At 45.1% G+C, this 56,050-nt stretch carries 52 protein-coding genes and 2 tRNA genes; 32 read left to right on the plus strand and 22 right to left on the minus strand.

Features of this window, described 5'->3' with window-relative positions:
• Positions 1 to 331: 331 nt before the first annotated feature.
• From truB to tpiA, 9 genes are all read right to left on the minus strand, one after another.
• The gene (gene truB / locus ACS8FD_RS10215; RefSeq protein ID WP_439275744.1) at positions 332 to 1,363 is read right to left on the minus strand and encodes a tRNA pseudouridine(55) synthase TruB; all 1,032 of its coding nucleotides are present in this window, start codon (positions 1,361 to 1,363) and stop codon (positions 332 to 334) included.
• A 5-nt stretch (positions 1,364 to 1,368) separates the two neighbouring features.
• Positions 1,369 to 1,779, minus strand: a complete 411-nt coding sequence (locus ACS8FD_RS10220; protein ID WP_439275745.1) for a ribosome-binding factor A — start codon at positions 1,777 to 1,779, stop codon at positions 1,369 to 1,371.
• A gap of 198 nt (positions 1,780 to 1,977) precedes the next feature.
• On the minus strand, positions 1,978 to 4,698 hold the full coding sequence (gene infB, locus ACS8FD_RS10225) for a translation initiation factor IF-2 (RefSeq protein WP_439275746.1): 2,721 nt from the start codon (positions 4,696 to 4,698) through the stop codon (positions 1,978 to 1,980).
• Between the two features lie 153 nt (positions 4,699 to 4,851).
• A complete protein-coding gene (nusA, locus tag ACS8FD_RS10230; RefSeq protein WP_439242198.1) occupies positions 4,852 to 6,336 on the minus strand; it encodes a transcription termination factor NusA in 1,485 nt (494 codons plus the stop codon).
• A 65-nt stretch (positions 6,337 to 6,401) separates the two neighbouring features.
• Positions 6,402 to 6,902 carry a ribosome maturation factor RimP gene (rimP, locus tag ACS8FD_RS10235; protein WP_439275747.1) on the minus strand — a complete coding sequence of 167 codons (501 nt, stop codon included), beginning with the start codon at positions 6,900 to 6,902 and terminating at the stop codon, positions 6,402 to 6,404.
• Between the two features lie 439 nt (positions 6,903 to 7,341).
• Positions 7,342 to 7,418, minus strand: a tRNA-Met gene (locus ACS8FD_RS10240).
• Positions 7,419 to 7,534: 116 nt separating this feature from the next.
• Positions 7,535 to 7,619: transfer RNA gene (locus ACS8FD_RS10245), tRNA-Leu, on the minus strand.
• Positions 7,620 to 7,804: 185 nt separating this feature from the next.
• Positions 7,805 to 8,116, minus strand: a complete 312-nt coding sequence (gene secG / locus ACS8FD_RS10250) for a preprotein translocase subunit SecG (RefSeq protein ID WP_439275788.1) — start codon at positions 8,114 to 8,116, stop codon at positions 7,805 to 7,807.
• 204 nt (positions 8,117 to 8,320) lie between these two features.
• Positions 8,321 to 9,118: a triose-phosphate isomerase gene (gene tpiA, locus ACS8FD_RS10255; protein ID WP_439275748.1), complete on the minus strand. Its 798-nt coding sequence runs from the start codon at positions 9,116 to 9,118 to the stop codon at positions 8,321 to 8,323.
• A 450-nt stretch (positions 9,119 to 9,568) separates the two neighbouring features.
• On the opposite strand from tpiA, the gene pilB reads away from it, so the two are divergent.
• The 4 genes from pilB (at position 9,569) to coaE (ending at position 14,579) form a co-directional block, all read left to right on the plus strand.
• The gene (gene pilB / locus ACS8FD_RS10260) at positions 9,569 to 11,281 is read left to right on the plus strand and encodes a type IV-A pilus assembly ATPase PilB (RefSeq protein ID WP_439275749.1); all 1,713 of its coding nucleotides are present in this window, start codon (positions 9,569 to 9,571) and stop codon (positions 11,279 to 11,281) included.
• A gap of 283 nt (positions 11,282 to 11,564) precedes the next feature.
• Positions 11,565 to 12,788, plus strand: coding sequence for a type II secretion system F family protein (locus ACS8FD_RS10265; RefSeq protein WP_439275750.1), 1,224 nt, complete (start codon positions 11,565 to 11,567; stop codon positions 12,786 to 12,788).
• Positions 12,789 to 12,828: 40 nt separating this feature from the next.
• Entirely contained in the window at positions 12,829 to 13,728 is a 900-nt protein-coding gene (locus tag ACS8FD_RS10270; RefSeq protein ID WP_439275751.1) for a prepilin peptidase, read from the plus strand.
• A gap of 218 nt (positions 13,729 to 13,946) precedes the next feature.
• Positions 13,947 to 14,579, plus strand: coding sequence for a dephospho-CoA kinase (gene coaE, locus ACS8FD_RS10275; protein ID WP_439275789.1), 633 nt, complete (start codon positions 13,947 to 13,949; stop codon positions 14,577 to 14,579).
• Here coaE and rlmB read toward each other — a convergent pair.
• Complete coding sequence (gene rlmB, locus ACS8FD_RS10280) at positions 14,572 to 15,327, minus strand: 23S rRNA (guanosine(2251)-2'-O)-methyltransferase RlmB (RefSeq protein WP_439275752.1); 756 nt, start codon at positions 15,325 to 15,327, stop codon at positions 14,572 to 14,574. The genes coaE and rlmB overlap by 8 nt on opposite strands.
• Before the next feature lie 237 nt (positions 15,328 to 15,564).
• On the minus strand, positions 15,565 to 15,900 hold the full coding sequence (gene ppnP / locus ACS8FD_RS10285) for a pyrimidine/purine nucleoside phosphorylase (RefSeq protein WP_025645440.1): 336 nt from the start codon (positions 15,898 to 15,900) through the stop codon (positions 15,565 to 15,567).
• 681 nt (positions 15,901 to 16,581) lie between these two features.
• Between ppnP and recN the strand changes: the two genes are divergently transcribed.
• The 8 genes from recN to ACS8FD_RS10325 all read left to right on the plus strand — a co-directional run bounded on the left by recN (position 16,582) and on the right by ACS8FD_RS10325 (position 23,229).
• Positions 16,582 to 18,261: a DNA repair protein RecN gene (gene recN, locus ACS8FD_RS10290; protein ID WP_439275753.1), complete on the plus strand. Its 1,680-nt coding sequence runs from the start codon at positions 16,582 to 16,584 to the stop codon at positions 18,259 to 18,261.
• 101 nt (positions 18,262 to 18,362) lie between these two features.
• Positions 18,363 to 18,926, plus strand: coding sequence for a YqgE/AlgH family protein (locus ACS8FD_RS10295; RefSeq protein ID WP_439275754.1), 564 nt, complete (start codon positions 18,363 to 18,365; stop codon positions 18,924 to 18,926).
• A gap of 92 nt (positions 18,927 to 19,018) precedes the next feature.
• On the plus strand, positions 19,019 to 19,567 hold the full coding sequence (gene ruvX / locus ACS8FD_RS10300) for a Holliday junction resolvase RuvX (protein WP_439275755.1): 549 nt from the start codon (positions 19,019 to 19,021) through the stop codon (positions 19,565 to 19,567).
• Between the two features lie 39 nt (positions 19,568 to 19,606).
• The gene (locus ACS8FD_RS10305; RefSeq protein ID WP_439275756.1) at positions 19,607 to 20,074 is read left to right on the plus strand and encodes a hypothetical protein; all 468 of its coding nucleotides are present in this window, start codon (positions 19,607 to 19,609) and stop codon (positions 20,072 to 20,074) included.
• A gap of 82 nt (positions 20,075 to 20,156) precedes the next feature.
• Entirely contained in the window at positions 20,157 to 20,483 is a 327-nt protein-coding gene (gene tusA / locus ACS8FD_RS10310; RefSeq protein WP_439275757.1) for a sulfurtransferase TusA, read from the plus strand.
• 96 nt (positions 20,484 to 20,579) lie between these two features.
• Complete coding sequence (locus ACS8FD_RS10315; protein WP_439275758.1) at positions 20,580 to 21,779, plus strand: methyltransferase; 1,200 nt, start codon at positions 20,580 to 20,582, stop codon at positions 21,777 to 21,779.
• A gap of 24 nt (positions 21,780 to 21,803) precedes the next feature.
• Positions 21,804 to 22,742: a site-specific tyrosine recombinase XerD gene (xerD, locus tag ACS8FD_RS10320; RefSeq protein WP_439275759.1), complete on the plus strand. Its 939-nt coding sequence runs from the start codon at positions 21,804 to 21,806 to the stop codon at positions 22,740 to 22,742.
• Between the two features lie 148 nt (positions 22,743 to 22,890).
• Positions 22,891 to 23,229, plus strand: coding sequence for a DUF3817 domain-containing protein (locus ACS8FD_RS10325; protein WP_439275760.1), 339 nt, complete (start codon positions 22,891 to 22,893; stop codon positions 23,227 to 23,229).
• A gap of 162 nt (positions 23,230 to 23,391) precedes the next feature.
• Here the strand turns inward: ACS8FD_RS10325 and ACS8FD_RS10330 are convergent, their stop codons facing one another.
• Positions 23,392 to 24,378 carry a LemA family protein gene (locus ACS8FD_RS10330; RefSeq protein ID WP_439275761.1) on the minus strand — a complete coding sequence of 329 codons (987 nt, stop codon included), beginning with the start codon at positions 24,376 to 24,378 and terminating at the stop codon, positions 23,392 to 23,394.
• 319 nt (positions 24,379 to 24,697) lie between these two features.
• On the opposite strand from ACS8FD_RS10330, the gene ACS8FD_RS10335 reads away from it, so the two are divergent.
• Positions 24,698 to 25,135 carry an MgtC/SapB family protein gene (locus ACS8FD_RS10335; RefSeq protein WP_439275762.1) on the plus strand — a complete coding sequence of 146 codons (438 nt, stop codon included), beginning with the start codon at positions 24,698 to 24,700 and terminating at the stop codon, positions 25,133 to 25,135.
• A gap of 134 nt (positions 25,136 to 25,269) precedes the next feature.
• The gene (locus ACS8FD_RS10340; protein WP_439275763.1) at positions 25,270 to 25,878 is read left to right on the plus strand and encodes a class I SAM-dependent methyltransferase; all 609 of its coding nucleotides are present in this window, start codon (positions 25,270 to 25,272) and stop codon (positions 25,876 to 25,878) included.
• 98 nt (positions 25,879 to 25,976) lie between these two features.
• Here the strand turns inward: ACS8FD_RS10340 and lptG are convergent, their stop codons facing one another.
• Both lptG and ACS8FD_RS10350 read right to left on the minus strand, forming a co-directional pair.
• Positions 25,977 to 27,200 carry an LPS export ABC transporter permease LptG gene (lptG, locus tag ACS8FD_RS10345; RefSeq protein ID WP_439275764.1) on the minus strand — a complete coding sequence of 408 codons (1,224 nt, stop codon included), beginning with the start codon at positions 27,198 to 27,200 and terminating at the stop codon, positions 25,977 to 25,979.
• A complete protein-coding gene (locus ACS8FD_RS10350) occupies positions 27,200 to 28,483 on the minus strand; it encodes an LPS export ABC transporter permease LptF (protein ID WP_439275765.1) in 1,284 nt (427 codons plus the stop codon). The genes lptG and ACS8FD_RS10350 overlap by 1 nt, the downstream gene beginning before the upstream one ends.
• A 533-nt stretch (positions 28,484 to 29,016) precedes the next feature.
• On the opposite strand from ACS8FD_RS10350, the gene ACS8FD_RS10355 reads away from it, so the two are divergent.
• The 4 genes from ACS8FD_RS10355 (at position 29,017) to sstT (ending at position 33,344) form a co-directional block, all read left to right on the plus strand.
• The gene (locus tag ACS8FD_RS10355) at positions 29,017 to 29,628 is read left to right on the plus strand and encodes a cysteine hydrolase family protein (protein ID WP_439275766.1); all 612 of its coding nucleotides are present in this window, start codon (positions 29,017 to 29,019) and stop codon (positions 29,626 to 29,628) included.
• A 218-nt stretch (positions 29,629 to 29,846) separates the two neighbouring features.
• Positions 29,847 to 31,475, plus strand: a complete 1,629-nt coding sequence (locus ACS8FD_RS10360; protein WP_439275767.1) for a leucyl aminopeptidase — start codon at positions 29,847 to 29,849, stop codon at positions 31,473 to 31,475.
• A gap of 45 nt (positions 31,476 to 31,520) precedes the next feature.
• Complete coding sequence (locus ACS8FD_RS10365) at positions 31,521 to 31,997, plus strand: DNA polymerase III subunit chi (protein ID WP_439275768.1); 477 nt, start codon at positions 31,521 to 31,523, stop codon at positions 31,995 to 31,997.
• Between the two features lie 144 nt (positions 31,998 to 32,141).
• Complete coding sequence (gene sstT, locus ACS8FD_RS10370; protein WP_439275769.1) at positions 32,142 to 33,344, plus strand: serine/threonine transporter SstT; 1,203 nt, start codon at positions 32,142 to 32,144, stop codon at positions 33,342 to 33,344.
• A 145-nt stretch (positions 33,345 to 33,489) separates the two neighbouring features.
• Here sstT and ACS8FD_RS10375 read toward each other — a convergent pair whose 3' ends face one another.
• Together ACS8FD_RS10375 and ACS8FD_RS10380 are read right to left on the minus strand one after the other, a co-directional pair.
• Positions 33,490 to 33,813: a chaperone modulator CbpM gene (locus tag ACS8FD_RS10375; RefSeq protein WP_439275790.1), complete on the minus strand. Its 324-nt coding sequence runs from the start codon at positions 33,811 to 33,813 to the stop codon at positions 33,490 to 33,492.
• Positions 33,814 to 33,886: 73 nt separating this feature from the next.
• Entirely contained in the window at positions 33,887 to 34,906 is a 1,020-nt protein-coding gene (locus ACS8FD_RS10380; RefSeq protein WP_439275770.1) for a DnaJ C-terminal domain-containing protein, read from the minus strand.
• Positions 34,907 to 35,299: 393 nt separating this feature from the next.
• On the opposite strand from ACS8FD_RS10380, the gene ACS8FD_RS10385 reads away from it, so the two are divergent.
• Positions 35,300 to 35,662, plus strand: a complete 363-nt coding sequence (locus tag ACS8FD_RS10385) for a septal ring lytic transglycosylase RlpA family protein (RefSeq protein ID WP_439275771.1) — start codon at positions 35,300 to 35,302, stop codon at positions 35,660 to 35,662.
• A gap of 109 nt (positions 35,663 to 35,771) precedes the next feature.
• On the opposite strand, the gene ACS8FD_RS10390 is transcribed toward ACS8FD_RS10385, so the two are convergent.
• A complete protein-coding gene (locus ACS8FD_RS10390; protein WP_439275791.1) occupies positions 35,772 to 37,835 on the minus strand; it encodes an ATP-binding cassette domain-containing protein in 2,064 nt (687 codons plus the stop codon).
• Between the two features lie 375 nt (positions 37,836 to 38,210).
• On the opposite strand from ACS8FD_RS10390, the gene erpA reads away from it, so the two are divergent.
• From erpA to ACS8FD_RS10430, 8 genes are all read left to right on the plus strand, one after another.
• Positions 38,211 to 38,591: an iron-sulfur cluster insertion protein ErpA gene (erpA, locus tag ACS8FD_RS10395; RefSeq protein ID WP_439275772.1), complete on the plus strand. Its 381-nt coding sequence runs from the start codon at positions 38,211 to 38,213 to the stop codon at positions 38,589 to 38,591.
• A 309-nt stretch (positions 38,592 to 38,900) separates the two neighbouring features.
• Positions 38,901 to 40,475, plus strand: a complete 1,575-nt coding sequence (gshA, locus tag ACS8FD_RS10400; RefSeq protein WP_439275773.1) for a glutamate--cysteine ligase — start codon at positions 38,901 to 38,903, stop codon at positions 40,473 to 40,475.
• Between the two features lie 85 nt (positions 40,476 to 40,560).
• Positions 40,561 to 41,088, plus strand: a complete 528-nt coding sequence (locus ACS8FD_RS10405) for a disulfide bond formation protein B (protein WP_439275792.1) — start codon at positions 40,561 to 40,563, stop codon at positions 41,086 to 41,088.
• Between the two features lie 319 nt (positions 41,089 to 41,407).
• Positions 41,408 to 42,100 (plus strand): copper resistance protein NlpE N-terminal domain-containing protein, encoded by a 693-nt coding sequence (locus ACS8FD_RS10410; protein WP_439275774.1) that lies wholly within the window; start codon positions 41,408 to 41,410, stop codon positions 42,098 to 42,100.
• A 185-nt stretch (positions 42,101 to 42,285) separates the two neighbouring features.
• Entirely contained in the window at positions 42,286 to 43,839 is a 1,554-nt protein-coding gene (gene mpl, locus ACS8FD_RS10415) for a UDP-N-acetylmuramate:L-alanyl-gamma-D-glutamyl-meso-diaminopimelate ligase (RefSeq protein ID WP_439275775.1), read from the plus strand.
• Positions 43,840 to 44,054: 215 nt separating this feature from the next.
• Positions 44,055 to 44,309 carry a GlsB/YeaQ/YmgE family stress response membrane protein gene (locus ACS8FD_RS10420; RefSeq protein ID WP_439275776.1) on the plus strand — a complete coding sequence of 85 codons (255 nt, stop codon included), beginning with the start codon at positions 44,055 to 44,057 and terminating at the stop codon, positions 44,307 to 44,309.
• A gap of 209 nt (positions 44,310 to 44,518) precedes the next feature.
• Entirely contained in the window at positions 44,519 to 45,070 is a 552-nt protein-coding gene (gene def / locus ACS8FD_RS10425) for a peptide deformylase (RefSeq protein ID WP_439275777.1), read from the plus strand.
• 123 nt (positions 45,071 to 45,193) lie between these two features.
• A complete protein-coding gene (locus ACS8FD_RS10430; protein ID WP_439275793.1) occupies positions 45,194 to 46,369 on the plus strand; it encodes a type III PLP-dependent enzyme in 1,176 nt (391 codons plus the stop codon).
• A 90-nt stretch (positions 46,370 to 46,459) separates the two neighbouring features.
• On the opposite strand, the gene ACS8FD_RS10435 is transcribed toward ACS8FD_RS10430, so the two are convergent.
• The 3 genes from ACS8FD_RS10435 to dnaJ form a co-directional block, all read right to left on the minus strand.
• Positions 46,460 to 47,332, minus strand: coding sequence for a hypothetical protein (locus ACS8FD_RS10435; protein WP_439275778.1), 873 nt, complete (start codon positions 47,330 to 47,332; stop codon positions 46,460 to 46,462).
• Between the two features lie 39 nt (positions 47,333 to 47,371).
• Positions 47,372 to 48,202, minus strand: coding sequence for a 4-hydroxy-tetrahydrodipicolinate reductase (gene dapB / locus ACS8FD_RS10440; RefSeq protein ID WP_439275779.1), 831 nt, complete (start codon positions 48,200 to 48,202; stop codon positions 47,372 to 47,374).
• A gap of 204 nt (positions 48,203 to 48,406) precedes the next feature.
• On the minus strand, positions 48,407 to 49,537 hold the full coding sequence (gene dnaJ / locus ACS8FD_RS10445) for a molecular chaperone DnaJ (protein ID WP_439275780.1): 1,131 nt from the start codon (positions 49,535 to 49,537) through the stop codon (positions 48,407 to 48,409).
• 391 nt (positions 49,538 to 49,928) lie between these two features.
• On the opposite strand from dnaJ, the gene ACS8FD_RS10450 reads away from it, so the two are divergent.
• On the plus strand, positions 49,929 to 50,588 hold the full coding sequence (locus tag ACS8FD_RS10450; protein WP_439275781.1) for a DUF2939 domain-containing protein: 660 nt from the start codon (positions 49,929 to 49,931) through the stop codon (positions 50,586 to 50,588).
• Positions 50,589 to 50,711: 123 nt separating this feature from the next.
• Here the strand turns inward: ACS8FD_RS10450 and ACS8FD_RS10455 are convergent, their stop codons facing one another.
• Entirely contained in the window at positions 50,712 to 51,773 is a 1,062-nt protein-coding gene (locus ACS8FD_RS10455; protein WP_439275782.1) for a thioredoxin fold domain-containing protein, read from the minus strand.
• A 280-nt stretch (positions 51,774 to 52,053) separates the two neighbouring features.
• Positions 52,054 to 52,758: a pseudouridine synthase gene (locus tag ACS8FD_RS10460; RefSeq protein WP_439275783.1), complete on the minus strand. Its 705-nt coding sequence runs from the start codon at positions 52,756 to 52,758 to the stop codon at positions 52,054 to 52,056.
• Positions 52,759 to 52,849: 91 nt separating this feature from the next.
• Between ACS8FD_RS10460 and ACS8FD_RS10465 the strand changes: the two genes are divergently transcribed.
• The 4 genes from ACS8FD_RS10465 to ACS8FD_RS10480 all read left to right on the plus strand — a co-directional run bounded on the left by ACS8FD_RS10465 (position 52,850) and on the right by ACS8FD_RS10480 (position 55,978).
• Entirely contained in the window at positions 52,850 to 53,449 is a 600-nt protein-coding gene (locus ACS8FD_RS10465) for a YigZ family protein (RefSeq protein ID WP_439275784.1), read from the plus strand.
• A gap of 229 nt (positions 53,450 to 53,678) precedes the next feature.
• Positions 53,679 to 54,719, plus strand: a complete 1,041-nt coding sequence (locus ACS8FD_RS10470) for a YheT family hydrolase (protein ID WP_439275785.1) — start codon at positions 53,679 to 53,681, stop codon at positions 54,717 to 54,719.
• A 176-nt stretch (positions 54,720 to 54,895) separates the two neighbouring features.
• Positions 54,896 to 55,438, plus strand: coding sequence for an acyl-CoA thioesterase (locus tag ACS8FD_RS10475; protein WP_439275786.1), 543 nt, complete (start codon positions 54,896 to 54,898; stop codon positions 55,436 to 55,438).
• A gap of 150 nt (positions 55,439 to 55,588) precedes the next feature.
• Positions 55,589 to 55,978 (plus strand): DsrE family protein, encoded by a 390-nt coding sequence (locus ACS8FD_RS10480; RefSeq protein ID WP_439275787.1) that lies wholly within the window; start codon positions 55,589 to 55,591, stop codon positions 55,976 to 55,978.
• Positions 55,979 to 56,050: the final 72 nt, after the last annotated feature.

A 56,050-nucleotide genomic window follows, 5' to 3' on the forward strand; every position in this document is an offset into this window, starting at 1 on the left:
TCATAAATATCGCAACCGTCGTCAGCGCTACGATCTTAGAATGAAGCTATTTGCTGGTATCATTAATTCCGAGCTTAGACTATGACTTTTGCAAGAGGTCTAATGCTCTAAGTTGCAACTCTGTCCTTAAGTTGAACTCTATTTATTATTGTTTAGCTTTTCTTCCTTGCTTCTTCTTATTTTAATTTTTATTATTTTTATGTCTTTATGCCAAGCCTTCCCTAGCTGACTTAACCACTTTATAAAAAAAGCAGGTTTCGTTATACACGAAACCTGCAATGAAATGTATGAGTATGTGATTAATGTAATTCACTAGTAACTGATTTTATCGTTATAGATGAATGATTTTTTTAGGTTGTAGGCGTCCATTGAGGCTGATAGCGCCTAAGCCAATAAAACGACCCTGCTCATCCATTAGCTTAATATCGACAGGGAGCTCGTACTCAGGGATTTGCTCATTATTGTTACTAGCAGGCTCATTTTCTGACTTTACTTTAATGTTTTGAGACAAGCTTTGTAGAATATAATTTTTTAGCGACTCGTCAATTTGTTCAGAGACATTTAGCCGTTGACCTAAACGTAGACGCTGACATTGCTCATCGTCTAACGACATCTTAGCGGCAATATCGACGCAAGCATCTACCGCTAATAACTGCTCAAAGCGCTCATCTAAAGGTAAAGCTTCTAAGCTTGGGATATCAATAGCCTGTTCAAGATCGAACTTACCCACTTGTAAACGCCGTAATGCTGTTAAGTGCCCTAACGTGCCTAGTGCCTTGGCAACATCTTCACCTAATACTCTGATATAGGTGCCTTTACTACAAGTCACTACCAAATCGATTTTCTCAGCATCAATTTGTGTCAAAGTCAGCGATTTTATGACAATATCGCGCGCAGGACGGTCAATCTCTATGCCAGCACGGGCATACTCGTACAACTTTTTGCCGTCTTTTTTGAGCGCTGAATACATCGGCGGTATTTGCTGCTGCGCGCCCATAAATTGCTGAGCCAGACTGTTTAGTGATTCTCCATTCAGCTTTGGAATCTCTGCTTGCGTGATGACTTGACCATCCGCATCGCCAGTATCAGTTTGACTACCAAGCAATATCGTTGCCTGATAGGATTTATCAGCATCGAGTTGATAATGACTAAACTTCGTCGCTTCTCCGAGACAAATAGGTAGCAGACCGGTTGCCATCGGATCGAGCGTGCCGGTATGGCCGGCCTTTTTACTATTGTGCATAGGCGACTGAAACAAGTACTTTACCTTTGATACCACTTGCTGTGAGGTCATACCCTGCGGCTTATCGATTAAAATCACGCCGGAGACTTTTTGTTTAGCTATCGTTTTTTGACTAGTCATTATTATTAATCTTCATTATCAATGCTATCGGTCTCTTCTTCATTTTGCTCAGTCTTAGTCACTGCCTGATTGATGAGATCCATCATGTAGTTACCTCGCGCGGTCACTTCATCGTAATGAAAACGCAAGCGCGGTGTGGTACGAGTTTTGAGACTGTGGCTCAGCTCAGTACGCAAGAACCCAGCGGCTTTATTAAGCACTTTGACACTCTCTTCATGATTGGTCTTAGTCATCGTATCGTTGAGCTCAGGCTCCATGATAGTGACATAAACATCAGCATAACCTAGGTCAGAGCTGACTTTGACGCTAGAGATAGTGACAAAGCCGGTCAGGCGAGGATCGTTGACTTCATCGCGAATCAGTACCGCCAGCTCACGCTGAATTTGATCTGATAAACGCTGTAAACGTTGATTCATATTTTTATCCTAATTTTCTGTTCTAATAGTGGTATAAGGTGACTCTATAACAAATCATTCTAATTTTTATTGCTTTAGCGATTAGGCTAATAATAAGCATAACTCTATGATAAAAAAGGCCTAGCAGGATGTACCTGTTAGGCCTATAGCGTACTTAGCTACTTTTGCTTAGCGACTAACTATATGTTAACTAAAAGCTTAGATAGTACGTTCGAACTCTTGAATCTCAAAGACTTCGATCTTATCGCCCGCTTCTACATCGTAGCCACGAACGGCTAGGCCGCATTCCATGCCAGTACGCACTTCATTGACGTCCTCTTTGTAGCGACGCAATGACTGCAGCTGACCGGTGAAGATAACTTGATCATCACGTAGGACGCGAATAGGCTTGTTACGATAGATCGTACCTTCGACCACCATACAACCTGCTGCCGCACCGAATTTACTAGAGCGGAACACTTCGCGCACCTCAGCGATACCTAAGATCTTCTCGCGGTGCTCAGGAGCAAGCAGGCCACTCATAGCGGCTTTAACATCATCAATCAAGCCGTAGATAACGCTATAATAACGAATATCCATATTAGCGGTGTCCGCTTTACGGCGGGCGGTGCTATCGGCACGAACATTGAAACCTAGTAGTACTGCTTCGCTTGATTCGGCAAGGGTCACATCCGACTCTGAGATAGGGCCAACGCCTGAGCTAATCACTCGGACTTTGACTTCATCAGTAGATAGCTCATTCAGTGCTGCTAATAGTGCTTCAAGCGAACCACGAACATCGGTTTTAAGGACGATATTTAAGAAAGATACATCGCCTTGTTCCATCTGCTCAAACATGCTCTCAAGACGCATTTTGTTCTGACGCTCAAGCTGCTGTTCACGCTCACGGTTGCTTCTAAAGTCAGCGACTTCGCGAGCTTTTTTCTCATCGGTAACGACTAAGAATTCACTGCCCGCCGCTGGCGTATCTGGCAAGCCTAAGATCTCGACTGGAATAGAAGGACCGGCTGACTTGATACGCTGACCGTTCTCATCAGTAAGGGCGCGGACTTTACCGTAGTATTCACCGGCTAGCACCAGGTCGCCTTGTTTGAGTGTGCCTTTTTTGACTAGGACACTAACTACTGGACCACGGCCTTTTTCAAGCTTCGACTCAATAACCACGCCTTGAGCGGCACCGTCAGTTGGCGCTTCTAATTCCATAAGCTCAGCTTGTAAGCTAATAAACTCTAGTAGCTCATCGATACCTTCGCCCGTTTTGGCTGAGATACGTGCCATAGGCGTATCACCGCCCCACTCTTCTGAAACCACTTCTTTGGTCGTCAGCTCGTTTAGGACACGATCTGGATCAGCACTTGGTTTATCCATCTTGTTAATAGCAACAATCAAAGGTGTACCTGCAGCGCGAGCATGATCGATCGCTTCTGCGGTTTGTGGCATCATGCCATCATCAGCGGCAACCACTAATACCACAATATCAGTTGCTTGCGCACCGCGTGAACGCATAGCGCTAAAGGCAGCATGACCCGGAGTATCTAGGAAGGTAATCACGCCTCGATCAGTCTCTACGTGGTAGGCACCGATATGCTGAGTAATACCGCCAGCTTCGCCGGTGGCTACTTTGGTTTCACGTATTTTATCAAGCAGTGAGGTTTTACCATGGTCAACATGACCCATAATAGTCACGACCGGAGGACGCGTCTGCACGTTACTACTGCGCTCATCGACGGCTTCGTGTAGATCATCTTCGACTTTAGTATCGCTGACCGGAACTGGGTTATGACCCATTTCTTCGACGATAAGACTGGCGGTCGCTTGATCGATAGTATCTGACTCAGTGGCCATCTCGCCCATTTTCATCAGCAACTTGGTCACTTCACGCGCTTTGACTGCCATACGCTGGGCAAGATCAGAGACGGTAATTTGCTCGGCGATTTCGACATCGTATACAATCTTTTCGACCGGTTTTTCAAATTTGTGCTGACCTGACTGTGAAGAGCTCAAACCGTTTTTACGGTTTTTGATCTCGCGCTCTTCTTGGTTTTTACGGCGACGACCGCGAGCACCGGTACTGTTAGCACCACGTTTGATTTCACGGCGTTCTTTTTCGAACGACTCTTCTAGTGCATCACCCACTAAGCCTTTAGCCAATGGCTCGTCTTTACGAACTTCCGCTACTGGCTCACGGTCAGTGTACTTACCAGCCATTTTACGCATTTGCTCGAGAGTACGCTTTTGCGCCTCTTCCGCCTGTGCTTGGCGAGTTTCCGTCTCGATTTTGCGTAGGCGAGCTTCTTCTTTTTCACGAGCTTCACGAGCTTTACGCTCAGCTGCCGTCTCAACTTTTGGCTTAGTAGCTGCGACTTTTTTCTTCTCTTTCGCTTTGATCTCGCTTGCCGCTTTGCCACCTTTTTTGACCACGACAGAAGCGGCGACATCATCGCTCTTATCTTCTGAGCTTTTGCTTGAGCCGAGGCTTGCACGCATTGCCGCTAAAGTTGCCGCTTGACGCTCTTCTGCTTTTTTCTTAGCAGCGCTACGCTCTTCTGCTTCTTTTTCAGCGCGCTGTTTTGCTTCAGCTATTGCCTGCTCGCGCGCCGCTAATTCTTCAGCCATCTTTTCTGGATTAGGCTTATCGAATACTTTCTTTTTACGCACCTCTACATTGACGCTCTTAGATTTACCTGAAGAGCCAGTCACGCGAGCGGTACTAGTCGTTTTAGATTTGAGACTAATGCGACGCTTTTCTTGTTGGCCATGACTTTGCTTTAAATGTGCCACCAACTTCTCTTGCTCAAGTTCGGTGACTGAGTCATCCTCCCCGCGAGCAGGTAGCCCAGCATCCTGCAATTGCTGCTGTACAGCACTAGCGGTTTTGCCTACCATGTCTGCCAGTTCTTTGACGGTCTTATCTGCCATTGATTATCACCTACTGTCTATTATTTGCTATATATTCAATTCAGTTGTTGGCTACAAATGATTGCGCTTAGGCTGGTTTTGATTTTTATATCGTAAACCAGCCTTTAGTTATCGATAGCATACCACCAAAAGACAGCGGTATGCTCCTAATACCTATTCATTGAACCAAGATTCCCGAGCTTTCATGATAAGCTTACCTGCGGTCTCGGAGTCTAAGCCTTCGATATCTTCGATATCAAATACTGCCTGCTCTGCCAAATCATCAACGGTGATGATGTCTTTTTGTGCCATTTTATAGGCCCAGCTGACGGTCATCCCTTCAAGATCTTGCAGCTCTTGACTAGGCTCTTTCATGTTTTGTTGTTTGACAAGCTCTTCTGCGATGACGACTTCTTTAGCACGCTCTTGAATCATGTCAATCGCTTCGTCATCTAGCCCTTCGATGTCGTAGAAGGTTTCTACCGGCACGTAAGCCACTTCTTCGATACTCGTAAAGCCAATATCGACAAGGGCTTGCGCTAGATCCTGATCAACCTCTAAGCGATCATAGAAGAGATCAATAAAGGCTTTGGTCTCATCTTGTTGACGCTGCTGATACTCTTCTTCTAGCATCATATTGAGCTTATAGCCCGTTAATTCAGAGGCCAGACGCACGTTTTGACCTTGTGAGCCAATAGCGCGGGCCAGCTGATCATTCGTGCTAAAGATGATATCAGCGGTCTTAGTATCTTCATCAAGAATAATACTGCTTACATCCGCAGGCTCTAAAGCACTGATGATGAACTGTGCTGGATCATCTGACCATACCACCACATCAATACGCTCGCCATCGAGCTCTTGCTGCACCGCTTGGATACGCGTACCGCGCATACCGATACAAGCGCCGACCGGATCGATACGGTTATCATTGGTTTTCACCGCTATTTTAGCACGAGTACCAGGCAGACGAGCGACATTACGAATCTCGATGATCTCTTCTGCAATCTCCGGCACTTCTTTTTGCATCAAGGCTGAGAGCATCTCAGGATGGGTACGCGACAATAATAACTGCGCGCCGCGATTGTCACGATTGACATGATAAAGAATGGCATTGATACGCGATTTGACGCGTAGCTGCTCACGGGGCAACATCTGATCGCGTGATAAATAGCCTTCAGCGTTATCGCCTAAATCAACGATATAACCATCACGAGTCTGTTTTTTGACTTCGCCATACATCATCTCGCCAATACGCGGCTCAAAGGCATCCGCTACTAAGGCACGTTCCGCTTCACGAATCTTTTGAATGATCACTTGCTTAGCTTGCGTGGCTGCAATACGACCAAACTCAATCGACTCTATCTGCTCTTCTTTAACATCGCCAATTGACCACTCGTCTTGATCAAGATCGGTAATAGCAAGTTGACAAGCTGGCATCTCGTGGTCTTCATCAGCCACTACTGTCCAATAGCGATAGGTATCATAATCACCAGTGTCACGATCGATGGCTACGCGAACCGCCACTTCAGGCTGCTCGGTATAGACCTTTTTTTTCGTTGAGACCACCAAAGCATCTTCAATAGCTTCAAAGATATCTTCAGGATTTAAGCCCTTTTCATTACTGACGGTTTCTACTACCGTTAAAATTTCACGACTCATGCTATACCTGTCCTATCATCTTATAATTGGCTTAAATGTTGTTGTCTGTTTGCTACTGTTAAGCATTACTCATCTTCATAAATTAAGTTAGCTTTGTCAATATTACTTAGTGCAATCTCAAAGCGCTCACCATCACTAGTGGTCAACTGTAAAGAACTATCGCTCATACTATCGAGCTTACCAGTGGCTTTGCGGCGTTTTTTATCGCCCTGACCAATCGCAGAGATCAAACGCAAACTTATCGTTTGGCCTATGTAATCACGCATCTGCTCATCTGAGAAAAAGGCGCGATCAAAACCTGGAGACGAAACTTCTAATACAAACTCGCCGGCAATAGGATCATGCACTTCTAGCACACCGCTCACCTGATGATTGACCGCTGCGCAGTCCTCAATAGTGACGTGTTTATCCTGCGCTTGCTCTTCAGGCAAGGCTTCGATATAAATGCGCAACAAGGAGCGATTACCTTGTGGCGTAAATTCAATGCCCCATAGTGCGACGTCACAAGCCGCTACAGCAGGCGCAATAATCGTAGTCAATTCTGCAACTTTGGTCGAAAGCTTCATAATCTATTTATATTTTCCTGTTCACTTATCGGTGGTTTTAGTAGCGACGCGCTGATCACCATAGAGGCTGATTATAATACTCAATGCCGCTAATACCTAGTGAATCATATTAGGGATTAAATTGTTATCTTCAAGGACAACGTAGTAAAGAATAGAGTAGAAGATAGTATTGCTTACGAGTCTCGTAACATAGCAATCTGCAGGGACTGGTAGCAAATGATGGCAAGTATTTTATGCTGTCATTTAGGATTAGAATATCGATTTAAATCTATTCTTCTTAGCTAAAACGTGTAATAGATACTGTCATTATAATGATAGTACTGAGCTAATAATGCTAAGCATCAGATACAAAAAAACCCACAAACATAATGGTGGGCTAATCGACACTGATATCTCAATACAACAGAATATTTAGTGTGTAAACATCAGTATTAAAAAGTGGTAGCGGGGGCTGGATTTGAACCAACGACCTTCGGGTTATGAGCCCGACGAGCTACCAGACTGCTCCACCCCGCAACAATTTAGAATGCATATTATAGAGAGGGTTTTGCCCTTTGTCAATCTTTATCTAAAATAAACTTTAAATTAAAATTGCTACAACGACATTGCTATAAACAAACTACTTATTCAATTGGTGCGATTGGGGGGACTTGAACCCCCACAGCTTGCGCCACCACCCCCTCAAGATGGCGTGTCTACCAATTCCACCACAATCGCTTATCGCTAACCGTCTACTGGTATGAATAACGGCTATCATTTACTGCTTTGACCTTTTATCTTACTGCTCATTTTATAATAAGCGTCATGCTTGAGGTTGGCATCACTAAGATAAAACATCATAAAAACAGGCAAGCATTGTAAAACTAACCCTTACAAATAGCAAGGCCTGCTCGTAAAAATAACTACTGCTGAGGATTTTGCGTCAATGGACGCGGGGTTTGTGGCGCTGAAACGGGTGTATCTAAACGAAACTGATCTTCCGCTTGTTCACGCGCATGTACAGCTAGTACCATACTTGTAATAAAAAATATCACTGTCAGCACTGCTGTCGCACGAGTCAAAAAGTTAGCCGTTCCTGCCGCGCCAAAAACCGTTCCAGAAGAGCCGGCACCGAAAGAAGCTCCAGCATCAGCCCCTTTGCCATGCTGTATCAAGATCAAGCCAATCATGGCAATAGCCACGATAATATGCAGGGCTAGTATAAAAGTAAACATGGTGTCCTCTTCTGCCGCATAATGACGACTGATAAAATTACGAAGGCGATAAAACAAAGACTGTAAATAAGGCGCATTGTACACGATTACAAGGCCGGTGTTAAACCCACTTTCAATAACTGACAAGACGTTTTGATCCAAGCCAAACTACACTCGCCAGTATATCGCCGATTTTCGATGTTTTTAATTTTGAGCTTTCAGCGTTTAACCTTTAGCGCGGGTAAAAGCATCGGCAACCGCCAAAAAACTGTCAGCCTTTAATGAAGCGCCGCCTACTAATGCGCCGTCTATCATAGCGCTTGCCGCAAAACTATCAGCGTTATCAGCATTGACACTACCGCCATATAGCACAGTAATCTTTGGTAACTCTGGCGCGAAACTAGCGATTTGTTGTTTGATATGCTGATGCGTAGCGCTGACCTCGTCCACCGTAGGCACTTTGCCAGTGCCAATCGCCCAAACGGGTTCATAAGCGATAATCAAACGCTCGGCTAATTGTTGCGGCTGGACAGCGCCGGTTTGTAGCAAGCTTTTGAGAACCATTAACTGCTCATCGAGTACGTTAATGGTTTGCTTAGCGTCATACTCTTCTTGAGTTTCACCGATGCAGAGCACGACTCCAAGGCCTTGGGCAAAAGCGCAGTTCAGCTTGGCTAATAAGCTATCATTAGACTCATGATGATATTGACGACGCTCTGAATGACCCAAAAGTGTCCAGTTAGCACCAGCATCCGCGATTTGCTGCGCTGAGCAATCACCCGTATAAGCGCCTACGGTAGCACTATGAGCACTGATATTCTGCGCGCTCACTTGAATGGAGAAGTTTTGCAAGCGCGCGCTGACGGCAGCAAGATGCACACAGCTTGGCGCCACCATAAGCTGGCAGGACTGGTGATTGGTATCTTTGTCTTGCGACGCCGCTAACAAATTATCTAGTAACGTATTTACGTCTTTGACCGTTGCCGGATTTTGTTTCCAATTGCCAATTACCCAAGCCTGCATAACCTGTCTACCTTGTGTCATCTATCATTGCCAATATGGCTATTATGCGCGCCAGTATAACAAATAATTGGCGAGTGCTATAGTAGCAGCTAACTTCGGGTACAAGGCTGTCATCAGCTGTTCTAACGTCCAATACGGCTACACCATTTATAGAAAACTGAGCCTATAAATGATTCAAATAGGTTTATCTATAAGGATGAGGTCATTGTAAAAGCAGTTTTATATTCTCTAGCGTCTTAAACAGTTCTGTTTTTTATAGAATTTTTGCCTATAATTAGGACGGGTTAATGATTGGTAATGCATCCAAAACTTTAAGTATGCTCATAGAGATTCGGTATTCAGTGCTATTAGATGAAACAGTGCTATTAAATACATGCCATCAAATAAACAATACCCAAAATAACTTATATTGGTTGTCATTTTTGGCAGCTGCCGCATCAAGGAGGGGTTATGTCTACCACTGTCAGCAAGTTTGGTAGTCTTGCGCAACAACTAATCAGTGAAGGTGTGGTTAGCGAAGCGAATATGCAAACGGCGCAAACAGAAGCGCAGCAGCAGCAAGTAGGGCTCGTGCCTTATTTAGTAGAGCATAAAATGGCTAATGCTTATGAGCTTGCTAATTTGCTGTCAAAGTCGTTTGGTGACCCTTTATTTGATCTTAATGCCTTAGAAGAAGGCATCGTGCCACAAGATTTGGTCGATGAGAATATCGTGCGTAAGTTCAACGCCTTACCTATCTTTAAACGGGGACAGCAGCTGTTTGTCGCGCTAAGCGATCCTACCCGCATCGACGCTATTGACGCTATAGCCTTCAACTCTCGCCTATCAGTCGCCACCGTGATCGTGGAGGAAGATAAACTCAAACAACGCATTGACAGAACCTATGCCGATACTATGCAGAGCTTTAGCGGCTTTGCAGATAGCGATCTCAATATCGATTTTGAAGATAGCGGTGAGGAAGCGGATAGTGAGACTCAGCTCAATACTAGCGTCGATGAAGCGCCGGTGGTTAAATTCATCAATAAAATGTTAGTCGATGCCATCCGTATGGGCGCATCCGATCTACATTTTGAGCCTTATGAAAAAAGCTATAGAGTGCGCTTTCGGGTCGACGGGGTGATGCAAAAAATGGCAAATCCGCCGGTGCAACTTGCTAGTAAAATCGCTGCTCGCCTAAAGGTTATGTCACAAATGGACATCTCTGAGCGAAGAGTGCCACAAGATGGCCGTATCAAGCTGAAAATCTCTAAAAACAAAGCCATCGATTTTCGGGTGAACTCATTGCCGACACTGTTTGGCGAGAAGATTGTGCTACGTATTTTAGATCCTTCCTCGGCGATGATGGGTATCGAGGCGCTAGGTTATGAGCCGGATCAGAAGCAGATGTTCTTAGAGGCGCTAAATAAACCGCAAGGCATGATTCTGATTACCGGTCCAACGGGGTCAGGTAAAACGGTATCGCTGTATACCGGTATTAATATCCTCAATACGGGTGAGACCAACATCTCAACCGCTGAAGATCCAGTCGAGATTAACCTTGAAGGGATCAATCAGGTCAACGTCAATCAAAAGGTTGGCCTTACTTTTGCCAACGCCCTAAAGTCATTTTTGCGTCAAGATCCTGACATCGTTATGGTTGGTGAGATTCGAGACTTAGAGACCGCTGAGATCGCTATCAAAGCGGCACAAACCGGTCACTTAGTATTATCCACTTTGCATACCAACTCCGCCCCCGAGACCTTAACGCGCCTAAAAAACATGGGAGTGGCTTCATTCAACATCGCCACCTCAGTCAACTTAGTCATCGCACAGCGACTCGCGCGGCGCTTGTGTCAAAGCTGCAAAAAGCCTATCGACATTCCGCGTCAGAGTTTGCTTGAGATTGGCTTTACCGATAACGATTTGGACAACCCAAACCATCTTATTTATGAGGCGGTCGGCTGTAATGAGTGCCGCGAGGGCTACAAAGGACGCGTCGGTATCTATGAAGTGATGAAAGTGAATCAGGAAATCTCGCGTATCATTATGGAAGATGGCAACGCTATCGATATCAAAGATGCCGCGCTTAGAAGCGGGTTTCGTGACTTGCGGCGCTCCGGTATTATGAAAGTGCTACAGGGCACAACCACTATTCAAGAAATGCTGCGCGTTACTTCTGAATAAAAACGCGTCTGTTAGTAGTCGAAGACTGAGCGTATCTTTTAGCTCGATATCAAAATAAAATGAATGCTCACTATAATGGTCATTTTATTATAAAATAGGGTTTGGTCGTGCTAACTTTATGCCTTAACGATAACGATAGCTTGCAAAAATTTATAGCGGTAAATTTATTAGGCGTAAAACTTAACAGTTGCCAAGGTTGATAGCTATTTAAGCGAATACAACGTCGATAGCCAACTTGTATTACTTAGACTGCCCCAGTCAGATGGTTTTTTAGGAGAGACAGATGGCAAAAGCCAAAACGGATATGCTGCTAGATTTCGTCTATGACGGGGTCAATCGCCGTGGACAAAAGGTCAAAGGCGAAACTACGAGTCGTAGCTTGGAGCTGGCAAAGGCGACTTTACGCAAGCAAGGCATCGTGGTCAAAGGCATCAAGAAAAAGCCAAAAGCTTTATTTACTTTTAAAAAAGCCATCAAACCTATCGATATCGCTATCTTTTCGCGGCAGCTGGCGACGATGATTAAGGCCGGTATTCCTTTAACACAGTCGTTTGAGATTGTCGCCGATTCACTGGATAACCCGAGTATGAAAGACTTGGTGTTATCGATTAAAGCTGATATCGAAGCTGGTGGCACTTTTGCTGCCGCCTTGCGTAAACATCCTCGCTACTTCGATGATCTGTTTTGCTCACTCGTAGAATCTGGCGAGCAATCAGGGGCGCTTGAAACCATGCTTGAGCGCGTCGCCACTTATAAAGAAAAAAGTGAGATACTCAAATCAAAAATCAAAAAGGCCATGAAATATCCGATAGCGGTTATTGTAGTGGCTGTGATTGTGACAATGATTTTGCTGATCAAAGTGGTGCCAGTATTCTCAGATCTATTTAGCTCTTTTGGCGCAGAACTTCCTGCCTTTACCCAAATGGTAGTCAGTATGTCCGAATGGATGCAGTCTTGGTGGTTTATATTGATTGTCCTGATTGGTGCCGCTATTGTTGGATTTTCTGAAGCGAAAAAAAGATCGAAAAAATTCCGCGATTTTTTAGATCGTTTGACCCTAAAACTGCCTATCTTTGGCAACATCGCCTATCAAGCTATTATCGCTCGTTTCTCTCGTACCCTATCGACGACTTTCGCCGCCGGTGTACCGCTAATCGATGCTTTAGACTCAACCGCTGGTGCGACTAATAACGTGGTGTACTACAATGCCACTCAGCAAATCAAAAACGACGTGTCAACCGGTCAGCAGCTGCAGTTTTCGATGCGCTCAACCAACTTATTCCCTAGTATGGCGATTCAGATGGTCGGTATTGGTGAGGAATCTGGAAGCTTGGAGGAGATGCTCGATAAAGTGGCCAATCATTACGAGAGTGAGGTGGATAACGCCGTCGATGGCTTAACGAGTCTGATGGAACCGCTGATTATGGCTGTGCTCGGCGTATTAGTAGGTGGCCTCGTCATTGCTATGTATTTACCGATTTTCCAGATGGGTTCTGTGGTAGGTTAAAAACCGTCACGCAACAGCAACCTCTTAAAGGCCAGTGTTAATGCAATTGCTAGAATTATTACAGAATAATATGAGCGCTGCGCTCATAGTGTTTGGGCTATTAGGCTTATGTGTAGGCAGTTTTTTGAATGTCGTTATTCATCGTATGCCGCTGATGATGTTTTATTCTTGGCGACAAGAGTGCAGTGAGTTTATGTCGCAGCAGTCAGATATTACGCCTGAGCATTCGGCGGTGTTGGCTCAAGCAGTGGCGAACGATACGCCTATTACCCTCAGTCGTCCTGCGTCGCGCTGTCCGCACTGCGCTCATAAAATCAAGTGGTATGAAAACATTCCGCTAGTCAGCTGGCTGGCGCTGCGCGGTCGCTGCTCTGAGTGCAAAGCCAGCATTGGCGTGCGTTACCCGTTGATTGAGCTAGTAACCGCCCTATTATCAGCATTAGTGATTTATCATTTTGGGGTAACGGCTATTGGCCTATCCGCGCTGATATTGGTTTGGACGCTGATTGCGCTGACAGGGATAGACTTCGATACCCAGCTGCTGCCCGATAGGTTGACCTTTCCCTTAGCTGGATTGGGGTTAGCGGTAAATTCGCAGGGCTGGTTTGTAAGTCCTACGCAATCGATTTGGGGCTTATTGCTTGGGTTTTTATCGCTATGGATAGTAGTCAAAGTCTTTTATCTCATTACTAAAAAGCATGGGATGGGTCAAGGCGACTTTAAGCTGCTAGCGGTACTTGGCGCTTGGCTTGGGCCAATGATGCTGCCTTTGATTATTCTATTATCTTCTTTATTGGGTTCTATCGTTGGTATTATCTTAATGAAACAACAGGGCGAAAGTAAGCCGTTTGCTTTTGGACCTTATATCGCTATTGCTGGCATTATCGCTTTGTTATACGGAGCAGACATTGTTAATTGGTATTTAGGCATTTACGCCTAATAGCGTGCGCTAGGCTACAATACAGTAAAGCAATATCTACATCCTTACCTGTTATAACCGTTAAGATTATACTCTAATCGTGCTATTGCTCGGATATTATCCTCGATGATGTCCGCTCTTTTCTATTCTATTCGCTAAAGTAAGTTACTCTTATGACTATCAATGACCGCTCCTTTTCGCAACCTTATACTCATGGCTCTGCTGCTCGCCCGCAGGCTATGAAGAAGTATAAAAACAATAAACTAGTCGTCGGTTTAACCGGCGGTATAGGTAGTGGTAAATCTGCAACTAGCGATTGGTTCGCAGAAAAAGGCATAGATATCATCGATGCAGATGTCATCGCTCACGAGGTGGTCGCTAAAGGTAGCAACACCCTGCGTAAGATTCAAAAGAAATTTGGCGATTGGGCTATTAACGGACAAGGTGAAATGGACCGCGCAGCAGTGCGAACGCATGTCTTTACTCATCCTGAAGCGCTCATTGAGCTTGAGGCGATCACTCACCCAGCGATAAGGGAGGCGGCAAAAGAGCAGCTAGCCGCTAGTACTTCTGAGTATATTATCCTATCAGCGCCGCTACTGATAGAAGCCGCTGAAGCGGGGCTGGCTAATCTATGTCAGCGCATATTAGTCGTTGATGCTAGCGAGAGTACACAGCTCGAGCGCGCAAGCCTAAGAGACGCGCAAAGCGTACCAAAGATTAAGGCGATTATGGCCAATCAGCTCAGCCGCGAAGAGCGCAACAGTCATGCTGATGATGTCGTCGTCAATAATGATGATTTAGCCGCCCTACATTTGCAGCTTGCCCCGCTACACCAGGCCTATCTCGCTCTTGCCCAGCAGCTTAAGTAGTGCGCTGCCGATTGATCTCGTATAGCGCCATACCAGTCGCCACGCTGACATTTAGGCTTTGCAAATTGCCATACGCGTTGCCTGACATTGGGATATAGACCAGCTCATCACAGCTCTCAAGCGTCAGCCTACGCATCCCTTCCCCTTCAGAGCCCATAATTAGCGCTGTCTTGCCGGTCATATCAGCTTCATGTATCGGTTTAGCCGTTTCATCTAGCGCTGTGCCAAACACGAAAACACCGGCGCTCTTAATCTGAGCAAGCATACGCGCCAAGTTAGTGACGCTGATAATCGGCATCATCTCAGCGGCGCCAACAGAGACCTTAGCTACGGTTGGGGTTAGGCTTGCGGCATGATGCTTAGGACAAACCACCGCATCAACGCCCATTGCTACCGCAGTACGCAAGCAAGCACCAAAGTTATGAGCATCGGTAATCTGATCGAGCACCAATAATAAGCAGTTCTCCTGCGCTATTACTTTATCTAACAATGCTTCATCAGCAAACGCCAAAGGTCTTGCATGCAAGACGACGCCCTGATGCTGAGGGCTACCACACAATTGCGTGAGTTTATCTTTTTGGGTCGGCTGAATGCTGATGCCATTATCTTGCGCGCTTGCCATAATAGCGGCAACATGGCTGTCGCTTTCACGGCCCTGCTGCACGAATAGACTAAGCGCATCAAGCGGACGATGCTCGAGTAAAGCGTCGATAGCATGAATGCCATAAAAATAGTTGGGTTTTGCCATAATCAAACCTATTGAATAATATCAGGGATAAATGAGTTTGGCTCTCAAGCGCTTAGTACCATTCCCTTCGCTAACAGCCAAAATTAAAAAAAGACAGATAAAACCTTACTGATTTTATATGTCTTCTTTTTGATATACTAATTTTTATATACTAAGAGCAAGTCACTGAACAAGGTTCTTTAAACATCATTCTAAACCTTGTCACCTTATCAATGACCCTAAACAACTATGAAAACCTTACCCTTCTAAATGACAGACGTATTGCACGATCTCTTCGGTACGCAAGTTAAAGCTGCTATTGCCTTCTACCACAAAAGATTGGCCGGCGCGGTAGTAGCTAAAGTCTTCATCGCCATTGATTTTGACTTCACATTCGCCGCTGATGATTTCGATACGCTCAGAGGTATTAGTACTAAAGTGATACTGCTCGACGCTGCTGTCGCAGGGTAGGATAACCCCTAAGGTCTTATGTTGACCACTCTCGAACATGATAGTGTGACTAGAACAGCGCCCATCATAGGATATTGTGGCCTGAGCATTGACGGTTACATTGGTAAACTTTGCCGCTGACATAGGGGCTTCCTTATCAAATAATTATTGCTAAACTAAAAAATAAGTGCTTCATCAAAATATGAATAGACTAACGATAACTACCGCCTGCTTTTACCTGGTCGCTAAGGCAACGAACAAGGCCTAGCAACATTACCAAAAAGCAGTCCCAAGTGACAACTTTAAGTAGCAAGGGTAAATGACAATGCACTGAAGTACTCAGTCTTGCCGTTTTCATGGCTTAATAGCTATAGTGTGGTATGAGTATTAATAAAGTGTACGTTTGTATTTTGATGAGATTATGCTACCACATTATTTCTATAAAGTTTGTTAAAGCAGCGATGAAATCTCGTTAATTTATTAAAGCCCTTGTCCTTTGTAGAGTACAGACTTGCGACTGAACAGACACTGTCTTAATATCGACTTTAAGTATAAAAAGGTCGGTAGTCGTCGCTAGAGTATTGTAAAATAAGCAAAAATTATTATAGTGGCTTATTAGTGATTAGACTTATTAAGAAGTGGGACTGGTTATAGACACCAGTGAGCACAAAATTGTATCTATTTGCTGATATCGGCTTATATTCCCCTATAATAATACTTTTTGTCGCTAAGAATATATATGGTATTTATGCATTGATATTCACCGATGAAGAGGCATTATCCGTGAGCTACGCTCTTTTTTATTGTCTGCCATGAGAGGCTTTGATGCTGTTATCATTAACCTTGTACCAGTTTGCGCTAATCGCTGAGCATGAACTGAGCGTTGCCGAAGGCTTCAATGTCATCACTGGTGAGACTGGCGCGGGCAAATCCTTGCTGCTTGATGCGCTATCCTTGTGTATAGGCGAGCGCGCTGATAGCGCTATGGTGCGTCATGGAGCACCGCACGCGGATATCTACGCGCAGTTCGATGTGACTCATAACAGTCTCGTTAGCGACTGGTTCGCGGATAACGAGCGTGAGTTAGATGAGCCTGAAGTACTCATTCGCCGCCAGCTGAGTAATAGTGGTCGCTCAAAAGCTTGGCTCAATGGCGCGCCTGTGAGCTTAGCAGAACTCAAAAGCTTAGGCGTATTGCTAGTAAATATCCATAGCCAGCACGCCCAGCAAGCACTCTTAAAACCCCAGTTTGTGGTGCAGTGGCTCGATGAGATGGCGCAAACGAAGCCACTCGCCGAACAAACGGCTACCAGCTATCAGCACTATCAGCAGCTCAAGCGCCGCGCTGATGAGATCGCTAGCCGCGCCGCCCAGCGTCAAGATCGCATCCAGCTGCTGCAAAGCCAATTAGCCGATATCGCGCCCCTACTAGCCGTTGACTATAGCGAGATCGAAGCCGAGCACGAAGAGCTATCAAACATCGAAGCGCTGATGACAGAGGCCAGTCACGGTCTACATCTGCTCGATAACGATAGTGATGAGCCTGATGTCATGACCTTGCTTGGTCAAGCGATTAAGCTGTGCGACAATCAGCTTGGCGTCAGTCAAACCTTTGAGCAAGCCTCCGAGCAGCTGCATTTAGCGCAGCAGCAGATTACGGAAGTCACCGCCCTGCTCTCAGATTATGCTGAACAGCAGTTGCCTGATCCTGAGCGCTTGCAGACTTTGGATAGTTTAATCAGCCTCGGTCATCGCTTGTCTCGTAAGCACAGCTTGCCTGCCAGTGACTTAATCGATGAAGCTAATGACTGGCAACAGCAATTAGAGCAGTTAGAAAATGAGCCGACAAGCGACGCCTTAGCCGCGCAAATTGCAGAAGCTTGGCAAGAATATCTTACTAGTGCTAAAAATCTGCAAAAAGCGCGCGTAAAAGCCGCGCCTGCTATCTGCGCGCAATTGGTCACGCAGCTGCAGCCCTTAGCGCTGCCTAATGCCCGCTGCGAATTTGTATTTACAAAAAAGCCAGCCGAATCCGCTTACAACGCGCAGGGCTGCTACGATATTGAGCTACTGTTTAGCGCTAACGTCGGTATGCCGATGCAGCCGCTACATAAGATTGCCTCTGGTGGTGAGCTGTCGCGGATGGCACTAGTAATGCAAGTGCTGCAAGCGACCAGTAGCGATAACAATGCCGCCAAACCGATGCTAGTCTTCGATGAGGTCGATGTCGGTATCAGCGGCGGTACCGCGCAAGTGGTCGGCGAGTTACTACGTAGCCTTGGGCAGACTCAGCAGCTACTTGCCATTACTCACCAGGCGCAAGTGGCGGCGCAAGCACACCAGCATATCTTGGTGCAAAAGCATCATAATGAGCAAACCCAAAGCGAGCTTGTCATCTTGACTGGTAGCGCACAAGTCGATGAGTTGGCGAGAATGTCAGGCGGCGTGACGATCACTGAGGTCACGCGCGATCATGCGCGTAGCTTGCTGACTGACGTTAAGTAGCGGCTTTGATGTCGGCTAGCGTTTGCCTCAAAACCCTTATTGATTTTCGCGTTAACATCGCCATATAGTAGTGTCTACCCTTTTACGTTGTCCTTGTATTTATGTCTACTGCAAATTTGACTCACCACTTTTTGATTGCGGCCCCTGAGCTGCCAGACCCGAGGTTTGAGCAGGCGCTGATCTATATCTGTCGCCATGATAAGCACGGAGCGCTCGGACTGATGGTTAATCGTCCGCTAGAAAAAGCCAATGTAGGCAAGCTTCTAGAAGACTTAAACATCGAAGTCACCGATCCACAAGTGATGGAAGACTTAGCGCTTGAGGGCGGACCTATGTATCCTGAGGTTGGCTTTGTGTTGCATACCGGTCAGCCAGAATGGGCGTCGTCCTTTGCCATATCAGAAAATGTCTGTATTACCACGAGCCAAGATGTGCTCAAGCGTATCGCTGTCGGTCAAGGTGTTGGTCATTATCAGCTGTGTTTAGGTCATGCCAGCTGGGGCAAAAAACAATTAGAAGATGAGCTCAATAGCGGCGACTGGCTAGTCTGCCCTGCCGATCTTACTATCTTATTTGACGCGCCATTCGATGAGCGTTGGCAGTTGGCAGCTGACAAACTTGGGGTAAACTTTGATTATTTAAGTAGTGATATCGGTCATGCTTAATTACTTTAAAAATACTTGAAAACGTTTAATCATGACCATTCACTATAGAAAAACGTTCTTATTAAAGTAGCTAGTTTATTAGGGTAGATCGTATGTCAGTTATCGAAAACGAATCTTTGCGCGTAGAGGGTGCCGACGCTGATATCAGCAGCTCGCTTGCAGCCTTAGATGTGCAACCAAAAGAACATTTGATTTTGAGCTTAGATTACGGCGTAAAAAAGATGGGCATGGCACTAGGTAATAGTATTACCGAAACTGCGCGCGCCTTCGATATCTTAGCCATGAATAACGGTCAGCCGGATTGGGATAATTTACTAGGTATTGTTAAGACTTGGGGCGTCACCCAAGTTATCGTTGGTCTGCCGCTGAATATGGATGGCAGTCGCTCGATGCTCTCTCGCCGCGCTCATAAGTTCGCTCGCCGCTTGGCGCACAGATTGATGGAACAACACATGCCCGTCGTCGTGAGTATGTGCGATGAGCGGCTAACGTCGGTAGAAGCACGCGCTATAGCATGGGAGAATGGCTGGATCGACAATGAGCGCGACGCTATCGATGACATCTCAGCCTGTATTTTGCTCTCGACTTATTTTGCGGATCCTAGCAGCGCAATGGCTATCGATAGCATTAAACCTGATTAACAAACGTCCTTTTACCTTGACGAATAAGTAACTGATCTTATGAGCATTGAGCAAAAACAAGCCAATACCTATGGCATACCGCCGCTAGCCATCGCCCGTATAAAAGGCGCACAGCAAGCCAATAAAATCGCCATTTATATGATTTACGCGGCGCTAGTCGCTTTTGTGGTCTTTGGCACTATTGCTAGCATTGAAGTCTTTCATGATAATCAGCTCTTGTATCGCTTGTTTTACAATTTGCCGTTTATTTTAGTGGCTTTGACGATTCCGATTACGCTTTATAATGCGTTTATTATCTATCGCTATCGCCTTAGTCAATCGTCAATGGTCATTATGACTATCGGTGTTTCAACCATTATCTTGCTCAGCGGGCTGTTATTTGCGGATACTGCTTGGTTAGGACTGGCCTCTTGGCTTGGGGTCGCGTTTTTGTTTAAAGTCAGCTTTAAGCGCTTTTTTGATTTCTTACAAGCCGAAAAAGAAGACGACGCGCTTGAACAAAGCTAATTTTGACTTTAAAAACGCTTCAAAACCTTTTATAAAATAGATCGCTCAAATTATCCTCAAACTTTTATTACCAAAAAATACTATGACGACTTCTACTACACCCACGCCAATCAATCATCATCTCGACACTCAAGGACTGATATGCCCTGAGCCGGTCATGATGCTGCACCGGACGATACGTAAAGCCGATAGTGGTGATGTCATCGAAATACTCGCAACCGACCCGGCTACCACGCGCGATATCCCTAATTTCTGTCGTCATTTGGGCCATGAGTTTTTGGGCCAAGAAACCTTAGCCGAACACATTAATTTAGAGGTGGATCCTGATGAAATCACTATCGATAGCGACAACGATGCACCAACTAGCGCGACGCTATATCGCTATTTAGTAAAGAAAAAAAGCGCTTAGAGCGCTTAGTTAAGATAAGTCGTAGTCATAAGCCCTATCAAACGCGCAAAACTGAGAACGTTTAAAAACATTATTCATTAGCAGAAGGTAAATCATGTGTTGCTAACCGAGAAAGAATATGTAGAGTGGCACGAGAACGACACCTCACACCTTGCTCGTTGGCTATCTGCTAGCGATCATCCAGCGCCTGCGCGCATAGTCATTGTCGATGACAAAACCACTGCCGATGAGGCTTACCGCTTAGCCTGCGCCGGTACTTCAATGCTCTATCGCGGTGACTTCCATAACGCCCGGCAATTGCTGCAAGCCGTGACTCGGCGCGTCGAGCGTACTGAGAAAAACTCTGCCAAACGCAAATTAAAAAAGGCTGCGAATAAAGCCAATAATTCAACTGAATCAGGCTCTAAAAACCTACCTAACCTCTTTCATCAGCAGCGTCAAACCACCGCCCAACGCGCGCGCATCCTAAGCCGCTTATTATTAGAGCTAGATATCGATTATGTCAGTTCATTACGCCGTGCGCCGGAAGTTAACAAAGCATGTATAGCTGCGTTTGGAGCTTTAGATAAAGAAGATGAGTCGTGTGTGCTGTCGTTTCGTGATTTGCAAGGGGCATTAGGGGCGGCAGGCTGGCGCGAAAAAGGCGTACCGATTAAAGAACTCGGCGTAGCCATTTATCCGCACTACGGGGTGTTTGCGCCGACTCGTCATGAGTATGTGCAGCTCTTGCTAGATGCGCCGTTACCTACCGTTCATGATGTTGCCTACGATATCGGTACCGGCACCGGCTTGCTAGCGATTATCTTAGCGCAGCGCGGCATAAAACAAATTATAGCGACGGATTTAAACCCGCGTGCGCTCACTTGTGCTCAGGACAACTTTGAGCGTCAAGAGTTAGCTAATGTACAATTACAACAAGCCGACCTGTTTCCGACCGACGCACCGCTAGCCAATCTAATCGTCTGCAATCCGCCTTGGCTACCAGCTAAACCGACCTCACCATTAGAGTATTCGGTCTATGACGCTAATAGCGCGATGCTAAAAGGGTTTTTGCAGGGCGTGAAATCGCACTTAGCCCAGCAAGGAGAGGTTTGGCTGATTCTGTCAGATTTGGCTGAACACTTGCAGCTGCGTAGTCGTGAAGCGTTATTAGCTTGGATTGAAGAGGCAGGACTGACGGTAAAATATCGCCTCGATACTCAGCCGAAGCATGGCCGTAGTCAAGATAAAACCGATCCGTTATATGCCGCGAGGAGTAGCGAGATTACTTCGCTATGGTGTTTGCAAAGTGTTTAGTATTTCATCATCGAGTACCCGATTATGAGCCGCGACCGCGCCGTCCAACAACGTCAGCCCAAAGCGCTCGCCGTCGATGACGAGCCGGCTTATCTGACGGAGTTTCGTCAAGCCATGCTCGCGCGCGGTCTGGCAACGCGCACGCGCAACGCTTATGTGCGCGATTTGCGAAGCTGTGAGCTGACTCATCATAAAGCGCTGACCCAGTGGCAAAGCGATGAGGTACTACACTGCTTATCACAGCTTACCGCTGAGGGCAAAACCCCGCGCACGCAAGCGCGTATGCTCTCAAGCCTGCGCCAGTTCTACTTGTGGATGATCGCCAGTAATCTGCGTGAAGATAATCCTTGCGAGCGGATTAAATCACCTAAGCTGGGTCGTCCTCTACCTAAAGACCTAAGCGAGGGCGATGTCGATAATCTGCTTGCGGCGCCCGATAGCAGCACCGCGCTCGGTCTGCGCGATAAAGCCATGCTAGAGGTGCTCTATGCGTGTGGTCTACGCGTCAGTGAGCTGATCAACCTAGCACTCGAACAAGTCAATCTCAACGCCGGCTGGCTACAAATCACGGGTAAAGGTAATAAAACGCGTTTAGTACCGTTAGGAGAATACGCGGCAGATGCCTTGGAAGATTATCTCAGTCATGGTCGCGGCGAGCTCATCGCGCATCTCAAATCAGGCAATTGCCAAGCGGTGTTTTTGACGGCGCAAGGAGGCTATATGACGCGGCAGAACTTTTGGTATTTACTCAAAAAATACGCCAAAGTCGCCAGTATTGAGAAAGAACTCTCTCCGCATACCCTACGCCACGCCTTTGCCACTCATTTGCTTAATCATGGCGCGGACCTTCGTAGCGTACAGCTATTGCTAGGTCATAGTGATTTATCGACTACGCAAATATATACCCATGTGGCAACGGCGAGATTGCAGAAGTTGCATGCGGAACATCATCCGAGGGGTTGAGAGCCGTTAAAACGAAGCACTGCTTCGTTAGACTCGCAAGAGAAAATCCTTTAAAGGGGATTTTCTATATAAGATGCAGATAACATCTTACTAAGCCAACCTAATCTGTCGTGTAATTATTTATTGATAATCGTAAAAGGAATATAAAGTGTTACAAGCGCAATCATCGACCCTACCTGTGCTAACAAAGGGTCAAAACTCTGTCCTTAAAAAATTAACCCTTATAGGTTATTTAGAAGGGACTTCTTTTTTATTACTGCTGTGCATCGCCATGCCACTAAAATATATGCTAGGCATTCCTGAAGCAGTGAAATATATCGGAATGGCGCATGGCGTATTATTTATCGCTTATATCTTGATGCTGCTGTTTGCTGCTAGCAAAATAAGAATGCCGCTTTGGGCATTGCCTGCTGGGGTCCTTGGTTCGTTCTTACCCTTTGGCCCGTTTATATTTGATCATTTTTTGAAGAAGCATTTGAAAGGGTAAATCGTATTGCGGGCTGGTGTTGTCAAGCTTTCAAAGAAAGTACAGTCAAGACGTAACCCGCCTTTATGGATTATATTAACTCTAGATTTGGCGGGTCACGCTGTCGCTAACCCACCCTACTCAACCAATGATTTTTAAAGTATTTAACGAGATAAGGGTCAATCAACTTGCCTTTTCAGTAGTTCCAACATCAACTGTGGTTTTTGTTTCCTCAGACTCTATTACCTTATTCTCTGTAATAGTTTCATCCACTACATCTGGCTCAATGATTACTTCATTCTCAACCTCATCTGTTGTGGTCAAGTCTTTTGTTAACCACTCATTATAAGTAAGCCATTCTTCAGTCGTAGTTTGATTTATTCTCACATTTTTACACCAATCATTGTCCGCCGCCAGTGACTCTATTTCTTGATGAGTTACTGGACCTTTTGGTGTTGATTCTGGCAACATATAAAAATATGTTTCTACCACGTCCAAATCGTCAGTTAGTGATTTCTTCTGAGAGTTTTTAGCTTTATCTATCGCACCTCTTGAGGATTGGGCAATAGACCTTGAGCTGTCTACAATATTGTTCTTTGCTGTATTTAATAAAGCGTTTAGACGCTCGCCATCATCTGTTTTGAACTCATTCAAAATTGCTCCCTCGTTATCCATAGACATATCTAGGTAAGGAGCATTGGTAAACCCTAACGCATTAGCGACAAAGATGGTAGGAATAGACGCTCTAGAAGTATTGTAACCCCTAACTTTACTATTATAGCTTTTACGATATTGCGCTAGCTCATCTTCAAGACCTTCAATATTATCGATTAGTCTATGATACTGTTGATCAGCTTTAAGATTAGGATAACGATCTGCCATACTCTGGACGGTTGTCATTACCATGCTAGTATCTCTAAGCGTAGACTGAACGGCACTAACGCCAGTTTCCTTAACGGCTGATAAATGAACTAAATTCTCACTATCTTGATAATTTTTGACCACATCTACAAGCTGGTTTATAAGGCCTACTTTTTTTGACATAGTGACAGAGATATTTGATAAACTTTCTCGAATCTCTTGTGCTCTACGTTGCAAGGAGTTATAAGCGTCTAAAAAGACGTATAAAATAGCGCCAATTATTGCTAATAATATTAGAAACCACATCATAGCTAATACTCTATCGGATAAATTTAAGAAATTATATCACTCAGTAGATAATAATCAACAAATTTTCACTTATTTCATCTTGTATTAACTTTGATTTGGCATATGAGAAGTAGCAACTACCTACAAAAGCTTTATAAATAATCACTATTAAACACTAGGTAAAATCCGTACAAAAAGCACTCTTAAACAAAGTACAAGCAAAAGGTGCGACCTCTCCCCGCATAACTGCTAACCATCTTTAACTGAAAACAGACAACTTTACCGCTACACTTTATAATAAGATCTGGATAGTGTGGTGCTTAGGGATGGGAGGTGAGCTGTGTTTGGATTCGATATCGACTTGGAGTTGATGGGATATCATTTCTTTCAATTAGGCATCGCTTTTATTTTATCCTTACCGATTGCGCTCAATCGGGAGATGAAAGATAGTGGTGCAGGCCTGCGCACCTTTCCCTTAGTCACCGTGGCTTCCTGTGCCTTCATGCTAGTTGGCCGCGACATCTATTCAGAAGGCGATGCCGAGGCGCGTATCATGTATGGCATTATTACCGGTATGGGGTTTATCGGTGGTGGCGCTATTTTTAAAAGTAGCGGTAGTGTCAAAGGTACAGCGACGGCGGCAGGATTATGGAACACGGGCGCTATCGGTATTTCAGTGGCGTATAGTCGTTATGAGATTGCGATTATTTTGTCGGTCGTGAGCTTTTTGATCTTGCAGTTCTCTGAGCCGTTCAAGTCCCATACTAATCAAAAATAAAGCACGTGCTGTACAATCGGCGCTGAAATTTGCCGTCGTTGCCGTTACAATACTCATCATACCGTGCGCGTTCTATCATGAGTAAGTTACTCATAGCGCACTGCCCTTTTTTATTAGCCTACATTGAGAATATTATGAGCCATCAGCCCCCTGCAGAGTTATTAGAAAAAGCCAAACACTGGCGTGAAGATATACATTTTACGGATGACGTGCTAGGACAGCCTTTTGATTTTGCCACGACTTGGGGTATATTTTCGCCGCAAAAGCTCGATGATGGTAGCCTAATGCTACTCGATTATGTCGATTTTCAAACCGATGATGACTCGATAGATCTAGGCTGTGGCTACGGCGTGCTCGGGATGACTGCGGCGCGCGAGTGTCCAAATGGTCAGCATACGCTGATTGATAAGGACTTTATGGCAGTGGAATATGCGCGGCGCAATTGTGAAAAAAACGGCCTGAGCAATGTCGATGTACACTTGTCGAACGGCTTTAATCAAGTCGCCAAAGACAAGGATTTTAGCCTAGTGATGTCGAACTTGCCCGCTAAGGTCGGTAAAGAGCAGCATTATCTGTATTTCCTCGATGCCTATGCGCGAATGCGGCAGGGCGGTAGGTTCTATGTGGTGACCATCAATGGCTTACGTCAATTTATGAAGCGCTCGTTCACCGAGGTGTTCGGCAATAGCGATAAGGTCAAGCAAGGTAAGACTTATACGATTACTATGGCGGTTAAAGAGTAGTTTTTACGCTTAGCAGAAATAAACAGCGCTCAGCAAAATCCCGCTAAAACGACTTAGTCTTAGCGGGATTTTTAATTTTCAATCAATCACCTAGCCGGCTACATTTGTCGTTTAAGTAAATAGCCACCGAGCACTGCACTAGCAATAACCGGCAATAGCACCATCAAAAATGGCGAAAATCCTGTGGCCAACGATACAAACCCAACTAAGTCTTGAATATAGCTAAATAGTAGCCCGAACAGCAAAGCAACAACGATACGCAGGCCTAAACTGTGCGTGCGTAGCGAGCCAAAAACAAAAGAGCACGCAACGATCACGAGCGATAATATCGACAGCGGTGATAGTAGTTTTTGCCAAAACGCCAGCTCGTGAGTCAATGAGCGTTTACCTTGTTGCTGCATAAATTGACGATGCTGGTATAGCTGAGTCAAGGACAAATCTTCGGCATCACGGGTCAGTAGATACACCGACTCAGGCGCAAAAGGTAAGCTTAAGGTATCCGTAGTAGCGAGCTGTTGACTGCTTTGAAAGCCTTGATTGATCGTCAGCCGCGTGATGTTATTGAGTTGCCAGTCATAGCGATACTGCTCGTCTTTATTATCGCTCGTGCGCCCAATCAGCTGACGTCCTGTATACTGACCACCCTCAGCACGGATAGCGGTTTGTAGGTTGCCATTCTCATCCAAATGCCAACGCTTGACCTCACCGATATTGCCTTGTACATCCGCATAGTCAATGTAGAGGATATCACTGCCATTTTCTTGTAGCGTTGTCTGCTCGTCTGAACCTTTTGCTGTGTCGAAGCTTGGCTGCATGGTCCAGTAGCCGCGCACTGAGGTAACTAAAGCGCTACTGTCATCATCATTGATCTCATCAGCCAACTGGTTACTAGTGGGTAATATAAACTGGTTAATAAACAGCGCTAAAATGACGAATAACAAAGCAGGCTGTAGCACCCAACCCACGATACGATAGACGCTGACGCCTGAGGCGCGCATGACCACCAGCTCGCTGTTATTAGCCAGTAGCCCGAGCCCCACCACAGCGCCAAGCAACGCTCCGGTCGGAACGAACTGCTCCAAGAAGTAAGGCGAGCGATAAAAGATATATTTGAGCGCCTCGCCCATCGTATAGCTATCACTGAGCGAATCAAGCTCAGACAAGTAAGAAAATAGCACTTGTAGCGCCCATAGCCCAATTACCGCCGCGATAATCGCTAGCAAGGCGTTAAGCTTGACGTAACGGCTTAGTACTTTTAGCTGACTGGGCGGCTTTGCTAATGGCAAACCTTTATTTTTTGCTGCAAACAGTGAGGAGCGCATTATAATGGTCCTGTATTTGAGTCATTTAGAGGGCCTAAATCATCGTGCTTTTCCTCGCTCAACCGAAAGCGCAATCGATGCTGGATGCGGCTACCCCAATTCATATAAAGTGCTAACACCATAAACCCTACTATCAACCAAGCATAAGACCAAACGCTGACACTACCTTTAGCAACGGCGTTTTTCAAAGAAATGATACCGAGCGCACAACTCACAAATAATAAGATAGCCGGAAATAACCGTAGCCAGCGCCCTTGCCGTGGACGCACTTGCGCTAGCGGTACGGCGAGCATAGGCGCGATAATCATCAACCAAGGTAGTGCAAAGCGGTAACCAAGCTCCCCTTGAGCGGCGAGCCTCGCATCACTATTACTTACCGCCATACTCCCCGTTGCCGCTTGCCATAGCGGTACGATCGCTTGCGTTTCGATATTGTCTTCGGTCACTATCTCTTCTTTGGACTCTGTCAAAGTAATGCGGTAGCGATCAAAGCCGATCTGATTATATTTTAAGCTCCCAGCGCCGACTTCATAACGCCGACCTTGGAATAGATCTAATTGGGTGACGCCGCCTGCACCGTTCTCTACTTGCTCAGCGCGACGAGCCAAGGTAATAGTGTCTTTACTCGCATCCCGATTAGCGCTATCAATAAGCTCTTTTGGTAAATCTTCAACAGGCAAGCGCTCGACTAGCTCATTCTCGTCAGTTGACTGAGTTAACATGCTCTGAGCAGCGCTATTATCTAGCCTAGTCGATTGTTTCTTAGGCTGTGTTTGGATCAGCACGACATCCTGCAGCTGCGTTTTATCATCGCTCAGACTTCCCACATACAGATGATAATTACCGCTACTAATAAACTCCTTAGGGCGGATCAGATCAAAAGCACTAGTCAAAGCCTGCTGCTGCCAAATCGTCTCTGAAGAGCGCACTCCCCAAGGTTTACCGACTATAGACAACGCCGCTTCACCTACAAACAACACCAAAATCAGTGGCGTTATGAGCCGCGCTAGCTTTCCCCGAGAGACGCCGCTTGCATTGATAACCGCCATTTCTTGATCGACATAAAGCCTGCCAAAAACGAGCATCAAACCAATAAAAAACGCTAAAGGTAAAATAAGCTCTAAAAAGTAAGGCAAATTATAGCCAATAATGGTAAATAATAAGCTGATGTCTAGGTTGCCTTCGGCGGCAATCCCGAAATAGCGTATTAAACGACCACCGAGCATCATCACCACTAAAAACCCCAATACCAAAGCGGTAGTTGAGGCAACCTGACGGGTCATGTAGCGGCGTAATATCACAATAAGGACTCTTAAATAAGGGTTAGCGTTTGCGAAGGGACGTTTTTATCTATCCCTATCGTGCAAACTCATAAGCGATTTTTTGGCTTTTTTATAAATGGGGCAAAGCGAGTATAAGCGTCAAACGTAACTGCTAATGCTAGCATGTTTTTATCAAAAATGACGGTGAAAAGTGTGTAAAACTCCTCTCAGTTTTGTTGTGTTGGCGCTTTCACAATCCTTTATAAAGAGTCTGTCAGTTAATGCTTAACAATTTGGCAACTCGTTTATCAAAGCTCTATCGCTGCTCTCATTTAGCTGTCATATTTTGTGTTTTATTTACCACTGAGTGTTTGTCATTGGTATCACACCCTAAATAACGCCGCGATTACTTGTTAGAATCTAAGCACTTATTAGCAATTAATCACATAGCCTAGCTACTGTTTACTATTACTTTATATTAAAGCAAAAGGCGGATAGCCAATCATTTAAAAAACTCAAAATACAATTTCAAAAACTCACTGATGGAGAATACAATGTCTACTCAAAATCTAAGTCCTGCTACCCTATTAGAGCTTGGCGGCGGTAAGTTTAGCAGCCTTGACTGGTCTAACTGTGCTATCGTTTTTATCGATTTTCAGAATGAATATGTCAACGGCGCTATGCCTTTAGGTGAGCTGGGAGCCGCGGCGACTAAGAAAGCTAAATTACTGCTCGATAAAGCGCGCCAGCAAGATATTCCGCTCTTTCATATCGCCCATCATGGTGAAGACAATGGCCCGATCTTTGACCCACTATCTAATAAAGTCGCTATCGTCGATGAGCTAAAACCTCTCGATGATGAAAAGCTTATTAGCAAAAAACATCCCAATGCTTTTTATAATACCAACCTCGGTGAGCTACTCAAAGCCACTGGCAAAAAACAGCTCGTCTTTGTGGGCTTTATGAGTCACATGTGCGTCAGCTCCAGCGTCAGAGCTGCTTTTGACTTAGGCTTCGAGAATTTCGTCTTTCATGATGCCTGTGCCACTCGCGACTTACCTGATGTCAATGGAGAAACGATTAAGGCAGCAGTGGTGCATAATAATGCTATGGCAGCCTTGCAAGACAGCTTTGCTACTTTGCTATCGACGGATACTATTGATTAGTTTAAATCATTAACTGATAAAGCCATAGTAAAGGTCAATAGCTATAGACAGCGAACAACAGTCCCTAACGCTTACGAAACAGTTAGCGTCCCCTCTATATGCTAAACTATAATACAAGCTCAAGTAGATCTTTGGGTTTTCTGATCGACTTGCCCTATTCACTCATAATTCTAATCCCATAACTTCAGTTTCTATAATTCTAATAAGGACACGACTCTATGAATATTAAGCTAACCGCACAACTGCCAAAAACGCATACCCAAAAAATGCTAAAAAAAGAAGCCAAAGATAAAGATTCGAGCTGCTTAGTCGTCTTAGTTGATAACAATAAAAATATATTGGCAAGCGACTCATTAAAAGAGTATCAAGAGCGCATTGAGCAGTTGATTACAGTCTCGCATTTCAGTGGTAAAGCCTGTGAAACGGTTGCTGATTATGCTTTAGCCGGTGATAAAAAAACGACTAAAGCCAATCCACTACAGCTGCTATTAGTGGGCGTCGGCAGACTCGACAAACTCAGCCACAGCGTTCTACAAAAAGTTGCTAAGACCATTTATCAATCGACGCAAAAACGTGTCACCTCCATTACCATCGCGCTCGGCGATGCCCTACAAGAAAACGAATTTAGCCAATTTACGCTTAATCTGTTAGCCGCAACTTATCGTTTTGATAAATATAAATCAGAGCAAACCACGCCAGTATTAACCGATATCTATTTGCTCGCTGATGATAGCTTAAAGTCCGCTTTAGACTTTGCGCAGTCGGTGTTTGTCGGTCAAAGCTTAACTCGCGATGTCGCAAATGAGCCAGGCAATATCTGCTTCCCTGCTTATATGGCAGAGCAAGCGCAGGAGCTTGGTAAAAAGTATTCTGATATCTTAAAAGTCACCGTATTAGGTGAAGAAGAGATGTCAGTGCTCGGTATGGAGTGCTTCTTAGCCGTCTCTAGAGGCTCAGCTCGCGAGGGCAAGCTAGTCATTATGGAGTATCAAGGTAAGTCAAAATTCACCGCCAACCATACAGCCAGTCATAACGATAACGCTAGCACCACTGCAAAAGCTGGCCTAAAAGCGATTGCTGATAAGCTACCTTTAAAAGCCAATGCTAAAAAAAGCGCTAACAGTGATGCGCCTATTGTCTTAGTCGGTAAAGGCGTCACCTTTGACTCAGGCGGTATCTCCATTAAGCCCGGCGCGGCGATGGATGAGATGAAGTTCGATATGGGCGGTTCAGCGTCGGTACTAGGTACTATTCAGGCGCTGTGCGAAGCGCGTCTACCTATCAACGTCGTTGGCGCTCTTGCTTGTGCGGAAAACATGCCATCAGGCGAAGCCACGCGTCCAGGCGATATCGTAAAAGCTATGAATGGTAAATCAGTTGAGATCCTGAATACTGACGCCGAAGGCCGCTTAGTGCTAGCCGATACCCTATGCTATATCCAACGCTATAATCCAAAAGCGGTCATCGATGTTGCTACTTTGACCGGCGCTTGTGTCGTCGCTTTGGGTCATGTACGCTCAGCGGTGTTTAGTAATGATGAAGACGTATTGTTCGAGCTTGAGAATGCTAGCGCTCAATCTGGCGATCTGATTTGGCACATGCCGCTAGATGATGAATACCAGTCATTGCTTGACTCACCTATTGCCGACATGCAAAATATCGGTGGTAAAGGGGCAGGCGCGGTTACTGCTGCTTGCTTCTTATCGCGCTTCGTGGAAGAAGGCCAAGCGTGGGCACATTTAGACATTGCTGGTACCGCTTGGAACTCTGGTAAAGAAAAAGCCGCTACCGGTCGCCCAGTACCCCTATTTATGCAGTATCTTAAAAACAGCGTCGATATGGCTTAAACAGTGCTGTATGATTGGACATTTAATAAGGCTTAAGTACAAAAAATGTCAAAACTAAACGTTAGTTTTTATGTCTTAAGCGCGAGTAAAGCCCAAGATTTCTTGGGCTTTATTTGTCAGCTGACCCAAACCGCTTTGAATAAGAGTACGCAGTCACTTGTTATTCTAGCTGATAATGAGCTTTTGCTTAGCGAGCTTGATGAAGCGTTATGGGTCAATGATGCGGCAAGTTTTATTCCGCATCAGCGGCTAAGCACTGCTGATAGTGAAACCACAGCTAGTACTACTGCTGACTCTACAGCGCCTGTACTATTAGCATCGCAGCTGCCGCCAGACTTTAGCGGTATCGTTATCAATACGACTCCCCTACCCCTCAATGATTACATTCCATCAACGAGCAACGCGCTGCCTAGTCGCCTGCTAGAGATTATCCTACCCGATGATGATAGCGTCGCCCAAGGCCGTCAGAAATATAAACACTACCAACAGCTTAATTATGAGCTTACCCACTTCAAAGTTTGACCATCCCTTATAACCAGTAGCATATAGCGATCACTAGCGTCTTGATTTTATTTAGAGCTGCTGATACAAAAGTAGGCGAATACTCTAAAAAGTGCTACTATCCTTCGATTATTTTAAATTTTTGCTGATATTGAGGGAGTTGTCATGCGTTCATTAATCGCCATGTATCAACGGATAGGGTTAGTGCCGCTCATTATTGTCGGTTTGGTACTGGGTGTACTGATTGGCTGGCTGGCCCCTAGTGCGGGTATCGCTTTAGGCATATTAGGAACTTTATTTGTCGGGGCGCTCAAAGCAGTAGCACCTATACTCGTGTTTGTACTGGTGTTAGCTGCTATTAGTAAACAGCGCAGTGGTGATGAGGTCTACGTCAAACCCGTCCTTATCATGTATATTTTTGGCACTTTTTTGGCAGCCTTGACTGCCGTCGGTGCCAGCTTCTTGTTCCCGATCGAGATGGTCTTAGTCAATGCCGATATCGAGCAAGTGCCGCCTGCCAATCTAAAAGAAGTCCTGACTAACCTGCTAATGAGCCTAGTCGCCAATCCTGTCAATGCCGTGGCCAATGCCAACTATATCGGTATCTTGGCTTGGGCGATTATTATCGGTTTTGCGCTGCGTCAAGCGGGCGATACGACGCGCGCTGTCGTCAGCGACTTTGCTGATGCGATCTCACAAGTGGTCAAATGGGTCATTGCCCTCGCGCCTTTTGGTATCTTAGGTCTTGTCGCCAACACTGTCGCTGAAACAGGCTTTGAGGCACTAAAAGGCTATGCCAATATCTTGATGGTATTGGTTGGCTGTATGCTGTTCATTGCTCTAGTCGCCAACCCTCTAATTGTACTAGTCAAAACGGGTAAAAACCCTTATCCGCTTGTCTTTACTTGCCTGCGTGAGTCTGGTATTACTGCCTTTTTTACCCGCTCATCAGCGGCTAATATCCCGGTTAATATGAATCTTGCTCACAAACTAGGTCTCCACGAAGATACATATTCGGTCACTATTCCGCTTGGTGCAACTATTAATATGGCGGGCGCGGCGATTACCATTAATGTACTAACCTTAGCGGCGGCGCACACTTTGGGTATTGAGGTCAGCTTTGCATCCGCTTTACTGCTAAGCTTAGTGGCAACAGTCAGTGCTGGCGGGGCATCGGGTGTGCCTGGCGGCTCATTACTACTTATTCCATTAGCGGCTAGTCTATTTAGTATCCCCAACGACATTGCTATGCAAGTGGTGGCCGTTGGCTTTATTATTGGCGTGATTCAAGACTCTGCAGAGACAGCTCTGAACTCTTCAACAGATATACTATTCACCGCCGCCGCTGATCCAAAATATGCTCGTTAAAGGCTAAAATTTAGTGAAAGTTAAAGTATAACTTAGAGATAAAAAAGGGCACTAGGTGAACCGCTCCCCATAAGTTGAACACAACTTATGGGGTATTTTTATGCGTTAACATTCATGCGCAAGTCAATTTTAAACTTTTAATAGCCTACTTTAAGCTATCTACCTTAACCTCAATCACAGGCGTCGTCATCTCCAACTGGCGTTTAAACTGGCGCAATTGCTCTACCTCATCTAACAGCTCAAGTATCAAGCCAATAGCCGGTACGCTCGCTTCAAAATCACGACTGAGGCGTGAGGCGCGGCGAACGGTCGTCAGCTGATAGCCCGTAAATTGCTGGCTCTCTGGCACATCATACTCAATAATATTTTCTTCTATCAAAGCGATAACCCACTGCGGCTCTTGACCACAAGCAGACACTAATTCATCAAAACTCATAACTAAATCGGTTAATTCAGGCGAGTGTTTCATCATTATCATCCTCGTTTATGCTCTATCTCTAATCATCTGTCTAACTTTAGCTCACTTGTAGCAATCCTTCTGACTAGCGATTGATACTAGTATTAGCAAAGGCTTGTTTTAGCTGCTCATAAGCTTGCTTAGCTTCGTCAGTGGTGACTTCTGGATTGACGATATTTAACGTTAAGTACAAATCGCCAGCTTGCTTAGCCGGAATCCCTTTGCCCTTCAAACGCAAATTACTTCCTGACTTGCTGTTACTTGGAATAGTAACGCCCAAAGTACCTGCAGGAGTAGTGACATTGATTTTTTCGCCTAGTGCCGCTTCCCACGGGGTGATATTGACCGTTTGATACACGTTAGCGCCCTCTAAGCGAATATTATCTGCATGTGTGATGGTTACTTTGAGGAATAAATCACCGTTTTTGCCGCCGCCTATACCTGCAGCGCCTTGCCCCGCTAAGCGAATTTGCTTGCCGTCCGTGATACCTTTTGGGATTTTGATCTTCAGCGTCTTATTATCATAGCTCACGCTACCATTGGCTTGACGGACGGGCACATTGAGTTTAATACTATAATCGTCGCCGCTATAGACGGATGCTAGATCAACATTGATCTCTGCGTGCTGATCTTGGCCTTTGCTATCTTGACTAAAACCGCCACCGAACTGATCAAACCCGCTTTGCCCGCCAGCCGATTGACCCGCTGAGCCGCGAGCACCGCGCCCAAAAGCGGAGAAGATATCATCGAAGCGAAAACCGCCACCACCGAAGGCTTCACCTTCACCGAACTGATCTTTGATATCTTCCCAGCGAAAGCCGCCTTGCGCGCCACCAGCTGATTGGCCTCCAAACCCGCCGAAACCTCTAGCGCCACCTTGAGCTGCAAAAGGATTATCTAACATAGCGTCATACTCGCTACGTTTATCCTTGTCTCTTAGCGTCTCATAAGCGTTATTGATTTCGGCAATCTTATTATCCGCGTCTGGATCGTCACTGACATCAGGGTGATATTGACGAACTAATTTACGATATTTTTTCTTGATATCGCTATCGGTAGCGTCTTTTTTTACCCCTAAAATATCATAGTAGTTTTTTTCAGCCATTGTTTTTCCTTATAATTTTGTTTAAAGCGTTTTTATTAAAATCTATAAAATTAGAATCATCTGTTTCTATAATAATACTTTTTTTTGTGATTTCAATTTTAGTCTGTGGCTACGGCCTCTTTGGTACTTTGCTATCAAAAGCCATAGTATAGATTTATACTGTGGATTTAAGTTTATTAATTACATTGTATAGAAAGCTTTACGATAATAACTTTGCTTATTAATCAATAGTTTACAATGTAACTGTAATTTGAATTAGCTTATTTTTTACACCTCTGTAAGGATATAGCAAGCTCTATCTTGTAGAATACCTGCAATGTTTACACTCGTAGGGAGTGAAAATAATATAGGCAAGAAAATCTGTCTATTTTATAAATTACATATAGGTGTTGAATGTCTTATTTAATCAAGTCTTTAGTTATTATGTTGTCGTTGGCATTAAGTACTACCGTTTTTGCTGGTAATACTAGCTATTATGGTAGTAAATTTCACGGTAAGCGTACCGCTAGTGGCAGTATTTTCAATATGAATGCTATGACCGCCGCTCATAAAACCTTACCGTTCGGCACTAAAGTCGAAGTGACTAACAAAAAGACAAAGCAGCGTGTGATCGTTAAAATCACTGATAGAGGTCCTTTTACACCGGGCCGTATCTTAGATTTATCTAAAGGCGCTGCTGGTAAGATAAACTGCCAACTTTGTACGACCACTATGAAGGTGTTATCTTACGGTGATGGCAAGTATCGTAGACAGTAAAACGTCGCGCTAATGTTTCAATTCTTAAAAGCCTAATAATGTAAAAAAAGGAGAGCTTTACTTTAGCTCTCCTTTTTTATGCTTGGTCATAATCTCTTAAGTAGATGTCTTAACTAAAATCCGCTTCCATCTCTTCTAAGCTCGTCATCGCTACTAATAAACGCTCCTCTTTATCATTATGTTGCTGCTGTAGCGAGGTTTGCTCATCGAGTAGCGCTATCAAATCCGCTTTACGATGCGCTTCATAAAGCTCAGTATCAGCAAGCTCAGTCTCTAAACTTGCTAGCTGCTCATCTAGCTTCGCCAACGCCTTTTCGGTGTTCTCGATCTCTCGGCGTATAGGCGCAGTGAGTTTGCGCTGCTCAGCCGCTAATTTGCGCTGCTCTTCTTTACTCAAAGTACTAGCGGGCTTTTTTGCCGTTTGGGTATCTGTCTTAGATGTCGCTGCCGCAGTTTGTGTTAATTCGGCGTGCTTAGCGTCTGTAGCCTTTATAGCACTATCTGTTTCACGTGAAACAAAGGTTTTTTGTGCTTTTTTATTTTTGGCTTGTTTATTACTGTTTTTGTCTTGCGCGTTCTCTTGTTTGCGCTTTTCCGCTAGCCACTTACCGTAATCGCTGATATCGCCTGCGAACTCATCGATCCGGCCGTCATGGACGAGATAGAGCTCATCGCAAACGTTAGCAATCAGCTCACGATCATGCGAAACTAGCACGACCGCCCCCTGAAACCCTTGCAGGGCTAGAGTCAAAGCTTGACGCATTTGTAAGTCCAAATGGTTAGTCGGCTCATCGAGTACTAGTACGTTAGGGCGCTGCCAGACGATCAATGCGAGGGTCAAACGCGCACGCTCACCGCCAGAGAAGAGCTCGCTTGGCGTATCGATACGCTCGCCGCGAAAGTCAAAGCTGCCCAAAAACGAGCGCAATAATGCATCAGAGGTCTTGCCTGCGAGGCGTCTTAGCATCTGCATCGGTGTCGCGGTTGCATCTAGTGCGTCCATTTGATGCTGATTAAAGTAGCCAAGCTTGAGGGTGTCAGAGACTTGGTAAGTGCCTGAGAGTACTTCTAATTCACCAACTAATGCTTTAATCAACGTCGACTTGCCCGCGCCATTCATGCCGAGTAGACCTAAACGCGTATCTGGGGTTACTTGCACATTGGCATTATGCAATAGCGGTGTCTGGCTATAACCAATATCGGCTTTGGTCATCTCAATTAGAGGCGTACTCATGTGCGCCGGCTCATAAAACTTAAATGAGAAAGGATTATCCGCCATCATCGGAGACAGCTCAGCCATGCGTTCGAGCTGCTTGATACGGCTTTGTGCTTGCTTAGCCTTACTGGCTTTGGCGCGGAAACGACGGATAAAGTCATCTAAGTGTGCACGGGTGGCTTGCTGCTTTTCATAAGCTTGCTGCTGCTGCGCCATGCGCTCATGACGCGTGCGAATAAACTGCTGATAATTACCGGTGTACATAGTGATTTTTTGTTGCTCGACATGCAGGATATGATCCACTGTCGCATCCAAGAATGTCTGATCATGCGAGATGACGATGACTAGACCCATGAATTGATTGATCCAAGTCTCAAGCCATAAAATAGCATCTAAGTCCAAGTGGTTAGTCGGCTCATCGAGCAGCATCAAATCGGCACGGCTCATCAAAGTTTTGGCGAGGTTTAAACGCATGCGCCACCCTCCCGAAAAACCTTCTACTGGCTGCTCATGTTGGCTGGCTTTAAAACCAAGACCTGCCATAATTTGCGCCGCTTTAGTAGGTGTACGATAACCATCTATCTCATCGAACTGCTGGTGCAAGACGCCAATCTGTTCATCGCTGACATGACTCAAATCACTCAAAGCTTCGTTAAGCTGATACCACTGCTCATCGCCGCTCAGCACATAATCAATAGCCGTTTGACTACTTGCCCCAACCTCCTGCGCCATGTGCGCGACCTGCCAGCTATCAGGAATACTTACCTCGCCTTTATCGAGCGTTACTTCAGTATCGCCAGTACCCATTTGCGTCAACAGTAAGGCAAAGAGCGTTGATTTACCGGTACCATTATTACCCGTCAAGCCAATTTTGTGATTGGGGTGCAATTGAAAACTAGTGTACGAAAACAACACACGACCATCACGGCGAACACTAACGTCTTTAAATTCGATCATAGGGGGTTTTATCTCAAAAGGGTTATAGTGACCACTACACTTATTAACGCTATAACTTATTAAGTCAGTAGCTAGCAGGTCAATAGCAATCAGGGGTAATGATGAAAATTTATAGAAAAACAGGCTAAAGTCAGCCATAATTGGCGGCTATTATTTCAAACGACCGGCTGATAGGCAAACGATTAAACAACTATTTATAAATAACTGTTTCATTTTTAAGTAATTTATTGAGGCTAATAAGGCTATTTCAATACAGTCCATCTATTTTACTAAACGCGCTTATCACTCTTGATAAGTTAAGCCTAGCCCCAATTATGGTATACTGCCAAAACACTACTGACATCAAGCAGTTAAGCATTCGCTAATGAGGTGATTATGACCCAAACTACTACCCAATATGATCCAAGCGCTAGTCAGCCAATTGATCCTACTGTCCTAAGCCTGACCGATAGCGCGGCACAAAAAGTACGCCGTCTACGCGAAGAAGAAGGCGATAAGGAGCTTATGCTGCGCGTTTATGTGACGGGCGGCGGCTGCTCTGGTTTCTCTTACGGCTTTAGATTTGACAGCGATATGAATGAAGACGATGCCAATTTTGACAATGGTGATGTCACTTTGGTGATTGACTCGCTCAGTTATCAGTACTTACAAGGCTCTACCGTTGACTATACCGAAGGGCTAGAAGGCGCGCGCTTTGTAGTAGATAACCCTAACGCGACCACTTCTTGTGGCTGCGGCTCTTCGTTTTCTATCTAAATAATGCTTGTTTTATCAACGCCCTCTTATTAAACGCTCTTTTATTAAAGCATCTATTTTTTTATAGGTGCTTTTTTGGCTTAACCAAATGATTTGTTTAACCGCTGAAGGTTACTGAAATTGTAATTGTGCGTGGTTTTTGCATTATCTTTGGGCTAAACTGACTTTGAGTTAAACTGACCGCTTTATTTATAGCGCCGGCGATGCCAAATTGGCGCAGGTTTGAGCAGGTTTTATTTGAGAAACCCTATTTGAGCAAATCTTAATAGATGGTTGCTCTACCATAATGAATAACAATAGATGACTATTATGAGTAATTTTGCAAGTAGCTTTGTTGATTTTGAAATACCAAGTTGGTTTGATAGCCAATTATTGATGGGTATGCTGCGCGGTATCGAAAAAGAAGGCCTGCGCGTTAGAGCGGATGGGTTTTTGGCGCAAACGCCGCACCCTTTGAAGCTAGGTTCAAAACTGACTCATCCGTTCATCACTACGGACTACTCTGAGAGTCTACTTGAGCTTATCACTGACCCAAGAGCGACGCCAAAAGATACTTTGGCGATGCTGCGTCAACTGCATGTCTTAGTCTATCAGGCCTTGCCAGAGGGTGAGCTGATGTGGCCGCTATCTATGCCTTGTATGCTCTCTGCTGATGATGCCGATATTCCACTAGCTGATTATGGTAGCTCCAACACCGGCAAGCTCAAAACCTTATATCGTAGCGGCCTAGGTATTCGTTATGGTCGCCGTATGCAGACGATTGCCGGGCTGCATTATAACCTATCCTTTGGCGATGGTTTATTTATACAGTGGCAAAAGCAGCTCGCAGACGCGCAGACGCAAACACTTACAGAGTTCAAAAACGAGAAGTACTTAGGCCTGATTCGTAACTTTAAGCGCTTAACGAGCCTAGTTCTATATTTACTAGGCGCTAGTCCTAGCGTCTGTCCTTGCTTTATTTCAGGCCGCGAGCATGACTTGGAGCTGATGAACGAGTCGACTTATTATAGACCGACCGCCACTAGCCTACGTATGGGTAAGCTTGGCTACACCAACAGCGTCCAAGAGCATCTGGATATCCGCTATAATAATCTGCCTGAGTATGTCGCAGGGCTACGCCGCGCAATTCAAACGCCGCATGATAGCTTTAAGGCACTTGGTCTAAATGACGAGGCGGGTCACCCTATTCAGATCAATGATCATATCCTACAAATAGAGAACGAATACTATAGCCCTATTCGCCCCAAACAAATCGCAGCGCGCGGTGAAACGCCGACAGAAGCGCTGGAACGTCGCGGTATCGCTTATGTCGAGTTCCGTGCCATTGACTTAGATCCTTATAGCGATGTGGGTATTCGTCTGTCAAGCGCTTGCTTCTTAGAGGTTATGGCGCTGTACTGTTTACTTAATGAATCACCAGATTTGATGCCGGCAGAAGAAGAAGAGCTGGCCGTCAACCTGGAACGCGTGGTCAATGAAGGCCGCTCGGATAATCTGCATATTCTCAATAATGGCGAAGAGCAATCGCTCCAAAGCTGGATGTTGGCACATTTATCTAGTATGCAGCCGCTAGCCGCGCTACTGGATGCTCATCACGGCGGTAACGATTACCGCGTGGCTGTGGCCTTAATGCAAGGTAAAGCGAGCCATTCAGAATCAACCATCTCCGCGCAAGTCAATGCCGATAGCATGCGCTTAGGCAGTATGTGGCAGTTAGGCTTTACGTTGGCTCAGCAGCATCGCGATGCCATTCTCCAGCATACTTTAAGCCCTAATATTCAGGCTAAATATGAAGTATTAGCTGAGAAGTCGCTATTGCAACAAAGCGATATCGAAGCGAGCGAAACCGAAGACTTTATGGACTTTATTAAGCAGTATCGTTAAGTCTATACCACATTATTGAACGAGTCATTTGTCCATAACCGTCCAAAATCAGCTATTTAGCCCCTATTTTAAGAGTACCTATTTGATGCAAAGCCTACCCTCTTATCGCAGTATGCAAGTGTTTTTGGTAGTGATGAGCGCTATCGGCATGGGCTATGCCTTGTTTTTTTTACAGCAATATATGGGACTCTCTCCATGTCCCTTATGCATCTTTCAGCGTATCGGTCTGATGGTGATGGGCGGCTTTGCTCTCATAGCGGCTATTTTTAACCCAAAATCAAAACTTATCAAGCTAGGGTTATGGTTAGGTAGTTTAATCGGTATCGGCTGGGCGACTGGTGTCGCAGGGCGTCATGTCTGGCTACAGCACCTGCCAGCCGATCAGGTTCCCTCTTGTGGCCCTGGCCTAGATTATTGGTTAGATACGCTACCGATGCAGCAAGTACTAAACGAAGTGTTTTCTGGTTCTGGTGAATGTGCCACAGTCGATTGGACTTTTTTAGGACTGAGTATCCCTGAGCAGTCCTTACTATTTTTTAGTCTATTGATTATCATTCATGTGCTGATACTGATTAACATCTTGCGCTCGAGAACCTTGCATGCAAGAACATAGCTGCTATCAGTACCGCTGCAATATGACAGCCCAATTTCTTCCTATATATTGATAACCTCTATATCAGTAGCCTCCATCTGAGACGTAAACTCTAAAACACAAATCTCCTTCTTTTATAACAAAAACCACACATTCGCGTCATTCCAGTTTGTTATCTTATGATAATATTTTCCACTGATTGTGAATAAGTGACCGTCTGTCTCTAAAAGATATACAAAGTATGGCATTGCATCTTGCGAATACGCCTGCGAATAGTTAGAAGACTGCAATAACATTTGGTCGCTCTCGTCATTTTGAATGACATTTAATACTAGCTTTTGTGAGTAGAGCTGATCTTAGTTATCAGCTTTCACTTAACCCTTATCTGTTTGCTGTTGGTATGCTCATGATTTACTCCCCCTCTAAACTTCTCACAACGACTGCTCATTGTGGTCCTCGCTCGACTTTGAAAATATTATTACCTTTATCTTTTTGCGCTTTACTTATGGGCTGTGACAGCCACTCCTCTACTCCTAGCACTGATAAAAAAATGATGATCGCAAGTACGCAGAGCGATTCTATTGCTGTAGAGCAGAAAACCACAGACAGTGCTTCAGATAGCGATACCGACAATAGTGAAGACGGTGAGTCGCTCATTAACGCTGCAAAGCCGGATAGAAAATCACCTAAAGATCGCTCGTCTTTGGATACTCAGCCAGCGAGCAGCAGTCAGATGCAGGCTATTCTTATTGGTGATTACAAAGGGGTTTTTCCCTGTTCTTTTTGTAACAGTACAGAAGTGTTGCTGAACTTATTTCCTGATAGCTCCGTGGTAAAAACTAGTATTTATGATAATCCAGAAGAGCCGACCGCCTCTTTAATCAAAAACGGTATTTATCGTCAAGATGGCGATACGATTACGATCGTTTACGATGATCAGCGTATTGAGAGCTATCTTATTCAAAACAATCATTTGTTATTGTTAGATGATAATAAAATCGCTGACGATGACTACACGTTATCGCGCCAATAAAATAAGTTTTTATATTTATTTTTGGAGCGTAATGGCACCCGGTAAACTCCAGATAAAAAACGCCTACAGACTAGGCGTTTTTTTGCGCATTTTATTGGTTATCCCTCAGGCTTTACTTTACAATAATGCCCTAAATATCACGATTTACCCTTCTTTTCTTTTATATCATTCGGTGCGAAACGTCTATGCATATTCATATTCTTGGTATTTGTGGCACTTTTATGGGCTCATTAGCCTTATTGGCCCGCGAGCTTGGGCATGAAGTAACTGGCTCAGATGCCAATGTCTATCCGCCGATGTCCACTCAGCTACAAGAGGCTGGCGTGACGATTATGGAAGGCTATCATATCGAGCACCTGCAGCCTGCGCCTGACTTAGTGGTGGTTGGTAATGCGATGAAGCGCGGTATGGAGGTCGTTGAATACATGCTCAATCAAGGGCTGCGCTATACCTCAGGGCCGCAGTTTTTGTCAGAGCAAGTACTACAATCGCGTCATGTGATAGCAGTGGCAGGCACTCATGGTAAGACAACTACGACGACTATGCTCGCTTGGATATTGCAATATGCTGGGATTGATACCGGGTTTTTGATTGGCGGCGTGCCGTTAGTCGACACGACCGATGAGCGTCTACAACAAGTCTTCGCTCACAGTAGCTACTTGGGCGCTGACTCTACCAGCACTGAATCCGCTACTGATGTTGAGACAACAAGCGCATCGAATTTGGGCTACTTTGTCATTGAAGCAGACGAATACGATTCCGCCTTTTTTGATAAGCGCTCAAAGTTTGTACATTATCGCCCGCGTACTGCTATTTTAAATAATTTGGAGTTCGATCATGCAGATATTTTTGCTGATCTAGGCGCGATTCAGACGCAGTTTCATCATATGCTTCGTATGATTCCGAGCAGCGGACAAATTATCATGCCTGCTAATACGGCAAGCTTAGAAGACACTCTAGCCAAAGGCGTCTGGACACCGGTTTGGCGCACCTCTATTACAGGTCATTCAGACAAAGATGAGGCGCAAGCTCAGAACGAGACAGCTGATAGCGAATGGCAAGCCCGACTTATCAGCGCCGATGGTAGCCAATTTGAGGTGAGCTTTAAAGGTGATAAAAGTGCTAAAAATGCAACTGGTATTACAACCAATAGTGCTGATACAACCACAGTCGATTGGTCAATGAATGGCATGCATAATGTCAATAATGCGCTAGTAGCTATCGCAGCGGCTTATGATGTCGGCGTCGATGTCGCTAGCGCTTGCGCCGCGTTATCTGATTTTGCCGGTATCAAACGCCGTATGGAGCTGATCGGTGAGGTTAATGGTATCTTAGTTTTTGATGATTTCGCTCATCATCCAACCGCTATTACCACCACTTTGGATGGTGCCAAAAAGAAAATGGCAGGCCAAAAGGTTTGGGCCGTTATCGAGCCGCGCAGCAATACTATGAAGATGGGAGTTCATCAAGATAGTTTAGCGTCTTCGGCTGCGCTTGCAGATCAGACGCTTTGGTATGAGCCTATAGGCCTTGAATGGGGCCTGCAAGACGTTATCGAGCAAGCTCAGCGGCACAATGATAACTTGAGCAATCAGCAAGTACTTGGCAGTACCGACGCCATCATTGAGCATCTTAGTACTCATGCCAAAGCTGGTGATGCCATTATTATCATGTCTAACGGCGGTTTTGAAGGTATTCATCAACGTTTATTGGTAGCGCTAGCAGCGACTAAGCGTTAATAGTTTCAATCCTAGCTTATGTAATTAACATAGCGCCCTCGGTTTTTGAGTGGCGCTTTTTTTGTGATTTTTACACGCCCTTTACTCATTCAATTCAAATGATAGCAAATCCCCGTTTTTTATCACATAGCCCCTACACTACTAACATTTCGTGCTTATTCTTCTAGCTAAAGAGTGATTACAATGTAACCATTCAATCAATTAGGAGAATAATAATGGGTTTTATATGGATGATCATCGTCGGTTTAGTAGCTGGTCTATTAGCGCGCACTATCAAGCCAGGTAACGATGCAATGGGCTGGATTATGACTATTGTACTCGGTATTGTTGGTGCGATGCTTGGTGGTTTTATTGCCGGTCTAATCGGTATTGATGCTGATGGTGGCTTTATCGGTCTGATATTTTCAGTTATTGGCGCTATTATCTTACTCTTCTTATATGAGATGATTGTCAATAAACGCCGCGTTTAGTATGAGCGCCCTTTTATACTAACAGTTTATCTATAATCTTGACTTCAAAAGACCTTATTTATATAAGGTCTTTTTTTTATGAAAGCTTCAGTTACTGTGCATAAATTCATCTGTATGAAATCTACCTCAAGTTGTTGATAATCGTTACTTTTGCCCCCATTTACCTTATAATAACGCCAATTCTATTTGCATGACTGAGGTAAGCCACTATGGCAGTACTCCCTATTTTAAGCTACCCTGATCCGCGCCTGCGCACTATTGCCGCCCCTGTAAAAGAGGTCGATGCCGAAATAAAAATGCTGATTAGTGACATGATTGAAACTATGTATGCCGCTGATGGTATCGGTCTTGCCGCTTCACAAGTGGATCGGCATATTCAATTAATTGTGATGGACTTATCTGAAAATAGAGATAAGCCCATGGTTTTTATCAATCCTAAAGTGACGCCGCTAGTCGAAGAAAAACAGCCTTATGAAGAAGGCTGTCTGTCGGTCCCTGATGTCTATGATAAGGTGGAGCGCCCCAATAAAGTGCGCATCGAAGCTTTAGATGCTGAAGGAGAGGCTATTGATCAGATAGCAGAAGGGTTACTCGCCGTCTGTATTCAGCACGAAATGGATCATCTCAATGGGGTAATCTTTGTCGATTATCTATCACGCTTAAAACAAACGCGCGCGCGCGACAAAGTCAAAAAAGTGCTCAAGATACGCGAAAAACAAAGCGAGAAGGCAACGAGAAATCCTGAAACCACTAATGTCTAAGTAGCGAACCTCTAAGCGTAAACGAGATGTTATCTTGTTTTACGCTTTTTTGTAAACTCTCCACTTCTGATTTTCCCTCTCATTGATTCTCCCTCGTATTAATAAAGGTTTACTGCTATGACTATGATCAAAATTGACCAATATTTTGACCCTGCTGCTTGGGGCAAATTTACCGAAGCCGCTGAGGGTCGTGATACGCCTTTTTTGATCGTTGATCTGAATCGTATCAAGCTAAAGTTCAATGAAATGATTGGCTTATTTCCCGATGCAAAAATCCATTATGCAATGAAAGCCAGCCCTGCGGTGGAAGTGATTGAACTATTAGCAGACCTAGGCTCAAACTTCGACTGCGCCTCCATCTATGAGCTGGATCGAGTGCTCGACTGCGGCGTTGCGCCATCGCGTATCTCTTATGGCAATACCATCAAAAAAGCGCAGCATGTAAAATATGCTTTTGATAAAGGGATCGATCTGTATGCAACCGACTCAGAAGCCGATCTCAAAAATATCGCTGAGCAGGCTCCTGGCTCAAAGGTGTTTGTACGTATATTGGTAGAAGGCTCAGACACTGCCGAATGGCCTTTATCGCGCAAGTTTGGTTGCCATCCTGATATGGCCGTTGATTTACTCATTCAAGCCAAAGATCTTGGTTTAGTGCCTTATGGGGTTTCGTTCCATGTGGGCAGTCAGCAAAAATCAGTGACCGTCTGGAATGATGCGCTGGTGATGGTCAAAGATATCTTTGAGCAGTTATTAACGCAACAAGATATCAAGCTACAGATGATTAACTTAGGCGGCGGCTTCCCTGCTCGGTATCTCAATCAAATCAATACCATACAAGACTACGCTGGATCAGTAAAACAGTACTTAATCGATAATTACGGTGTGGACGATATGCCAGAGATTATCTTGGAGCCGGGTCGCTCGCTAGTCGCAAGCTCTGGGGTATTAGTTAGTGATGTGGTGCTGATTTCTCGCAAGTCGCATGAGGAGACAACGCGCTGGGTTTATACCGATGTAGGACTCTTCCAAGGGTTGATTGAGACCTTAGGTGAAGCGATTAAATATCCCGTTTATACCCCGAAAATGGCAACATCGTCAACGTCAGGTAAGGTAGTATTAGCAGGGCCGACTTGTGACTCTGCTGATATCATGTATGAAGAGACCGACTATCAGCTGCCAGAAGAGCTGGTAATTGGCGATAAAATCTATTGGCTCGCTACGGGAGCTTATACCAACTCTTACTCGTCTGTCGAATTCAATGGCTTTCCGCCATTAGAAGTCGTATATCTTGATTAACAATTCATAAGATGTTTAAGGTAAGGCGCGGTGCTGTATCAATAGCGCCGCGCTTTTTTTAGCGTTTGATAAAGCGAATCACAAGGTTAGCTACTGAACCAATAACTGAATAGGCGCACTGGCGCTAGTAACGCGACGACTATAACCAGCAAAGCCTGAGCTGTGATCTTGCTTCTCTTGCGTGACTTGTCCGATAGTCACCCATTGCCCGCGCGGTACAATAACCGTGCTATTTAACCTTTGCGATTCGATAGCGTTATTCTGATGATAGCGAGAATGGCTAGTGACTAATTTTTCTTCTACTTGTGATAATTGCACTTCCACTTTTCCATTAGGCAGTAGTCTTGGGGTAACGGCAATGCCTTGCGTCGTCGGTAGCAAAATTTGCTGCCCAATAATAATCTGAGCTGAAGGTCTATTATCAGAAGGATAGCGATTATTTTGATAAACCCTCGCTTGATAGTTTTGCGTTAATGAATACAGCGTATTGGTGCTAATACTAGCAGGGCTACCTGATAAGGTTTGCACCTGATACAAGCTATTACTCTGCTGCTGGTTATCGCTTCGGTTAATTATGCCTGCACCTTGAATACCGCGATTGCTAATAGTCACTTTGCCTTGGCGAATATTACTTTGCAAATGACTAGTATTGCCTACTCTTACCGCAACTAGCACCGGCTGTGGCTGAGTGTCTATTTGCGCAAGTAGCTGTTGCACGGCTTGGTAATTAGCAGCGCTCGTTTGCAGCACAAGCTTGCTCTGATAAGTGCTTACTGTGCCGCCATCACGGCTATTGTTGAGCTGTTGGCGTACGGCTGGCAATAGAGCATCACCACCATAAGTATCGATGACATAAGTTTGAGAGCTTTTCTGAGAAACGGTGGCTTGGACGGGAGAACATAAGGTAAAGATTGTGACTAGCACCATTGACGAGACGGTAAAACACCTTCTATTGGCAATCATCCCTTTCTCCTTATTAGCTAATGCCTTAACGACTTAGCCCTACTCATTTAATCCCAACACATCCTGCATATTATACTGCCCTGCTTTTTGCTCAATGACCCAAGTAGTGGCACGAACCGCACCTGCGGCAAAAGTCATGCGCGCACGTGCTCTATGAGTAATCTCGACCACTTCGCCATCAGCGATAAACATCACCGTATGATCGCCAATAATCTCGCCGCCGCGTATCGCGTGAATGCCGATTTCTCCTTGTTTGCGTGCGCCTGTTTGCCCTTCACGGCCATATACCGCAACCTCTTTCAGATTCTGCCCGCGTGCTTCAGCGACGGCTTCTGCCATCATATAAGCGGTACCTGATGGCGCATCTATTTTATGCTTATGGTGCGCCTCAATCACTTCCACATCAGCCTCGTTACCAAAAGCTTTGGCTGCCATATTCAGTAGCTTGAGCGATAGATTAACGCCCGTCGAATAGTTACCCGCATAAACGATGGGAATGTGCTTGCTAGCTTCAGTCAGTACTTGCTCTTGCTGCTCATTGAAGCCCGTCGTACCGATGACCATAGCGACTTTATGCTCCGCGCAAGTCTGCATATTTTGCTCAGTGGCATCGGGCAAGCTAAAGTCAATGAGTACATCGATATCATCAATAACAGCGACTAAATCGTCGACGATTTTGATATTTAAGCGCTCGATCGCCGCGACTTCACCGGCATCTGCACCAATGAGACTGGAACCCTCACGTTCGATAGCGGCGCTGAGAGTCGTTTGCAGGTTATATTGTACCGCCTCGATCAGCATGCGACCCATACGTCCGCCGGCACCGATAACTCCGATATTTATCATCTTTTCTGCTTGTGGCTTACTCATACTTTTATCCTAAAACTTTATGGTCTATATTTATGATTTATGGGTTAGCAATGCACGTTTGGCGCTCACTATTCCAATTATCATAGCATGAATTATTTTTCTAACTACTAATAAAGTACTAACTTCTAAGCAATAAAAAAGGCCTAACAGTTTCACGTGAAACTATTAGGCCTACTAGTAGCTAACTGCTCAAAAACTTAGTGACTAATCGAATAATTCGCCAATCTTTTTAAAGAAAGACTTTTTGTGCGGTGACTGTTGATGTTTGCTATCGCCATCTAGCGTATCTTGGAACTCACGCAACAGATCTTTTTGTTCGCGGGTTAGATTGACTGGCGTCTCGATAATGACGCGGCAAATTAGATCGCCTTTCATGGTGGTACGTACTGGCGTAACGCCTTTACCGCGAACCCGTAATAGCTTACCGCTTTGCGTGCCTTCCGCAACTTTGATTTTGACTTTGCCATCTAAAGTAGGAATCTCGACTTCTTTACCTAAAGCGGCATCGGTGATGCTGACTGGCACATCCATATAGAGATCCGCGCCTTGACGAGTAAAGACTTCATGCGGTTTCACGCGTACTTCGACATAGAGGTCGCCATTTTGCACGCCAGCGCCGCCCGCTTCGCCTTCACCCGCTAAACGGACGCGATCGCCATCATCGACGCCCGCCGGTATAGAGACTTCAAGAGTACGAGACTTCTCTTGCACGCCATTACCATGACAGTCAGGACATGGATTTTTAATTTGTTTACCGCTGCCGCCGCACTGTGGACACGCTTGCTGCACCGCAAAGAAGCCTTGCTGCATACGTACTTGACCTTGTCCGTGACAAGTCTGACAAGTGACGATATCGGAGGCGTCTTTGGCGCCTTTACCATCACAAGTATCACAAGGCGCAGGCGCGGTGAAGCTGATCTCTTTTTGGCAGCCGCGTACCGCTTCTTCTAAAGTCAGCTCGATGACATAACGAAGATCGGAGCCGCGACGCGTACGACTGCCGCCGCCACGTGCTTGCCCAAAGATATCACCGAAGTTACCAAAGATATCGCCAAAGATGTCTTGGAAGTTCCCGCCGCCGCCGAAGCCGCCACCGCCGCCCATACCATTCTCAAAGGCAGCATGGCCCATACGGTCATAGGCTGAGCGCTTATCTTCGTCGCTAAGCACTTCATAAGCCATTGACGCTTCTTTGAATTTTTCTTCCGCATCGGGATCATCAGAGTTACGATCGGGATGGTATTTCATCGCCAGCTTACGGTAGGCTCTTTTTACCTCTTTACTATCAGCCGTTTTACTGACCCCTAATACTTCATAAAAATCGCGCTTACTCATGAGCTCTCCTATCGTCATCACAGTCATGTCTACTAATCATCATACGCCTACTACTCATTAATCCTAGGAAGTGTTTCATGTGAAACGCTAAATTAACATCGTATTGTATCGTATCAGTAAAATCAGCAACCTACTGTTATAACCAAATCAAATAAAGGTATAAAGATATAAAAGTTTGGCCTGTTAATGGAGATGACTCGCTGATTTATCAAGCTTAACGATTATGAAATTATTATCTGCTCAGTTTTATTTTTCAAATAATCGCCCTAATACCACCTTAGCTTGATTATTCTTTAGTTTTCCATAACATGAAGCGCTAAAGTCGTGCTAGTATTTAGCGCCCTATAAGCGGGCATTACTACTTGATACTCGGTGTAAGAGAGCTTTATTTATGAAAAAATTGACGGCCTTTATTTTATTACTCGTAGTTATGGCAGTCGTGGTCTATGCAGGCTCGCCCTACTATAGCGCTTATCAATTAAAGAACGCTTATGATGCTAAAGATGGCGCGACTATCGCCGCCGCCATCGACTACGAGCAAGTACGCCCTAGCATTTATACGCAGCTGACGGATAAATTTGCTCTGACGATGACCAAGTATCCGCTGGTCGCTGAGCTTGGCGGCGCGCCCTTAGAGCAGGCTGCTGATAACTTTATCAGTCAAGCGGTGGAAGGGGCCATCACCCCTGACAATATCGAAACCCTCATTGATACTCAAGGTCAGGCCAATAACGCTACCAAAGAGCTAGCCGCTGCTTGGGCTATTGCTAGTAATCAAGTCGATCTCAAAAACCTCATTCAAGACTTAATCATTCAGCGCGGTGATATCAATGCGGTGGTCAAAAACCAAATACAGCTGGTCATGCAAAAACAAGCCAGCGAGCTTGAGCAACAAGCGACGCAAGGCGCTGATAGTGATAAGCCTACCCTGAGCTACTGCGGTATCAACTGCTTTACTATTAGCGGTCAAGTCAAAGGCTATCCACTGACCATTGAGATGAAACGTCAGGGTTTGATTGATTGGAAAATCGTCGATGTGGTTTTACCTTAAAAAGATAAAGCTATCTAAGTCTTAAAACTGTTTAGCACAAAAAAGCGCGCTATAAGTCGATGATTTATAGCGCGCTTTAGATTATAGCTGTTCAAATATTCAAAGCCACTTAAGAGCAAATAATTAATTTACGCCCAAAAACTCTAAGAATTCAGGGCTCTCAAAGCTCGCCTGATACAAGACGCCATCCTCACGATAAATCGCTGGCGTGGCTATCACCGCAAGTCCCGCCGCCCTTTCACGATTGGGGGTAACATAATCAGTATTACAGCTAGCGGGCGCTGGGGTCATTTGCCCTTGTAGCATCGCCTTGTCCAAAGCATTACGGCGACTGCTGTCATCAGCTTGACACCAGATCCCGCGCATCTGCTTAGGTGACTGCTCATAGATAGGGTAACCGATAGTCTTAACGGTGACGCCTTTGGCATTGAGACTCTCCATTTGCTTATGCAGCATTCGGCAATACGGACAATTGACATCAGTAGCGACATAGATCACCGCTCTCTCGGTAGTAGTAGCCGGATAAGTAATCAGCTGTGACTCATCTAACGAGGCAAAAACGGACTTATTTTTATTCGCCTCAAAGGTCTCATCAAGCCCCGTGAACTGACCATTCTCGATAACGGATATCTCACCATCGGTAATGTATTGCGCATCATCTGATAGTAAAAACGGCACGCCCTCTAAAGTCGCGCCCCAAATCACGCCCGGTACCGCGGTATAAAAGAATGGCGTCTTGGCGCTCATGTTTTTCAGTGCTGACATATTGTCTAGTAGTGATGATTTTACCGCTGCACTAACGTACTCACCCGCTTGCGCGCTAGTGACTCGCTTGGGGGTTTGTTTGCTCACCTTTGGGCTTGGGTTTTTTTGTAGCTCGCCTTGGATGACGTATTTGCCATCAGCGGTGATATGTAGCGGCGGCTGTCCGACTAGATTGACCTGATACATATTAGGCAAGTTGGAGGTCTCGATAGACAGTATTTGCGCTTTAATACCAACGTCGGTTAATACTTTACGTAGTTGACTATCAATGGCAGCACTGACTTTATCCGCCTCTGTGCTTTGCGTAATTTTAGTATTTTCATCGATTGAAGTGGTAGGCTGCGCACAAGCCGTCGCTGCTAACAGCAAAACACTAATAAAACTGATAGGTTTCAATAAAGGGAGTTTCACAGTAATCATCCTAGCAAATAAAGTTTATAAACCATTGATAAGGAAATCATCATTTGGTTCAAAAACATTATTCAAAAAAGTAGAGTAAAGAGGTATCAGGACTTTAGCACATCAGCTAAATTTAGGGAGGGTTTGCTCGTTACTTTTGCAAAAGCGCTACTTGAGCTTAAGGGACGCGCAATAGAGACCAAAAAGGCCGATAAAACAAGTTATAAAGCTTAACTTAAATGTCAGGTGCGCGGGGCGCACCCTACTGTAAATTCGATTCTACATTTATAAATAAATTCGCCTAAAACTTCTCGACTTCCTCAGCCGTCAAAAAGCGACTATCGCCCTTCTCAAGCCCGTCTAAGGTAATATGACCGATGCTGGCACGATGTAGTTCGACCACTTTATTACCGAAGTATCCCATCATGCGTTTGACTTGATGGTATTTGCCTTGCTCAAGCGTTAGCCGCGCATGCGTCTCATCGATAAACTCTAAGGTCGCAGGTTTCGTCGGCTCATAATCGCCATCTAGTAAGATACCTTCGCCCACCTTTTTGATCGCTTTGGTCTGTTCTTCCTCATCCATCGGATCGGCTAAGGTTAGCTCATAGACTTTGGCATGTTCGTGTTTAGGACTAGTGACGCGGTGCAGCCAGCCACCGTCATCGCTGATCAGTAGCGCCCCTGTGGTATCGACATCCAAACGCCCTGCAATACGCAAGCTACCCAGCTCTGGCACCGCAATCAATTCAGTGACGATAGGATATTCTTTGGCCTTTAAAGTACACTCAAAGCCTTCAGGCTTATGCAATAAGATATAGCGGCTGCCAGTAGCGACAGATAGTGGCTCGCCTGCCCACAGCACTTCATCATTAATAATATCGACGTGTAGCCCTGGATCTTTGACCACTTCGTCATTGACGGTAACTTCGCTTGCGTGCAGAATTTTTTTAGATTCTTTACGCGACAGCTCAGTGGCTTTACTGATAAATTTATCGAGACGCATACTTTTTACTACCTTTGCTAATATAGGGTTTTGTTATAGTGGTGTCAGTTTAACATATCCCGTCCAAACCTAAGTGTACCATCAATATAATATGAGCTATCAAACCCTAAAAAGATCCGTTACTGCACGGCTTGAGATTAAAAAGTCTGAGTTTATCGCTTATGCTTATCCTGTGAGCTCACGTGAGCAAGCGATGTTTCATGTGGAACAATTAAAAGTTAAATACCCTGATGCGCGCCATTGGTGCTGGGCGTACATTATCGGTGATCCTGATAATACCACTAGCGCCGGTTTCGATGATGATGGCGAGCCTAACGGTACAGCGGGTCGACCGATACTAAACGTCCTGCAGCATAAAGCTATTGGTAATATTATCATTATCGTGGTGCGCTACTTTGGCGGTATCAAGCTTGGCGCAGGCGGTCTCACTCGCGCTTATGCAGGCTCCGCGCAAGCGGCTGTCGATGAGATGATATTGCTGCCCTTTGTGCCTACGACGCAAGTACAGATACTAGCTGACTTCGCTACTGAAGCGCAATGTCGTTATGTGGTTGAGAGTATAGGCGGCAGCATTGATAATGTCACTTACGGCAAGCAAGTCACCTTGAGCATCACTATCGCTGAGGCGGATACTGATACGCTAAAAACTGAGCTAGCAATGGCAGGTAGGGTGATAGAATCCACAGATTAGCAAATTTGAGAGCAGCAAACTTAGCTCGGTTGAATAATACAGTAATCATCTGTTCACTCAACCGTTCACTAAAAGCTATTGGAACGTCTGCCATCGCTTAGTATGATGATTAATCGATAAATACTCTTGCATAGATTTTAAAAATTCACTTAAACGATTTAAAGTTATAAAACATTACTATGTTTCACGTGAAACTAATTCTTTTACCTTATCTATTAGAAACTCTCCTATGACGACTTTTAATTATAACGAATTTAAGACACCCTTTTGGCTGAATAATCCGCATTTGCAAAGCATCTTGCCGAAGTTTTTTGCACCAAAAGCGCCTGAATATAGACGAGTGGTGCGCAAAGACTCTTTAGGCGAGAGCGATATTGCCTACGACTTTTATGATGCGCGTCCTATAGCAGAAAACGCAGATGGCTTATTGGAACAAACGCCATTAATCGTGTTGTTTCACGGTATGGAAGGCAGTAGCGATAGCCATTATGCGCGCGCCTTGGCTTATCAGATGCACGCGCAAGGCTGGCACTTCGTGGTTGCGCACTTTCGTAGTTGCGGCGGTATCCCCGCTAGCGGACGGGTGTTCTATAACGCGGGCGATACTGGCGAGGTGCATTACATGCTACAAAACTTGAGTGAAAAATACGCCAATATGTATGCGGTTGGCGTTTCACTGGGCGGTAATGCCTTAGCCAAATACATGGGCGAATATGGCAATCAAGCGCTTTGTAAAGGCGCGGCCGTCATCTCCGCACCTGTTGATATGTCGTCAGCGGCGCTCAGTATGCATGGTTTTTTGAGTCATCGGATTTATACGCCTTATTTACTCAATCCGATTATCAAAAAAGCGCTTGCCAATGACATCAGTAAAGAGGAGATCGACTCTATCAAAGCGGTCAATCGTATCAGCGACTTTGACGATATCTTTACCGCACCAAGGCATGGCTATCGCTCTAATAATGACTACTATCATAGCGCCTCAGCTCTGCCTTACTTGCGTAATGTCACCAAGCCCTTATTACTGATTAGCGCTGAAGACGATCCTTTTTTGGGCTTTACCGCGACCGCTAACGATGTCTCTGATTGCGTTACTATTATCGATACCAAGCATGGCGGGCACGTTGGTTATATTCGCTATCGCTCAGATAGCAAACAAGCGCAAGGCCGTGATAAAAAATCCAGATTCGATATCAATTGGCTACCCGAAACCGTCAGTGCTTATTTTAACTCTATCGGTGTGGACGCTACTATAGTGAATCCTGAATAAAAAGAGTACAGGCATTGTAACGTGCTACTGGTATAAATTTTCCTTGCGTGCTGCGTTCCTTCGATGCTGCACAAAATTCATCCCAGTAGCACTGTATTTCTTTTATAGTGGATCGACTATATCAAACCAAAATAACTGCGCAACCGGCCTGCCCTCTAAACTTTTGAGATTATATTATGTATCCTTACTTGCGTTACACTAAGTCTGTCGTTGATGCTGTTGTCGCTAATAAAAAAGGCCAACCTTTAGAGCTTGATCAAGTCAGCGAAGTCACGGTGCGCTGTAGCATCACCGATATCGATCCAATGTTTGAGATGAATAATGGCCGAGTATTAACCGTTTATGATATCGGTCGTACTGATTTTATCATTCGTACCGGTCTTGCCAAGCAACTACTCAAGCAGCGTTGGGGTATGGTGGTGGCAGGCAGCACGATTCAGTATCGTAAGCGTATTCGGCTGTTTGATAAAGTCACGATAAAGACGCAGCTCGTCGGTATGGATGAGCGCTGGCTATATCTTGAACACTCAATGTGGGTGAAAGGTAAGCCTTGCTCCTCGGTGCTACTACGCACGGGTGTGACGGCTGGCGGCAAAGTGATTGAAACCGCCAAAGTATTAAAAGTGCTAGGTGAAAAAGCTTGGGATACCCCCACTGAGCCATGGATTCAAGACTGGATAGAGAGCGATAAGACGCATCGATGGCCGCCGATGGGCTAGAAGGTTCCGCTTATAAACTCCGCTACTTGTCATTACTCTTTAACTTATAGCTACTCTTCTATAACAATACATTATATAAATTAGTATAATAAATGTTAGGATAAGTATGAGTATCATACTCAACGAACTACAGTCTATAAGGAGAACAATATGGCTAATACTATAGATCATTGCACTGATTTTGTCGGTACGCTATTCGACAATGCTGAATCTAACCCTAGCAAAATCACCCTAGCGTTTACTATGGCAGGCAAAGCACTTGAACAAGGTCACTCTGCATCCGTCATTCTAATGGTCGATGCGGTACATTTAGGCGTACCGAACGCCTTGGATAATGTCGATATTGGCGCACCGTTTAAACCCGCTAAAGAGTTGCTAGAAGCTTTTGTAGAAAAAGGTGGCAATGTCTTAGTGTGCGGCGGGTGTATGGAGCATAACGGTATTGAAGATTCTGCTATCGATAAACGCTTCACTAAGATTAGTGGCGATGAAGTGGTTGAGCTGCTGATGAATGCGAAGGGCTCTTTGCAGTTGAACTAGGGTGTGTTGACAATTACCGTAAATGGATAATCGTCGCTGCTAAATAGATATTAGCAGCAAACGACTCATCCG

It is taken from the genome of Psychrobacter sp. 1U2, from assembly GCF_051847575.1.

Bases quoted from the DNA above. Each gene is read 5' to 3' on its own strand.
- truB (WP_439275744.1), bottom strand. From the start codon at position 1,363: ATGACTAGTCAAAAAACGATAGCTAAACAAAAAGTCTCCGGCGTGATT.
- ACS8FD_RS10220 (WP_439275745.1), bottom strand. From the start codon at position 1,779: ATGAATCAACGTTTACAGCGTTTATCAGATCAAATTCAGCGTGAGCTG.
- infB (WP_439275746.1), bottom strand. From the start codon at position 4,698: ATGGCAGATAAGACCGTCAAAGAACTGGCAGACATGGTAGGCAAAACC.
- nusA (WP_439242198.1), bottom strand. From the start codon at position 6,336: ATGAGTCGTGAAATTTTAACGGTAGTAGAAACCGTCAGTAATGAAAAG.
- rimP (WP_439275747.1), bottom strand. From the start codon at position 6,902: ATGAAGCTTTCGACCAAAGTTGCAGAATTGACTACGATTATTGCGCCT.
- secG (WP_439275788.1), bottom strand. From the start codon at position 8,116: ATGTTTACTTTTATACTAGCCCTGCATATTATCGTGGCTATTGCCATG.
- tpiA (WP_439275748.1), bottom strand. From the start codon at position 9,118: ATGCAGGCTTGGGTAATTGGCAATTGGAAACAAAATCCGGCAACGGTC.
- pilB (WP_439275749.1), top strand. From the start codon at position 9,569: ATGTCTACCACTGTCAGCAAGTTTGGTAGTCTTGCGCAACAACTAATC.
- ACS8FD_RS10265 (WP_439275750.1), top strand. From the start codon at position 11,565: ATGGCAAAAGCCAAAACGGATATGCTGCTAGATTTCGTCTATGACGGG.
- ACS8FD_RS10270 (WP_439275751.1), top strand. From the start codon at position 12,829: ATGCAATTGCTAGAATTATTACAGAATAATATGAGCGCTGCGCTCATA.
- coaE (WP_439275789.1), top strand. From the start codon at position 13,947: ATGAAGAAGTATAAAAACAATAAACTAGTCGTCGGTTTAACCGGCGGT.
- rlmB (WP_439275752.1), bottom strand. From the start codon at position 15,327: ATGGCAAAACCCAACTATTTTTATGGCATTCATGCTATCGACGCTTTA.
- ppnP (WP_025645440.1), bottom strand. From the start codon at position 15,900: ATGTCAGCGGCAAAGTTTACCAATGTAACCGTCAATGCTCAGGCCACA.
- recN (WP_439275753.1), top strand. From the start codon at position 16,582: ATGCTGTTATCATTAACCTTGTACCAGTTTGCGCTAATCGCTGAGCAT.
- ACS8FD_RS10295 (WP_439275754.1), top strand. From the start codon at position 18,363: ATGTCTACTGCAAATTTGACTCACCACTTTTTGATTGCGGCCCCTGAG.
- ruvX (WP_439275755.1), top strand. From the start codon at position 19,019: ATGTCAGTTATCGAAAACGAATCTTTGCGCGTAGAGGGTGCCGACGCT.
- ACS8FD_RS10305 (WP_439275756.1), top strand. From the start codon at position 19,607: ATGAGCATTGAGCAAAAACAAGCCAATACCTATGGCATACCGCCGCTA.
- tusA (WP_439275757.1), top strand. From the start codon at position 20,157: ATGACGACTTCTACTACACCCACGCCAATCAATCATCATCTCGACACT.
- xerD (WP_439275759.1), top strand. From the start codon at position 21,804: ATGAGCCGCGACCGCGCCGTCCAACAACGTCAGCCCAAAGCGCTCGCC.
- ACS8FD_RS10330 (WP_439275761.1), bottom strand. From the start codon at position 24,378: ATGATGTGGTTTCTAATATTATTAGCAATAATTGGCGCTATTTTATAC.
- ACS8FD_RS10340 (WP_439275763.1), top strand. From the start codon at position 25,270: ATGAGCCATCAGCCCCCTGCAGAGTTATTAGAAAAAGCCAAACACTGG.
- lptG (WP_439275764.1), bottom strand. From the start codon at position 27,200: ATGCGCTCCTCACTGTTTGCAGCAAAAAATAAAGGTTTGCCATTAGCA.
- ACS8FD_RS10350 (WP_439275765.1), bottom strand. From the start codon at position 28,483: ATGACCCGTCAGGTTGCCTCAACTACCGCTTTGGTATTGGGGTTTTTA.
- ACS8FD_RS10355 (WP_439275766.1), top strand. From the start codon at position 29,017: ATGTCTACTCAAAATCTAAGTCCTGCTACCCTATTAGAGCTTGGCGGC.
- ACS8FD_RS10360 (WP_439275767.1), top strand. From the start codon at position 29,847: ATGAATATTAAGCTAACCGCACAACTGCCAAAAACGCATACCCAAAAA.
- ACS8FD_RS10365 (WP_439275768.1), top strand. From the start codon at position 31,521: ATGTCAAAACTAAACGTTAGTTTTTATGTCTTAAGCGCGAGTAAAGCC.
- sstT (WP_439275769.1), top strand. From the start codon at position 32,142: ATGCGTTCATTAATCGCCATGTATCAACGGATAGGGTTAGTGCCGCTC.
- ACS8FD_RS10375 (WP_439275790.1), bottom strand. From the start codon at position 33,813: ATGAAACACTCGCCTGAATTAACCGATTTAGTTATGAGTTTTGATGAA.
- ACS8FD_RS10380 (WP_439275770.1), bottom strand. From the start codon at position 34,906: ATGGCTGAAAAAAACTACTATGATATTTTAGGGGTAAAAAAAGACGCT.
- ACS8FD_RS10385 (WP_439275771.1), top strand. From the start codon at position 35,300: ATGTCTTATTTAATCAAGTCTTTAGTTATTATGTTGTCGTTGGCATTA.
- ACS8FD_RS10390 (WP_439275791.1), bottom strand. From the start codon at position 37,835: ATGATCGAATTTAAAGACGTTAGTGTTCGCCGTGATGGTCGTGTGTTG.
- erpA (WP_439275772.1), top strand. From the start codon at position 38,211: ATGACCCAAACTACTACCCAATATGATCCAAGCGCTAGTCAGCCAATT.
- gshA (WP_439275773.1), top strand. From the start codon at position 38,901: ATGAGTAATTTTGCAAGTAGCTTTGTTGATTTTGAAATACCAAGTTGG.
- ACS8FD_RS10405 (WP_439275792.1), top strand. From the start codon at position 40,561: ATGCAAAGCCTACCCTCTTATCGCAGTATGCAAGTGTTTTTGGTAGTG.
- mpl (WP_439275775.1), top strand. From the start codon at position 42,286: ATGCATATTCATATTCTTGGTATTTGTGGCACTTTTATGGGCTCATTA.
- ACS8FD_RS10420 (WP_439275776.1), top strand. From the start codon at position 44,055: ATGGGTTTTATATGGATGATCATCGTCGGTTTAGTAGCTGGTCTATTA.
- def (WP_439275777.1), top strand. From the start codon at position 44,519: ATGGCAGTACTCCCTATTTTAAGCTACCCTGATCCGCGCCTGCGCACT.
- ACS8FD_RS10430 (WP_439275793.1), top strand. From the start codon at position 45,194: ATGATCAAAATTGACCAATATTTTGACCCTGCTGCTTGGGGCAAATTT.
- ACS8FD_RS10435 (WP_439275778.1), bottom strand. From the start codon at position 47,332: ATGATTGCCAATAGAAGGTGTTTTACCGTCTCGTCAATGGTGCTAGTC.
- dapB (WP_439275779.1), bottom strand. From the start codon at position 48,202: ATGAGTAAGCCACAAGCAGAAAAGATGATAAATATCGGAGTTATCGGT.
- dnaJ (WP_439275780.1), bottom strand. From the start codon at position 49,537: ATGAGTAAGCGCGATTTTTATGAAGTATTAGGGGTCAGTAAAACGGCT.
- ACS8FD_RS10450 (WP_439275781.1), top strand. From the start codon at position 49,929: ATGAAAAAATTGACGGCCTTTATTTTATTACTCGTAGTTATGGCAGTC.
- ACS8FD_RS10455 (WP_439275782.1), bottom strand. From the start codon at position 51,773: ATGATTACTGTGAAACTCCCTTTATTGAAACCTATCAGTTTTATTAGT.
- ACS8FD_RS10460 (WP_439275783.1), bottom strand. From the start codon at position 52,758: ATGCGTCTCGATAAATTTATCAGTAAAGCCACTGAGCTGTCGCGTAAA.
- ACS8FD_RS10465 (WP_439275784.1), top strand. From the start codon at position 52,850: ATGAGCTATCAAACCCTAAAAAGATCCGTTACTGCACGGCTTGAGATT.
- ACS8FD_RS10470 (WP_439275785.1), top strand. From the start codon at position 53,679: ATGACGACTTTTAATTATAACGAATTTAAGACACCCTTTTGGCTGAAT.
- ACS8FD_RS10475 (WP_439275786.1), top strand. From the start codon at position 54,896: ATGTATCCTTACTTGCGTTACACTAAGTCTGTCGTTGATGCTGTTGTC.
- ACS8FD_RS10480 (WP_439275787.1), top strand. From the start codon at position 55,589: ATGGCTAATACTATAGATCATTGCACTGATTTTGTCGGTACGCTATTC.